At 66.5% G+C, this 42,583-nt stretch carries 37 protein-coding genes, 3 tRNA genes and 2 pseudogenes; 18 read left to right on the top strand and 24 right to left on the bottom strand.

Translation table 11 applies throughout. The features are described from left to right. Positions 1-115: 115 nt before the first annotated feature. From LQ144_RS17435 to LQ144_RS17425, 3 genes are read left to right on the top strand one after another with little or no spacing between them, the layout of a single operon-like run. Entirely contained in the window at positions 116-1,750 is a 1,635-nt protein-coding gene (locus LQ144_RS17435; protein WP_230119962.1) for an MDR family MFS transporter, read from the top strand. Continuing rightward, positions 1,743-4,283 carry a PEP/pyruvate-binding domain-containing protein gene (locus tag LQ144_RS17430; RefSeq protein WP_230119961.1) on the top strand — a complete coding sequence of 847 codons (2,541 nt, stop codon included), beginning with the start codon at positions 1,743-1,745 and terminating at the stop codon, positions 4,281-4,283. The genes LQ144_RS17435 and LQ144_RS17430 overlap by 8 nt, the downstream gene beginning before the upstream one ends. 1 nt (position 4,284) lies before the next feature. Further along, complete coding sequence (locus tag LQ144_RS17425; RefSeq protein ID WP_230119960.1) at positions 4,285-4,905, top strand: TetR/AcrR family transcriptional regulator; 621 nt, start codon at positions 4,285-4,287, stop codon at positions 4,903-4,905. A gap of 9 nt (positions 4,906-4,914) precedes the next feature. Here the strand turns inward: LQ144_RS17425 and LQ144_RS17420 are convergent, their stop codons facing one another. The 4 genes from LQ144_RS17420 to LQ144_RS17405 form a co-directional block, all read right to left on the bottom strand. After that, on the bottom strand, positions 4,915-6,075 hold the full coding sequence (locus tag LQ144_RS17420; RefSeq protein ID WP_230119959.1) for a globin domain-containing protein: 1,161 nt from the start codon (positions 6,073-6,075) through the stop codon (positions 4,915-4,917). A 118-nt stretch (positions 6,076-6,193) separates the two neighbouring features. Next, the gene (locus tag LQ144_RS17415) at positions 6,194-6,643 is read right to left on the bottom strand and encodes an Rrf2 family transcriptional regulator (RefSeq protein WP_230119958.1); all 450 of its coding nucleotides are present in this window, start codon (positions 6,641-6,643) and stop codon (positions 6,194-6,196) included. A gap of 48 nt (positions 6,644-6,691) precedes the next feature. Next, positions 6,692-7,174, bottom strand: coding sequence for a hypothetical protein (locus tag LQ144_RS17410; RefSeq protein ID WP_230119957.1), 483 nt, complete (start codon positions 7,172-7,174; stop codon positions 6,692-6,694). Between the two features lie 10 nt (positions 7,175-7,184). After that, on the bottom strand, positions 7,185-8,603 hold the full coding sequence (locus LQ144_RS17405) for a phosphomannomutase/phosphoglucomutase (protein WP_230119956.1): 1,419 nt from the start codon (positions 8,601-8,603) through the stop codon (positions 7,185-7,187). A gap of 148 nt (positions 8,604-8,751) precedes the next feature. Between LQ144_RS17405 and LQ144_RS17400 the strand changes: the two genes are divergently transcribed. After that, the gene (locus LQ144_RS17400; protein WP_230119955.1) at positions 8,752-10,953 is read left to right on the top strand and encodes a RecQ family ATP-dependent DNA helicase; all 2,202 of its coding nucleotides are present in this window, start codon (positions 8,752-8,754) and stop codon (positions 10,951-10,953) included. Here the strand turns inward: LQ144_RS17400 and LQ144_RS17395 are convergent. From LQ144_RS17395 to LQ144_RS17380, 4 genes are all read right to left on the bottom strand, one after another. Beyond that, a complete protein-coding gene (locus tag LQ144_RS17395) occupies positions 10,898-12,457 on the bottom strand; it encodes an MFS transporter (protein WP_230119954.1) in 1,560 nt (519 codons plus the stop codon). The two genes, LQ144_RS17400 and LQ144_RS17395, sit on opposite strands and share 56 nt — an antisense overlap. Beyond that, positions 12,454-14,082: an NAD(P)/FAD-dependent oxidoreductase gene (locus LQ144_RS17390; RefSeq protein ID WP_230119953.1), complete on the bottom strand. Its 1,629-nt coding sequence runs from the start codon at positions 14,080-14,082 to the stop codon at positions 12,454-12,456. Before LQ144_RS17390 ends, LQ144_RS17395 begins: the two co-directional genes overlap by 4 nt. Positions 14,083-14,219: 137 nt before the next feature. Continuing rightward, positions 14,220-14,307 (bottom strand) — tRNA-Ser (locus tag LQ144_RS17385). A gap of 104 nt (positions 14,308-14,411) precedes the next feature. Continuing rightward, the gene (locus LQ144_RS17380) at positions 14,412-16,694 is read right to left on the bottom strand and encodes a prolyl oligopeptidase family serine peptidase (RefSeq protein WP_230119952.1); all 2,283 of its coding nucleotides are present in this window, start codon (positions 16,692-16,694) and stop codon (positions 14,412-14,414) included. Between the two features lie 61 nt (positions 16,695-16,755). On the opposite strand from LQ144_RS17380, the gene LQ144_RS17375 reads away from it, so the two are divergent. Then, positions 16,756-18,735 (top strand): FAD/NAD(P)-binding protein, encoded by a 1,980-nt coding sequence (locus LQ144_RS17375; RefSeq protein ID WP_230119951.1) that lies wholly within the window; start codon positions 16,756-16,758, stop codon positions 18,733-18,735. A 1-nt stretch (position 18,736) separates the two neighbouring features. Here LQ144_RS17375 and LQ144_RS17370 read toward each other — a convergent pair. The 4 genes and pseudogenes from LQ144_RS17370 to LQ144_RS17355 form a co-directional block, all read right to left on the bottom strand. Continuing rightward, positions 18,737-20,686, bottom strand: a pseudogene (locus tag LQ144_RS17370) (5'-nucleotidase C-terminal domain-containing protein); the annotation flags it as partial. A gap of 83 nt (positions 20,687-20,769) precedes the next feature. Then, entirely contained in the window at positions 20,770-21,591 is an 822-nt protein-coding gene (locus tag LQ144_RS17365) for a VOC family protein (protein WP_230119950.1), read from the bottom strand. Between the two features lie 105 nt (positions 21,592-21,696). Next, positions 21,697-21,897, bottom strand: a complete 201-nt coding sequence (locus tag LQ144_RS17360; protein WP_230119949.1) for a hypothetical protein — start codon at positions 21,895-21,897, stop codon at positions 21,697-21,699. A 197-nt stretch (positions 21,898-22,094) separates the two neighbouring features. Beyond that, positions 22,095-22,182, bottom strand: a tRNA-Ser gene (locus LQ144_RS17355). Between the two features lie 114 nt (positions 22,183-22,296). On the opposite strand from LQ144_RS17355, the gene LQ144_RS17350 reads away from it, so the two are divergent. The 8 genes and pseudogenes from LQ144_RS17350 (at position 22,297) to LQ144_RS17315 (ending at position 29,578) form a co-directional block, all read left to right on the top strand. Beyond that, positions 22,297-23,280: an NAD(P)H-quinone oxidoreductase gene (locus LQ144_RS17350; RefSeq protein WP_230119948.1), complete on the top strand. Its 984-nt coding sequence runs from the start codon at positions 22,297-22,299 to the stop codon at positions 23,278-23,280. 150 nt (positions 23,281-23,430) lie between these two features. Continuing rightward, a complete protein-coding gene (locus LQ144_RS17345; RefSeq protein WP_230119947.1) occupies positions 23,431-24,045 on the top strand; it encodes a PadR family transcriptional regulator in 615 nt (204 codons plus the stop codon). Next, a pseudogene (locus LQ144_RS17340) lies at positions 24,042-24,467 on the top strand (ATP-binding cassette domain-containing protein); the annotation flags it as partial. The gene LQ144_RS17345 and the pseudogene LQ144_RS17340, both read left to right, overlap by 4 nt. Positions 24,468-24,766: 299 nt before the next feature. Next, entirely contained in the window at positions 24,767-27,067 is a 2,301-nt protein-coding gene (locus LQ144_RS17335; protein WP_230119946.1) for a carbon starvation CstA family protein, read from the top strand. Beyond that, positions 27,067-27,318, top strand: a complete 252-nt coding sequence (locus tag LQ144_RS17330) for a YbdD/YjiX family protein (RefSeq protein ID WP_230119945.1) — start codon at positions 27,067-27,069, stop codon at positions 27,316-27,318. Before LQ144_RS17335 ends, LQ144_RS17330 begins: the two co-directional genes overlap by 1 nt. A gap of 146 nt (positions 27,319-27,464) precedes the next feature. Further along, positions 27,465-28,142 (top strand): bacterial proteasome activator family protein, encoded by a 678-nt coding sequence (locus tag LQ144_RS17325; protein ID WP_230119944.1) that lies wholly within the window; start codon positions 27,465-27,467, stop codon positions 28,140-28,142. Between the two features lie 7 nt (positions 28,143-28,149). Then, positions 28,150-28,593: a hypothetical protein gene (locus LQ144_RS17320; protein WP_230119943.1), complete on the top strand. Its 444-nt coding sequence runs from the start codon at positions 28,150-28,152 to the stop codon at positions 28,591-28,593. 139 nt (positions 28,594-28,732) lie between these two features. Further along, positions 28,733-29,578, top strand: a complete 846-nt coding sequence (locus tag LQ144_RS17315) for an aldo/keto reductase (protein ID WP_230119942.1) — start codon at positions 28,733-28,735, stop codon at positions 29,576-29,578. A gap of 105 nt (positions 29,579-29,683) precedes the next feature. On the opposite strand, the gene LQ144_RS17310 is transcribed toward LQ144_RS17315, so the two are convergent. The 7 genes from LQ144_RS17310 to LQ144_RS17280 all read right to left on the bottom strand — a co-directional run bounded on the left by LQ144_RS17310 (position 29,684) and on the right by LQ144_RS17280 (position 33,980). Then, complete coding sequence (locus LQ144_RS17310; RefSeq protein WP_230119941.1) at positions 29,684-29,863, bottom strand: hypothetical protein; 180 nt, start codon at positions 29,861-29,863, stop codon at positions 29,684-29,686. Between the two features lie 39 nt (positions 29,864-29,902). Further along, positions 29,903-30,868 (bottom strand): hypothetical protein, encoded by a 966-nt coding sequence (locus LQ144_RS17305; protein WP_230119940.1) that lies wholly within the window; start codon positions 30,866-30,868, stop codon positions 29,903-29,905. A 42-nt stretch (positions 30,869-30,910) separates the two neighbouring features. Next, complete coding sequence (locus tag LQ144_RS17300) at positions 30,911-31,303, bottom strand: Hpt domain-containing protein (RefSeq protein WP_230119939.1); 393 nt, start codon at positions 31,301-31,303, stop codon at positions 30,911-30,913. A 160-nt stretch (positions 31,304-31,463) separates the two neighbouring features. Beyond that, positions 31,464-31,718 (bottom strand): hypothetical protein, encoded by a 255-nt coding sequence (locus LQ144_RS17295; protein WP_230119938.1) that lies wholly within the window; start codon positions 31,716-31,718, stop codon positions 31,464-31,466. Between the two features lie 583 nt (positions 31,719-32,301). Beyond that, on the bottom strand, positions 32,302-32,640 hold the full coding sequence (locus tag LQ144_RS17290; RefSeq protein ID WP_230119937.1) for a hypothetical protein: 339 nt from the start codon (positions 32,638-32,640) through the stop codon (positions 32,302-32,304). Positions 32,641-32,763: 123 nt separating this feature from the next. Then, entirely contained in the window at positions 32,764-32,937 is a 174-nt protein-coding gene (locus LQ144_RS17285) for a CsbD family protein (protein WP_230119936.1), read from the bottom strand. 671 nt (positions 32,938-33,608) lie between these two features. Further along, positions 33,609-33,980: a hypothetical protein gene (locus tag LQ144_RS17280; protein ID WP_230119935.1), complete on the bottom strand. Its 372-nt coding sequence runs from the start codon at positions 33,978-33,980 to the stop codon at positions 33,609-33,611. A 40-nt stretch (positions 33,981-34,020) separates the two neighbouring features. On the opposite strand from LQ144_RS17280, the gene LQ144_RS17275 reads away from it, so the two are divergent. Both LQ144_RS17275 and LQ144_RS17270 read left to right on the top strand, forming a co-directional pair. After that, a complete protein-coding gene (locus LQ144_RS17275; RefSeq protein WP_230119934.1) occupies positions 34,021-34,299 on the top strand; it encodes a hypothetical protein in 279 nt (92 codons plus the stop codon). A 154-nt stretch (positions 34,300-34,453) separates the two neighbouring features. After that, entirely contained in the window at positions 34,454-35,509 is a 1,056-nt protein-coding gene (locus LQ144_RS17270; RefSeq protein WP_230119964.1) for a DNA polymerase IV, read from the top strand. A gap of 96 nt (positions 35,510-35,605) precedes the next feature. Here LQ144_RS17270 and LQ144_RS17265 read toward each other — a convergent pair. The 4 genes from LQ144_RS17265 to tmk all read right to left on the bottom strand — a co-directional run bounded on the left by LQ144_RS17265 (position 35,606) and on the right by tmk (position 39,251). Next, positions 35,606-35,678, bottom strand: a tRNA-Thr gene (locus tag LQ144_RS17265). Between the two features lie 139 nt (positions 35,679-35,817). Continuing rightward, positions 35,818-37,392, bottom strand: a complete 1,575-nt coding sequence (locus LQ144_RS17260; protein WP_230119963.1) for an alpha/beta hydrolase — start codon at positions 37,390-37,392, stop codon at positions 35,818-35,820. Between the two features lie 63 nt (positions 37,393-37,455). Next, positions 37,456-38,598, bottom strand: a complete 1,143-nt coding sequence (locus LQ144_RS17255) for a DNA polymerase III subunit delta' (protein WP_230119933.1) — start codon at positions 38,596-38,598, stop codon at positions 37,456-37,458. Further along, positions 38,595-39,251 (bottom strand): dTMP kinase, encoded by a 657-nt coding sequence (gene tmk, locus LQ144_RS17250; protein ID WP_230119932.1) that lies wholly within the window; start codon positions 39,249-39,251, stop codon positions 38,595-38,597. Before tmk ends, LQ144_RS17255 begins: the two co-directional genes overlap by 4 nt. An 86-nt stretch (positions 39,252-39,337) precedes the next feature. Between tmk and LQ144_RS17245 the strand changes: the two genes are divergently transcribed. Together LQ144_RS17245 and LQ144_RS17240 are read left to right on the top strand one after the other, a co-directional pair. Further along, positions 39,338-40,522: an aminotransferase class I/II-fold pyridoxal phosphate-dependent enzyme gene (locus tag LQ144_RS17245; protein WP_230119931.1), complete on the top strand. Its 1,185-nt coding sequence runs from the start codon at positions 39,338-39,340 to the stop codon at positions 40,520-40,522. A gap of 9 nt (positions 40,523-40,531) precedes the next feature. After that, complete coding sequence (locus LQ144_RS17240; protein WP_230119930.1) at positions 40,532-40,888, top strand: DUF2516 family protein; 357 nt, start codon at positions 40,532-40,534, stop codon at positions 40,886-40,888. Between the two features lie 41 nt (positions 40,889-40,929). Here the strand turns inward: LQ144_RS17240 and LQ144_RS17235 are convergent, their stop codons facing one another. Then, positions 40,930-41,772: a class I SAM-dependent methyltransferase gene (locus LQ144_RS17235; RefSeq protein WP_230119929.1), complete on the bottom strand. Its 843-nt coding sequence runs from the start codon at positions 41,770-41,772 to the stop codon at positions 40,930-40,932. Between the two features lie 78 nt (positions 41,773-41,850). On the opposite strand from LQ144_RS17235, the gene LQ144_RS17230 reads away from it, so the two are divergent. Further along, a partial coding sequence (locus LQ144_RS17230) for a phosphoglyceromutase (protein ID WP_230119928.1) occupies positions 41,851-42,583 on the top strand: 733 nt, incomplete at its 3' end.

The following is a 42,583-nucleotide window of genomic DNA, read 5'->3' as shown; positions in this document are numbered from 1 at the left end:
CCGCCGTCGTACTTTGCGCCGGAAACCCCGGCAGCCGCGCCGGGCCATTGTGCCGCGAATGCGGCGGGAGTAGTTTTTAGAGAACTAGTGGTTCTCTAACTTTAGGGACCGGGCCATGGACGACGCCCAGCACACCAAACGGATCCCGTCTGCCATCAGGGCGGCGCTGCCTGGCATCCTGCTGGTGATGTTCCTCGGAGCCCTGGACCAGACGGTCATGGCCTCGGCACTGCCCACCGTTGCCGGAGACCTGGGTGGTCTGGACCAGATGTCCGCCATCATCACCGGTTACCTTGTCGCCGCCACGGCTGCAATGCCCCTGACCGGCAAACTCGGCGATGCCTTTGGGCGCAAGCGGGTCCTCCAAGGCTCCCTGATCTTCTTCATTGTTGGCGCGGCGTTGTGCTCCTTGGCGCAGACCGTGCCGGAACTCATCGGCTACCGGGCGATTCAAGGCATTGGCGGCGGAGGGCTCATGATCGGGGCGCAGGCGATCATTGGCGAACTTGTCAGTCCGCGCGACCGCGGCAGGTTTCTTGGCATCATCGGCGCCGCCTTCATTGTGGCCGCGGTGGCCGGTCCACTTGCCGGCGGGGCGGTGGTGGACCATTTCTCCTGGCGCTGGATCTTCTATTTCTACGTGCCGCTGGGCCTGGCCGCCCTCGCCGTGGTGACCCTCACGCTCCGGCTGCCGGACACTCCGCGCGGGCGACGCGTGGACTATGGCGGTGCGGCTTTGCTGTGCCTCGCAATCGTCTCGGTGATCTTGCTCTGCAGCGGCGGCAGCTATCCGGGGCCGGGCTGGGTGGCACCTGTCCTGGCGGCGGTGGCTGTTGCGGCCCTGGCCGGTTGGCTGCTCGCCGCGCGCCGCATGGCGGACCCGATCATTCCGTTGTCGCTGTTCCGCGACGCCGCCTTCGCGATCCCCACGGCAGTCAGCTTCCTGATCGGCTTCGCGATGTTCGCCACGCTGAGCTACCTTCCAGCGTTCCTGCAGGTTGGCATGGGCATGTCGGCCACCGCTTCCGGCGGCATGCTGATCGCCCTGATGGCCGGACTTCTGCTCACGACGGCGGCATCCGGCGCTCTGATCACCCGCACCGGACGCTACAAGCTGTACCCGGTGGCCGGGACGCTGCTGGCCGTTCCCGGAACCTGGCTGTTCAGCACCTTGGATTCGGGCAGCAGCCCCTGGCTGGTGATGGCCTCAATGGTTTTGCTCGGGCTGGGCATCGGGCTGGTCATGCAAGTCATGGTGCTGGTGGTGCAGAACTCCGTGGAGCGGCGTGACCTGGGCGCAGCCACGTCCACCGTGACCTTTCTTCGCCAGGTGGGAGCCTCCGTTGGCGTGGCAGTATTGGGTTCCCTGATCACTGTGCGCTTCTCCGCCGCCGTCCCCGCGCCGCTGGCAGCAGCACTGGGGGACAGCATCAAATCGTTGACGCCCAAGGCCCTTGAGCGTCTGCCTGCTGCGGATCGCAGTGCAGCGGGCGAGGCGTTCGGCCACGCACTTCCGCCGGTTTTCGGCTATGCCACCATCGTGCTGGCCGCGGCATTCGTCCTGACGCTCTTCCTGCCCGAGCGGGAGCTGCGGACCACGGCACATGCCGACGCCGTGCCCACCGACGCCGCGCTCTCGGACCCCGCCAACCTGGACCCCGCCAACTCAGATACTGCCGACCCGGACCCCGCCCTGTCCGAAGCTGCAAACCCTGCCGACCGCAAACCACGAGGAGCCCCGGATGACTGAGAAGACCACCGCCCCGCTGGCCGATTTCAGCGCCGGGGACATGGCCGCCGCCGGGGGAAAGGGTGCTGCCCTGGGCGAGCTGGTGCGCCAGGGATTTCCGGTGCCGCCGGGCTTCATCGTCACCACCGGTGCGTACCTGTCCTTCCTGGCGGAGACAAGGGCGGGGGCCGCGCTGGAGGGCATCCTGAGCGTTGACCCCGGCGAGGGCCCGGACGTTGGCACGACTGAGGGTGAAAGCCGCGGCGCAGCCATTCGTGCCCTGTTCGCCGGAACTGAATTGCCCCGGCACCTGAGGCAGGAAATCGGCGCCGCCTATGCGGAGCTGGGTGGCGGAGCCGTGGCAGTTCGTTCCAGTGCCACGGCGGAGGACTTGCCGGGAGCCGCGTTCGCCGGCCAGCAGGACACGTACTTGAACGTGCTGGGCGAGGACCTCGTGGTCCAGGCGGTCGCCGACTGCTGGGCGTCACTGTGGACGGACCGGGCCGTTGCCTACCGCCAGCGTCAGGGGATCGATCCGCAGGAACTGGCCATCGCCGTCGTCGTGCAGAGAATGGTGCCGGCCGATACGGCTGGTGTCATGTTCACCGCAAACCCCGTCACGGGTGAGCGTGGTGAAATCGTGGTGGACGCGAACCCCGGGCTGGGGGAAGCGGTGGTCACGGGCCGGGTGACGCCGGAACACTATGTCCTGGACCGCACGGGAAAGGCGCTCAGTTTTGCGCCCGGCAGCCGGGAAGTGGTGATCAGCGCGGCCGAGGGCGGCGGCACACAGGAAAACCCCGGTGCGCCGGGCGTGAAGCCGGAGCTGGCCGCGGATCAGCTGACGGAGCTGGCCCGTCTGGGACAGAGGGCACAGCAGCACTTCGGGCGGCCGCAGGACATTGAATGGGCGGTGGCTGGGGGACTCCTGTATGTGCTGCAGTCGCGGCCCATGACGGCGCTGCCGCCCCAGCCGCAGACGCTCAACCCCTTCCAACGCCGGCTGGGGCCGTTTTTCATGGAGATGTTCCAGGAACGGCCCTATCCACTGGATGTGTCCGGCTGGATGAGCCGGGGAATCCTGGCCATGCTGCATCGGATGGCCGGGAGCGTGGGGGTGGTCTTCCCAAACGTTGAACAGCTGCTCCCGGAGGAGGACGGCGTGGTGGTGCGGCTCGTCCCGCCGATTCCGCACCCGACCATCCGCACGCTTGCCGCGCCTGTGTCATTGGTGCGCCGCGCGAGGCAGTTCAATCCGGCCAACTGGACACAGGATCCACGGTTTTCCGCGTTTCTTGAGAACGTGGAGCAGCTGAACGGGAAGGATCCCGGCCTGTTGCGCTGGCGTGCGGTGGTCGCGCTCGTGGAAGAATCCTTCGCAACGATGCGGGGCATCACGGATCTGCGCGTCTCCTACTTGCCCGGAGTATTCGTACCGTTGCTAAAAATGCGCCTAATGCTCCTGCTGCTGGGCAAGGTGAAGCTGGCGGCTGCGCTGATCGCGGGGGCGGAAACCCGGACCAGCCAGGCGAACCGCGCCCTTGAACGGCTGGCTGCGATTGCCGCCGATGATCCCGGGCTGTCGCGCGCCTTTGCCGAATCGGACCCAAGCCGGCTGCTGGAGTTGGTGGAAAAGGAACCCGAACATGCTGCCTTCCGCGAGGCTTTCAAAGCGTTTCTGCTCGAATACGGCCACCGCGAAACCATCAGCGTTGTTCTAAGCAGTGCGCCCACGTGGTCCGATGCGCCGGAAGTGGTGCTGGGGCTGGTGAAAGCCATGTTTGGCGAGCGGCTCCAGACGGCCGACCAGACCGGGATGGCGCTGGACGAGTTGACGAAGCACCCTGCCCTCCGGTTCGAGCCGCTGTGCCGGAGTGTGCTGGCCTCCGTCGAGTCTGCACGGACCGGAATGGCGTTCCGCGAGGATAGCCACTTCTACGCCACAAAGGTCATTCCGCCGATGCGCCGCGCGTACCAGGAGCTCGGCCGCCGCCTGGTGCTTGCCGGCGTGGTCGACGAGGCCCACGACGTCTACCACCTGCGCTTCGAGGAGCTGGCGTCCATCACGGACACGGACGACGGCGGGGCGCTGCCGGCTTCCGTCCGGGAGCGTTTCCGTCCACTGGTGCTGGCGCGGGCGGCGAAGCGGCGCGAGCTGGAGGGGATCCCGTTGCTGGACAAGGCTTTGCTCTTTGGCCGTAATCGCCGCGTGGAAGGGGCCCTTGTCACCGGAACGCCAGCCAGCCGCGGCCAGGCGAGCGGACCCGTGCGGGTGATCCGTGGACCTGCCGGGTTCGGGCAGCTGCGCAGTGGCGAGATCCTGGTCTGCCCATATACAAACCCGTCCTGGACACCCCTGTTCCAGCGGGCCGCCGCGGTCGTGGTGGACACCGGGGGGATCGGCTCGCATGCGGCGATCGTGGCGAGGGAGTACGGGATTCCGGCTGTCATGGGCACTGGTTCAGGTACCAGCACCTTGGCCGACGGGCAGCGCGTACTCGTGGACGGAACCGGCGGAGTGGTCCTGCCGGCACTCTCGGAGGACGGGGCCTGAGATGCCGAAGCTGCAGGACCACCGCAAGCTGCCGCGCCGCCGCGGAGCTGCCCTGAACAGCGCCATCTTCGAAGCGGTTCGGGCAGAGATTGCCGAATCCGGTTATGCCGCGCTGACCATGGACAGCGTTGCCGAGCGCGCCCGGGCCAGTAAGGCCTCGCTCTACAGGCGGTGGCCCGGACGGGCAGCTTTGGTACTAGAGGCAGCCTACGATGCGATGCCCAGCCCCGCGTCCGCCCCCGACACCGGAAGCCTGCGCGGAGATGCCTTGGCAGTCCTGCGGCACGTGGCGCAGCAACTGCAAGGAGTGGTGGGGCAGGCCATGCGCGGGCTGCTGGGCGAGGCGCTTCAGAACCCGGCAGTGGCCGCGGAAATCCACGAGTACGCGCGGGGCAACGTCGTCAAGGTCATTCGCGCCATCATCGAGCAAGCCGTGGCCCGCGGCGAATGCGACCCCGCCCTGGCCACGGCTTGCAAAATCGAGGCGGGCCCCGCCTTGCTGCGGCAGAGATTCATCTTCTCGGCCGCGCCCATCGAGGACGATTACCTGGTGCAGGTGGTGGACGAGGTGATGCTGCCGTTGCTGGGGGTCAGCCCGCCAGGGGCACCGGCAGTCCGCTGAAGTCTGCGGCTAGCTGGCCAGCCAGATGTCCGGGCCGAAGACCTCGTAGTGAATCTTCGTGGCGGGGATGCCGGCGTTGATGGCCTCGTTGCGGATGTGCTTCATGAACGGAAGCGGACCGCAGAGGTACAGCGAGGCGTCGGCCGGGAGATCCACTTCGCGCAGGGACATGAATCCGGCTTTGGCTCCGGCCTCCGGCTGCTCGAGCCAGAGCTGGAGGTTGGCGCCCTCGAGGCGTTTGACGTCATCGGTCATCTGCCCCCGCAGTGCCCAGCTCTCCAGAGTGCTTTCGGCGTGCAGCACCAGCACCTCCCGGTCGGAACCCGACTCTGCCAGGGACCGAAGGATGGACGCCGTGGGCGTGCAGCCGATGCCTGCCGAGGCCAGCACGACCGGTCCGTCGCCGTCCTTGAGCGTGATTTCGCCGTAGGGGTTGGAGATCTCCAGGATGTTGCCTACCTCCACGCTGTTGTGCAGGACGGGGGAGACCTCACCGCCGTCGTCCAGCTTGGTGGTGAAGGAGCGGCTGGTGCCGGCATCGCCGGAGAGCGAGTACTGGCGGACCTGGCGCAGGCCGTCGGGGAGCTCGACCTTCACGCTGACATATTGGCCAGGAAGAGCCGGGGTGACCGGGGTGTCGTCCGCCGGCTCAAGGGTGAAGGTCATGGCGCCGGTTCCCGCAGGGGACTTGGCCGCTACCCGCCACGGGCTCCACATCTTGCCGTTGGCCTGGGCAGCGTAGAGGCCCTTTTCGAGCTTGATGAGAGCGTCCGCCATGAGCCAGTAGACCTCGGTCCAGGCCTCGGCGATCTCGGGGGTGATGACTTCGGCGAGATCTTCGGCTATGGCCGCGAACAGGTGCTCGTAGACCACCTTGTACTGCGGTTCGGTGATGCCCAGCGAGGCGTGGCGGTGGGCGATGCGGGACAGCACGGTCTCCGGCAAGGTTCCGGGGTTGCTTACAAGATGGGTGGCGAAGGCCGCGATGCTTCCGGCCAGGGCCTGCTGCTGGTCGCCGGAGCGCTGGTTGGAACGGCTGAACAGGCCATCAAGGAGTTCGGGGTGTGCCGCAAAAAGCCGCGCGTAGAACTTCGGCGTAATTTCGCCGATCCGGGAGCCGACCAGCGGAAGCGTGGCCTCGATGACAGGGCGGGATTTGTCCGAGAGCATGTGTACTCCTGAGGTAGTGGGCCGGGGTCTTGGTCCGGACCGCGATAAAATATTCGTATTGGAAATACAAGTATTTATACCTAAGTTCTACACCCTGTAGAAATCAATGCCAAATCGGTCAGACGCCGGGGCGCAGGCCTATCATCTGGAACACGGGCGCCATCTGGCGCGTTCCGGGAAGATCGGCCACCACAACGTCGTCGAGCTCCCGGTAAAACGCCTCGCGGGCACGGGCCAAGGCGGCCCGAAGCCGGCACTCGTTGATCAGCGGGCAGTTGCCGCCCGGCCCGATGCAGTCGGCAGGATCTTCGCGGGTATCGAGCTGCCTGAGAACCTGTCCCACGGAGACGCGGCGGCCGGCTGCACTGAGCCTCGACCCGCCGTTGCGGCCGCGTTCAACGTCGATCAGGCCCAGAACCCGCAGCCTGGCCATGGCCTTGCTGACATGGTTGTACGGCGTGCCGACCGCGTCTGCCACGCTCTGGGTCGTGAGAAGGTCGCCGTCCGGCGCAGCCGCGAGCACCATGAGGGCGCGCAGGCTCACATCCGCGAAGGCGTTGATTTTCATGAGTCCAGCCTAGGGACACTGTGCAAATGACAGCTGCTCATACCCGGTCTAGTCCACCCAGATGGCGGGTTCATTCGTGTCCGCCGCGAGTTCGCCAAACTCCCACTCACGCGTGGCCGGGCTTGCCGCATACGGCAGGACGGCCGCAAACACAGCCCCATCACGGTGTTCTGTTGCCACGTGGATGGCGTCAGAGTCTTCCTCGAGCAGAGTGATGTCGCAGACGATAGCGGCAGCCCGGAAGTCGTCGCGGTTCTGGCGCAGCAGCGCAGTGATGTCGCTGATCATCGCGTCGGCATTGAACTCGTCTCCGGAGCCGGATTCGGCATCCGCCGGGGAGACCGCCACGAGGCGGACCTCGCCGTCGTTCTCCACCACGAGCGCGAAGGGCATGAAGCCGCCGTTGCGCTCAAGTTGCTCCTGCGCGGCTCCCATGCCGGTGCCCAGCAGGTTTTCCAGGTCCGTGGCGGTGGCCTCGGGAACGGACGTCCGCCACGACGGTGCCGGCTGAGACGATTCGGGCTCTGCCACTTCCTCCATCCTAGCTCCGGACAAGGGCCAGTACGCGGTCTCGGACGCGCTCCATGGTGGCCTGGTCTGTGGCTTCGGCGTTCAGGCGCAGGTACGGCTCAGTGTTGGAAGGGCGAAGGTTGAACCAGTAGCTGCCGTCAGCGGCCGTGAACGTGCTGCCGTCGAGATTGTCGACGGTGACGTCTTCGCCGGAGAAATCAACGCGGACGCGCTCCACCGCGCCGGCCTTGTCCTCGATCTCCGAGTTGATCTCGCCAGAGGAAACGTAAGGCTCGTATTCGCGGCCGAGCTCGGAAAGCGGGCCGTTCTGCTCACCCAGGGCAGCCAGGACGTGCATGGCCGCAAGCATCCCCGTATCTGCATTCCAGAAGTCGCGGAAGTAGAAGTGTGCGGAGTGCTCGCCGCCGAAGACTGCGCCTTCCTTCGCCATGACGGCCTTGATGAAGGAGTGGCCTACGCGGGTGCGGACCGCGCGTCCGCCGTCCTGGGACACGAGCTCGGGCACTGCCCGGGACGTCAGCAGGTTGTGGATGATGGCGGGCGTTTCCTCACCCTGCGCTCTGGCGCGCGCGATCTCGCGGCGGGCCACCATGCCGGTGATGGCCGACGGCGACACGGCGTCGCCGTTTTCGTCGATGACGAAGCAGCGGTCGGCGTCGCCGTCGAAAGCCAGTCCGATGTCTGCCCCGTGCTCGACGACGGCGGCCTGAAGATCGCGCAGGTTTTCCGGCTCCAGCGGGTTGGCCGGGTGGTTCGGGAAGGAACCGTCCAGCTCGAAGTACAGCGGAATGATGTCAAAGGGCAGTTTCGGCAGCAGGGCGTCGCCGAGGACGGCGGGAGTGGTGAGCCCGGCCATGCCGTTGCCCGCATCGACCACTACCTTCAGCGGGCGGGAGCCGGAGAGGTCCACGAGTTTGCGCAGGTATTCGGAATAGCCCTTGAGGACATCCTGGACGCCGATCTGACCGCGGGTTCCGGCTGCGGGGACGGAGCCTTCGTTGAGGTACTGCTCCGCGAGGCCCTGGATCTCTTTGAGACCTGTTTCGGAGGAGATGGGCACGGCGCCGGCCTTGGCCATCTTGATGCCGTTGTATGCGGCGGGGTTGTGGCTGGCGGTGAATGTGGCGCCGGCGGCGTTGAGGGCACCGCACGCGTAGTAGAGCTCGTCCGTGGAGATCAGGTCCAGCAGCTGGACGTTGGCTCCGCGGGTGGCGGCGCCGTTGGCGAAAGCCTTGCTGAATTCGGGGGAGGAGGGGCGCATGTCACCTCCGACCAGGACCGTCTGGCCTTCGAGTTCCAGCACGTCGACGAAGGCTGCGCCCACGGCTTCGACGATTTCGGCGGTGATGGATTCGCCCACGATGCCGCGGACGTCATACGCCTTGAACGAGGCTGAAAGATCAAAAGTATTGGTCTGGTTGCTAGTCACGGGATTTATCTTACTTTGAAGCGCGCAGCGGCCAGTGGAGGGGAAGTCACGGAGGTGGCGGCGGGTTGCCGCCCGCATGAGTGCGTGCCGTTGTCCACATGGCAGGGCCGGGCTTTGGAGTGTCAGAGGCGGCTGGGATACTGAATCAATGGCCAATAACCAGCACGCTGCAGTTCTACCGTCCGCCTCAAGCACTCCTTCCGGCACTACCACGGAAGTTTCCGGAACCCGCGGCCAGGCCTTGGAGGTCCTGCGGGAGCTGGTCGGCCACCCCGGCGCCGACTTTCACGACGGCCAGTTTGAGGCGATCGAAGCCCTGGTCGACGGCGGCCGGCGGGCGCTGGTGGTGCAGAGGACGGGCTGGGGAAAATCGGCGGTTTACTTCGTGGCCTCATTGCTGCTCAGGCGGCGCGGGGCAGGGCCCACTCTCATCGTTTCGCCACTTCTGGCGCTGATGAGGGACCAGGTGGCTGCCGCCGCCCGTGCCGGTGTCCGTGCCGTGGCCATCAATTCCGCCAACCAGCTGGAGTGGGACACTGTGCGCGAGCAGCTCGCGGCGGACCAGGTGGACGTCCTGCTGGTTTCGCCTGAGCGGCTCACCAATCCCTCGTTCCGTGAAAACCAGCTGCCCGAGCTGATCCGCCGCACCGGACTCCTGGTCATCGACGAAGCCCACTGCATTTCCGACTGGGGACACGATTTCCGCCCGGACTACCGGCGGATCGCTGACCTCATCACGCAACTGCCGGACACGGTTCCGGTCCTGGCCACGACCGCCACGGCCAACTCCCGCGTGGTCCACGACATCGAAGAGCAGCTGGGCGACGCAGTGCTCACCATCCGCGGCGCCCTGGGAAGGGAATCGCTGCGGCTCGGCGTGCTCACGCTGCCCGACTCCCGTGAACGGCTCGGCTGGCTGCTGACGCACCTGGCGGATCTGCCGGGCAGCGGAATCATCTACACCCTGACGGTGTCGGCGGCGGAGGACACGGCCCGTCTTCTGGCTGAGGCGGGCCACGAGGTGCTGGCATACACGGGCCGCACCGACCCCGCGGACCGCGAACGGGCTGAGCAGCTGCTCAAGGACAATGAAGTCAAGGCGCTCGTGGCCACCTCCGCGCTGGGCATGGGCTTCGACAAGCCGGACCTCGGCTTTGTGGTGCACCTCGGTGCGCCGTCCTCACCGGTGGCGTACTACCAGCAGGTGGGCCGTGCCGGCCGCGGGGCCGCCAACGCCGACGTCCTGCTGCTCCCCGGGGCGGAGGACCGGGACATCTGGCAGTACTTTGCCACGGCCTCCATGCCGTCGGAGGAGAAGGCCGCCGCCGTGCTCACAGCCCTTGCCGAGGCAGGGACGGCGGTGTCCACGGTGGCATTGGAGGCGCGCGTGGACCTGCGGCGGACCCCCTTGGAACTGTTGCTCAAGGTCCTGGCCGTCGACGGCGCAGTGGAGCGTGTGGGTGGCGGCTGGCGGTCAACCGGACTGACCTGGACCTATGACGCCGAACGCTACCGCCGCATCGCGGAAGCCCGGGTGGACGAGCAGGATTCCATGGTCATATACCAGGATACGGCCGGGTGCCGGATGGAATACATCACTTCGGTGCTGGATGATGAGACCGCCCACGCCTGCGGCCGGTGCGACAATTGCGCCGGCCAGTGGTTCCGGGCAGACATCGCAGCCTCGGCCACGGCGGCGGCCGGGCAGACGCTGAGCCGTGCAGGCATGGTGCTGGAGCCGCGGCTGCAATGGCCCAGCGGAATGGACCGGCTGGGCGTGCCGGTCAAAGGAAAGATCAAGCCGGACGAAAGTCTGGCCAACGGCCGCGTGCTTGCCCGTCTGACGGACCTGGGCTGGGGCGGGGCGCTGCGGGAACTCTTCGCCGCCGGTGCCCCGGACCGCGCCGTGGATCCCGGCATGCTGCAGGCCTGCGTCCAGGTGCTGCGCGAATGGGGCGCCGGCGACTCCCGCGTTCCGGGCTGGAGTGGCGCGGGGCGGCCGGCGGCCATCGTCAGCATGCCGTCGCGCGGCAAGCCGGCCCTCGTGGAATCCCTGGCCCGGGGCATCTCCGACATCGGCCGCATCCCGTATCTGGGCCAGCTGGAGATGGAACACGGCGGGCCCACGGGCGGCCGCGGCGGCAACAGCGCCTACCGTCTCGCCGGAGTGTGGGACCGGCTGGTGGTAGGGCCAGAACTGGGAACTGCCGTGGCCGGTCTTGGCGGCCAAAGCGTGATGCTCATTGATGACCTTGTTGACAGCCGCTGGACCGTTACCGTTGCCGGCCGTGCCCTCAGGCGGGCCGGCGCCGGGGCGGTTCTGCCGCTGGCGCTGGCCCAGGCCGGCTGACCTCGGCCCCGGCATGCCGGTGCAGCATCAGGCTGTCGGCCGTGCTGAGGAGCATCAGCAGGGCAATGGACAGGAAGGCCCCGCGGTAGGCGGCCAGGCCGCCGTCGCCCTGCCCCGCACCAAGCACGTCGCCTAATCCGGAGGCCAAAACCGGAGCGGCGTCGAAGACGCGGAGGAGGAGTGCGCCCACGGCGATGCCCGCTCCGGTGGCGAGCTGGACCAGCGTGGCAGATAAGGCGTTGGCCGAGGTCAGCTGGCCCGGCACGATGTCTGCGTACTGGACGGAGGCGTAGGCCGAGAACCCGATCGACCGGAACGCCCCGCTGCAAACGAGGAGCACAAATATCAGGGGCTCCGGCGTTCCCGGATTGAGCAGGGTGCAGAGGGCGAAGGTCGACGCCGACGCGAGGGAGGCAAAGACGAGGACGGACTTGAACCCGAAGCGTCTGATCAGCGGTGTGGTGGCGGGTTTGATGCCGATGTTCCCGATGAACACCGCCGCCACCATGATGCCCGCGTGCAGGGGGCTCCAACCGAATCCTTCCTGGAACATCAGCGGAAGGAGGAAGGGCACGGCGCTGATGGTCAGCCGGTAGATGAAGCCGCCGGTGTTAGTTGCCCGGAACGTCCGCGTCGAAAATACGGTCAGGTCGAACAGCGGATTGGCAGCCCGGCGCATCCACAGCGCCGCCGCTGCCAGGGCAACAGCTCCGGCTCCTACACTCAGCAGCGTCCATGGCCCCTCTGGATGGGCGCTGGCGAGCTCCAGGCCAACCACCAGCGCCCCCACTCCGGCTGTGGTGAGGACCAGTCCCAGCCAGTCGAGCCTCCGTGTCCGGTCGCCGGTCACGGGTGGCACGAGGCGGAGGGCGGCCAGGAAAGCCGCGGCGCCCAGGGGGAGGTTGACCAGGAAAATCCAGTGCCAGGACAGGTAAGTCGTCAGCGCGCCGCCCACCAGCGGCGCCAGCACCGGGGCCAGAAGCCCGGGCCACACGAGGTAGGCCGTGGCACGCAGCAGCTCGGCCTTGGGCGTGCCGCGGAGCACCACGAGAGTGCCTACCGGAACCATCATGGCCCCGCCGGCCCCTTGCAGAATGCGGCTGAGGGTCAGCATGGTCAGGTCCTGGCTCGCGGCACAGAGCAGGGAAGCCACGGTGAAGAGAGCAATGGCCAGGCAGAAGATGCGGCGTGCTCCGAGCCGTTCCGCGAGCCAGCCGCTGAGCGGTATCCCCATGGCCACCGTCATCAGGTAGGCGGTCATGGTGATGTTCACGCCCGCGGCCGCCACATTGAAGTCGTCGGCGATGCTGGGAATTGCTGTGGTCAGCACCGTCCCGTCCAGGAACTCCATGAAGAAGGTGGCCGCCACGAGCAGCGCCAGCCGCGGGTTCCACGGATGGGCCGCCGTTGCCTGACCGCCGGCCGGGGCGCCGCCCAGGGCATTCTCTTTCGGCGCCCCGCCTTCCGGCATATCGCGTCCCGGGCCGTTGACCTCGCCGCTCATGAGTCCCGGGCCAGTGCTGAGTTTCGGGCCAGTTCCAGGACAGCCATGGCGGCGTTGTGCCCGCCGATGGCGCTCACGGCCCCGCCGCGGCGCGCACCGGAGCCGCACAGGAGTATGCGTTCGTCGCTGGTGGCCACGCCCCAGCGGCGGGCCGGACTGTCCAGCGGCGTACCGTCCTCGACGAACGGCCAGTCGAGGCCGCCGTGGAAGATGTTGCCGCGCGGCATGCCCACGGCCCGCTGGATGTCCAGAGTGGTCTTGGTTTCGATGCAGCCAGTGCCGTCCGGTGCGTGCATGATGAGGGGTTCAATGGGTTCGCCGAGCACCGAGTTCAGGGACCTGAGTACGGCCGCCTGCAGTTGCGCGCGCCGGGCCCCGTTGTTCTCCCGGGTGATGAGGCGGTCAGGGACGTGGAGGCCGAAAACCGTGAGGGTCTGCGCCCCGGCGGCCTGCAGCTCCGGTGACAGGATGCTGGGGTCCGTCAGCGTGTGGCAGTAGATCTCGCAGGGCAGCGGTTCGGGGATGGCGCCGGACTCCGCTGTCCGGTACGCCTGGTCCAGCTGGTCCCACGTCTCGTTGATGTGGAAGGTTCCGCCGAAGGCGGCCTCCGGGGTGACCCCTTCGTCCAGGAGGCGGGGCAGCCTCCTCAGCAGCAGGTTCACTTTGACCTGGGAGCCTTCGCGGGCGTGGTTCGGGTTCGAAACTCCGGTGCCGGAACCCGCGGGTGGTGTCCGCAGCCGGTCCAGCACGGCCGGGGCAACATTGGCCAGCACCCAGCGGGCCGTCGCCGCACGGTCTTCGGCGGCGCGGCGGTAGCTCACGCATCCGCCGGGGTCGATCGCCGTCACTTCCGCGCCGGTGAGCACGGTGGCCCCTGCCTCGCGGGCGGCACGTTCCAGCTCCGAGGACACCGAGCCCATGCCCCCGATCGGAACATCCCAATCGCCAGTGCCCCCGCCGATCAAGTGGTAGAGGAAGCAAATGTTCTGCTGCAGGTCTTTCCCGCCGGCCTCCGCGAACGTGCCGATCAGGGCATCGGTCAACACGACGCCGCGCACCAGGCCGTGCTGGAGCTGGCCGGCGATGGCCTCGCCGATGGGCCGCTCCATCACGGCATCCCAGGCCTCCGAGGCCCCGGCAGCCGTCGCGACCCGGCGTGCCTCGGACCTCGTCCGCAGCGGGGACATCAGGGTGGGCCACAGCGCTTCGGTGAGCTTGCGGCAGCTGGCGTAGAACCTGGTGAAGGCTTCGGCTTCACCGTCGGGGGCGCCGATGGCTGCGAACGACGCTGCAGTGCACGCGGCGTCGCCGCTGTCGATCAGGAGGCCCCGGCCCGGGTGCGACGGGTCCGGCGTGTAGGACGAATAACGACGGCGGGCCAGCCGGACCCGAAGTCCAAGGTCGTCGATGATCCGCTGCGGCAGGAGGCTGACCAGGTATGAGTAGCGCGAGAGGCGCGCGTCGACGCCGTCGAAGGCTTGGGCCGAGACGGCGGCGCCGCCAGCGTGGTCGAGTTTTTCCAGCACGAGCACGCGGAGCCCGGCCTTGGCCAGGTAGGCGGCCGCCGCCAGTCCGTTGTGTCCGCCGCCCACGACGATGGAGTCATATGCCTCGTTGCCAGTCATGCGATTATCCTGCCACCGGAGCGAGGAGCACCGCGCCACGCGTCCGCGACCCGGACGAAACAACGGCCATGCAAAACCCCGGCCATGCAAAACCCCGGGAACGCAAAAGACCCCGGTCCAGGGACCGGGGCCAAACGCGGAGACGGGGGGATTTGAACCCCCGGTGGAGTTGTGCCCCACACTTCATTAGCAGTGAAGCCCATTCGGCCGCTCTGGCACGTCTCCAATTGCTATTCCTAGCCCACCAAGGATACGCAGAACGGGCCACCCAGTGCAAAACGGCGTCAGAACGCGGCCTAGGAGAGCCGGCGGCGACGTTCCGCCCCGTGTCAGGCGGTCCCGCCCGCGAGGGACCTCCAGAGAAAATGCTGGCTGCGGCTCTGGAGCGCGGCGGCCTGCCTGTTGTCCGAGGCTCCGGCATGCCCGCCTTCAAGCGCCTCGTGGAACCAGACGTTGGGAATGCCCATGGCCTCCATGCGGGCGGCCATCTTGCGGGCCTGCACCGGGCCCACCCGGTCGTCCGATGTCGCGGTCCAGATGAAGGTCTCCGGGTAGTCCACCCCGTCCCTGAGCAGGTGGTACGGCGAGAACGTCCTGATGAATTCCCACTGTTCCGGGACGTCCGGATCACCGTACTCGGCAATCCACGAGTGACCCGCGGAGAGCCTGGTGTACCGGCGCATATCCAGTAGGGGCACGCCGCAGGACACGGCGCCGAACAGTTCCGGGTAGCGCGTCAGCATGTTGCCCACGAGGAGCCCGCCGTTGGAGCCGCCCACACAGCCAAGGCGCTCCCGGCTCGTGACACCCCGCGAGATAAGGTCCTTTGCGACGGCGGCGAAGTCCTCGAACGCGCGGTGCCGGTTCTCCTGCAGCGCAGCCCGGTGCCAGGAAGGACCGTATTCTCCGCCGCCGCGGATGTTGGCCACCACATAGACGCCGCCGCGGCTGTGGGGCGCTGCACCGTCGGCGCCGGCCGATTCCGCGGTCCGCCGCTCCAGCCAGGCCCGGCCCACCGCGCCGCTGTAGGCGGGCGTGCGCGAGACCTCGAAGCCGCCGTACCCGGAGAGCTGGGTGGGGTTCTGCCCGTCGAGCACCAGGTTGCGCGCCGCAATCTGGAAGTACGGCACCCGGGTGCCGTCCTCGGACACGGCAAAGTGCTGCTGCACTTCGTAGCCGGCATCGTTGAAGAACGACGGCGATGCCTTGACCACTGCATGGCTGCTCACCACGCCTGCGTCCTGGGCGTGGTTTTCCCTTGACAGGGTTCCGCGGGTCAGCGTGGTGGGGGTGGTGAAGCCGGTGGCGACGAGCCAGAAATCGTCGCCTGCCCCTCGCGGTCCGCCGGGGGAGCGGTGCCCGCCGTCGGAGCCGCCTTCTGCGTCGTCCTCGTCGTCCACGGCGAAGGCGTTGACGTCGTGCAGGGGAGGGCACGCATCCAGCAGGGAGGAGGCCCAGGCGCCGGCCCGATGGTCAGCATCAGATTCAGCCACTGCCCCCGAAGCAGGCTGCGACGGGTCCAGCACCCGGATTTCCGAGGAGACGTCACGCAGGAGGTTCAGCAGCAGGAAGTTCCGCGTCCAGCTCCAGGACTGCAGCGACGTGCGGGCATCCGGGGTGAAGAGGACCGTCAGCCTGCGCTCGCCGGCAACGTAGCGGTCAAAATCCGCCGCGAGCAGCGAACCCGCCGGATAGCTCGTTCCGTCCACTGTCCACTCGCGCTGCGGCCGGAAGAGCAGCCATTCCCGGTGCGCGCTGAGGTTCACGTCCGTGGGCGCATCGACTGCCGTCCAGGACCCGTCCCGCAGCACAGAGGTTGTCCGGTTGAAGAAGTCGATCCAGTCAACGGCGAAGGTCCGTTCAAACCCCGGCGTGGAGTCGTGGGCCACGATCGCCATCATATGGTCCTCGGGGATCTCGAAGATCCTGGCCGCATCGGCCAGGGACTGGCCGCGGTGCAGTTTCACGCCGGTGCGTGCGTAGGATGAGGCGGTCCGCGGCAGGGCGTCCGCCGTGCTGGCTACCAGCAGCGTATCCGCGTCAAGCCACGAAACGTTGCCCTTCGCCGTCGGAAGGTCAAAGCCGCCGGCGACGGGGTCAACGAAACTGCGGGTCTCGACGTCGAACTCGCGGTAGCGGTTGGCGTCGCCTCCGTCAGGGGAGAGGGCCAGCAGCGCCAGCCGGTAGGGCAGGCCGGGTTCCGGCCGGAGGAAGTTTGCCCCGTGGAAGACCCATTCCTCACCTTCGGCGGCGGCGAGCGCATCCACATCGAGCAGCACGTCCCATTCGGGGGCGTCGGTGCAGTAGCTCTCCCAGGTGGTCCGGCGCCACAGGCCCTTCGAGTTCTGCCGGTCCTTCCAGAAGTTGTAGTACCAGTCGCCACGCTTGCTCACCATGGCGATCTTGTCCGTGGAGTCCAGCACTTCGAGGATCTCGCCCTCGAGGCGGGCATAGTCCGCGTCCTCCAGAAGGTCCTCCGTCCTGGCATTCTGCTCCCGGACCCAGGCCAGCTGTTCCTCGCCGTAGATGTCCTCGAGCCAGATGTTTTCATCGGTGGGCTCGGGCGCGGTTTCGGGGGGAACGGCGGCGGAATCAGCTGCAGTGGTGGTCATGGCCCCAACCAAACAACATCCCGGCTCAGCTAGCAAGTCACATGCCGATACTCTGGATGCCGTGGTCACATCGCAAAGCATCCGGACGGTACTGATAGGCGCCGGGCCGAGGGGTACCAGCGTGCTGGAGCGGCTGCTCGCTAACTGGGCCCCGGCGGCCCCGTCCGGATCTGTTTCATCCGGTTCGTCGTCCGAATCGGCGCCGGTACAGGCGAAAGCCGGCCTGCACATCGACGTGGTCGATCCCTACCCGGCCGGCGCGGGGCATGTGTGGCAGCCCGGACAGTCGCGGCTTTACCTGATGAACACGCAGTCGTTCTACCCCACGCTCATCCCGGAGGACCCGCAGCTTGCCGCCCCGGTTGCCGGCACAACGTTTGACCGCTGGCGGGTCCGGCAGCAGCAGGATCCCCTTCCCGGGCTGACCGAAGAGGAACTCGCGGAACTGGCCGTGCTCGGCTCCGATGACTTCCCCAGCCGTGCCCTGTACGGCCGCTACCTCCGCTCCACGCTTGAGGAACTCCTCGCGCTGGTGCCCGACGGCGTCACGGTGGACTTCCACGAAACGTCGGCCACCGCCGTGCGCCCCTCGCCGGACGGAACGTTCGACGTCGAACTGGCCGGCGGCGGGACGCTTGCCGCCGATTCCGTGGTGTTGGCACTGGGCCACCTGGACTCCAGGCTTAGCCCAGAGCAGCGCCAACTGCAGGCAGCTGCCGCCCAATTCGGACTGCGCTACTTTCCGCCCGCTGTTCCTGCCGACGTCGACTGGTCGACTATTCCAGCCCGCGAACCGGTGCTGGTCCGCGGGATGGGGCTGAACTTCTTTGACGTCATGGGCCAGCTCACCGAGGGCCGGGGCGGGAAGTTCGTGGACGCCGGAGACGCCCTTGAGTACCTGCCCTCAGGCCAGGAACCGCTGATCATCGCCGCGTCCCGGCGCGGCACGCCGTACCGTTCCAAGGCCACCCTTGAGAGCTACTACCCGGCGTCGGTGACCCTGCGGTACTGCACCGGGGCCGCCTTGCGGAGGTTCGCCGCAGCCGGCATCGTTCCGGCCTTCGACCACGACCTCTGGCCGCTCCTGCACCGCGATGCCCTGTGGGCGTACTACTCCACGCTGGTGCGTTCCGAGCCTGCAGCCGTGCAGGATCCGGCCAGGTTCCTGAAGGAACTGGACGAGGCGCTGCACCCACATGCCCACACGACGGCAAAATGGGAAGAGATTGTCAGGGCGGTCATCGAAGGACATGTCCGCCCCGACAGCAGGCTGGATCTGCTGAGCCTCGCGGCGCCGCTGGCGGGACAGCCGTTCGGTTCCCGCGCGGAGCTGGACGCCGCCGTCGTCGACTATCTGCTCGACGACGCCCGCCGCTCTGCCCTCGGCGAGGACGACCCCCTGAAGATGACCATCGGTGCGCTGCACCACGGCCGTGCCGTGCTGAAGTCAGTGGTGGCCGACGGCGGCATCACCGACGAGTCGTGGGTCGCCGGGCTGCGGGGCTGGTTTGAGTCGTTTGTGGAAGGCCTCGCCAGCGGGCCCCCGGCGCTCCGTGCCGAGCAGCTCGCCGCATTGGCCCGCGCAGGCGTGGTCAGTTTCGTGGGACCCGACCCCAAATTCGGGCTGGACCGGAAGGCGGGGTTCTTTACCGCCGCGTCACCGTGGGTGAAGGACGCCGCCGCGAAGGCCCGCACCATGGTTGAGGCCCTGGCACCGGCCAACCGGGTGTCCGTCAACGAGTCTCCGCTGCTGGAACAGCTCCTCGCCGACGGGCTGGTGCGGCCGCGGACGATGATGACGGTTGAAGGAACACCGGTGCAGGCCTCGGGACTGGATGTCAGCCCGCATCCTTACCGGCCGGTGGCAGCCAACGGAGAAGTTGCCAAGCGGGTCTTCGTGCTGGGCCTCCAGCTCTCGGCAACCCAGTGGGGAACGGCGATCGCCGCCGAAGCCGTGCAGCAGGCCGGCCCGGTCTACGCCAGCGGCCAGCGCACCCTGCGCGACGCCGACGAAATCGCCCGCGCCATCCTCAAGCCCTGACGGGGCCGACGGCAGAGACCACGACGGTGACCTTCACCACGGTTCCCGACTCAATGGCGGTGAGGGTCAGCGTTCCGACGCCGGCTGCAGCCTTTGCTGGCACCGCGAGGTTCACTGTGGCTGCCCCGGAGGCCGCGGGAACCGTGCCCAGCGGGGTGGACGTGCCGGCCGCGTCCGTGAAAACCGCAGTCAATGACTTGTTGGCCGGGCTGCCCAGCGAGGCCAGGTCCAGCTTGGAGACTTCGAGCGTCATGGCGTCGCCGCCCTTGACCGCCGCCGCCGTCGTGTTGACGACGGACACGGTGCGCCGGGCAAAGTCAGGGGACGCGGGGTTGTGCTCCTGCAGGTACCTGATCCATGCGTCGCGGTCCACGAGGCCGGAGTCTTTGGTGCCCGTGCCTTCCTTGAAGACCCGGAAGTTGTCGCCGCCCGTTGCCAGGAAGCTGAACATCCCGATCCGGCAGGGCTTGGCCGGATCAAGCGGTTTCCCGTTCACCCGGATCGCGGTAATGTGGTCTCCCGCTGCGCGGGCGGCATCGTAGGTGTAGTTGACGTTCTCGGACAGGCCCAGCTGCTGGTAGGCGCGGCTCGGGACGCTGCCGTCGGGGTTGGTCTGCCACTGCTGTTCCAGGAGCGTCTTGAACTGTGCCCCGCTGAGGGACGTGGTCCACAGGTTGTTCACGAATGGCAGGACGGAATTGGCCTCGGCGTACGTGATAGTTCCGTCGGGTGCGAAGTACAGCTCGTTGCGCAGCCCGCCGGGATTCACGACGCCGATTTCGGCTCCGCCCAGTTCCGGCGCCTTGAGCGCATCCACGAGAGAGTCGGCCACGAGGTTGCCCAGGGTGGACTCGCCCGCGCGGTCGTCCCGCTTCGCCGGAGTGGTGTCCGTGACGGGAGTGAACGCCGTGGTGATATCAGCGGTCACCCTGCCCACCGGCTGGTTTCCGATTTCCGCAGCCTCGGCGATGGCCTTCCTGACGATCACGCCGACGGCGGCGACCCTCGGGTAGACGGCCACAAGGTCCGCGGCGGCATCAGTGGTGCGCTTGACGTTTCCTGCCTTGTAGCCGGTGACAGCCTTCGTCCTGGTGTCCACGGTCAGCTGGATCTGTCCAATGTTCTCGCCGTAGTTGCCGGTCTGCACAATGGGCCGGGTCTTGCCCTCCACCCCGGGAACGGGAGCATCCCACGCGTACTCCTTGTGGGTGTGGCCGTTGAAGATCGCATCCACGTCGGCGGATGTTTCGGAGACCAGCTTGGCGAAGGGGCCGCCGGCGGCCACCTCCTGCTCCAAAGTGGCGCCTTCCGGTGTTCCGGACCCTGCGCCGTCGTGGTTTTCCACGACGATCACGTCTGCCAGGTCCTCCGCCTTGATCCTGGCCGCAACGCGGTTGATGGCGTCGACGGGATCGCCGAACTCAAGCCCAGTGATCCCGGCAGGAGTGACGAGGGAGGGCACTTCCTGGGTCACGGTGCCGATGACGGCCACCTTGATGCCGCTCATCTCGAGGACCGTGAACTCCGGCAGCACGGGCTCCGAGGTGCCCTTCCTGTAGACGTTGGCGCCGAGGTAGGGAAACTTGGCGTTGCTGCCGCCGGCGACGCGGTCGCGCAAATCCGCCCAGCCGCCGTCGAACTCGTGGTTGCCCACCGCGGAGGCCCTCAGCTCCAGTGTGTTGAGGACATCGAGGGTGGGCTGGTCCCTTGCAGCAGAGGACGCGAACAGCGATGCCCCGATGTTGTCCCCCGCGGAGAGGAAAGCACTGGGGCCCGGTGCAGCGGCGCGCAACATCTCCACGGTGCCGGCGAACAGCACCGTGTTGGTGTCGATGCGGCCGTGGAAATCGTTGATGCCCAGGAAGTTCAGGTCAACGGTGGCCGGAGTGGCAGGGCCGGCCGGCAGGTCAAGGCCAGCGAGCACGGGGTCGTGGTCGCTGGCCCTGTACTGGCCGATACCGGCCAGTCGCTTCGCTGGAAGGTCCTGGCCGGTATTTTTCACAGGAATTTACTTGCGGTGGACGGTTTTAGCGATCAGGCCTCCACAGCCTCCGCCTCCGCGGTCTGGGTCTGGGCGCCCTGCCCAGTGTCCTGCACGATCCTGAACCTGGCGCCGGTGGGATCCGCCAAGGTGGCCAGCCGCCCGAAGGGTGTGTCGTCGGGTCCGTCGACGACGGTGGCGCCCAGGCTGACGGCCTTCTCGATGGATGTATCGGCGTCCCCCACGGCGAAATAGACGACCCAGTTCGACGGGACCTCGGCTGGCAGGTCCGCCGCTGCATCGTAGATCCCGGCCTTCGCGTCTCTGCCCGCGCCCAGAGTTGTGTAGCGGAACTCCGGGGTATCGCTCATGACGTCCGTGTTCCAGCCAAAGACGTCCTGGTAGAACTTCACAGCGGTGGCGTAATCCTTGGTGTGAAGCTCGTGCCACGCAGGGGTGCCGGGTTCGGCAACCACTTCATACCCGCGCATTTCGCGGGGCTGCCATACGCCGATGGCAGCGCCGGACGGATCGCCGAAGAACGCCATGTGGCCCTGTTCCGGGACGTCCATGGGCTCCATGTACACCTGGCCGCCGTTGGCCGTGACTGCGGTGGCCGTGGCGGCGGCGTCGTCAGTGCGCAGGTACGTGGACCACATGTCCGGCATGGCCGCCTGGTCCTCCTGCTTCTGCATGATTCCCGCGACCAGTTTGCCGTTCTTGTTGGCGGTGATGTAGCCGCCGTATTTTTCCTGGTCCCCGGTCTGGAAGTCCCAGCCGAACAGTTCGCCATAGAACTGTCGGGAAGTGTCGGTGTTGGAGGTCATCAGGTCAATCCAGCAGGGTGCTCCGGGCGTGATGTCTGGGGTGGGCATTGTCAGCTCCTGTAGTGGGCCGCGAAACAAGTCCGCAGGTCAAAGGGATATGGAGACAGGATCGACACTATGCCCGCGGTATGACAGTTTCAATGGCTCCGGCAGTCAGAGCCGGTCGGAATACGAGGTGGCGGGTTCGTTGTCGTCGTCGGCTTCGACCCACTCGATGAAGTCCTTGAGCGACATGCACCAGTAGTAGTCCGAGTACCTCAGTCTCTGCTTTTCGGCCTTGCTCACGACGGCTACATCTCCCCAATAGCAGCAGGTGCGGAACGGTGCCCTTTCGCGGAATCTGAAGTTGAGCACCGCTGATTCCTTCCAGTGAACGCCAACAGGGCTGTCTTCGCATGAGTGGTGCGTACTCGATTTTTCGGCGGGCAGGTACTCGCCGGTACTTGGTTTAGGGCGCCGAATGCGGGGTCTACCTGCCCATGAAAAAGGCCGGCCGAACCAACCTTGCGATTGGCTCAACCGGCCCCTGACTGTGCGCAGATTGCGCTACGCGGAAGGTAAGAGATTCGAACTCTTGGTACGGGGTTACCGCACACTGGTTTTCAAGACCAGCTCCTTCGGCCGCTCGGACAACCTTCCGTGACTAGTAGTGTTTCATAGGCAGTTGGCTGCAACAAAAACCGAAAGGTGGCCGTTGCTGTCAGTGCACACTATTTTTGGGGCAGGAATGAGCAAGAAAATCGGGAGTTCTCCATGAAAGCCGTCTACATCTCGGAGCCGGGCGGGCCGGAAATGCTGGAAATCCGCGACGTTCCGCCTCCCGTTCCGGGCCAGGGCGAGGTCCTGATCGACGTCGTGGCCGCGGGCCTGAACCGTGCAGACGTGCAGCAGCGGAGGGGCTTCTACCCGCCGCCTCCGGGTGCATCGGAAATTCCGGGGCTCGAGGTTTCCGGCCGCATCGCCGGATTCGGGCCGGGGGTCACCAAGGCGTTTTCCATCGGGGACAAGGTGGTGGCCTTGCTGGCCGGCGGCGGCTACGCCCAGCAGGTCGCGGTCCGCTCGGAGCAGGTTCTGAGGATTCCCGACGGCGTTGACCTGGTCACCGCTGCCGCCCTCCCGGAGGTTGCGGCCACCGTGTACTCGAACCTCATCATGACTGCGCAGCTCCAGCCGGGAGAGACGGTCCTGATCCACGGCGCCACCGGCGGCATCGGCACCATGGCCATTCAGTTCGCCAAGGCATTCGGTGCGACTGTTGCCACCACGGCCGGCACTGACGAGAAAGTCAGCACGGCCAAAGCCTTCCTCGGTGCCGATATTGCGATCAACTATGCCGAGGAGAACTTCCCGGAGAGCCTCCGGGCCCAGAACGGCGGCAAGGGCGCGGACGTGATCCTCGACGTCGTGGGCGCCAAGTACCTGCAGCAGAACATTGACGCCCTGGCCGACTACGGCCGGCTCATCGTCATCGGACTGCAGGGCGGTGCCAAGGGCGAACTGGATCTCGGGCAGCTGCTGCGGAAACGCGCGGCGGTCGTCGCCACGGCGCTCCGGCCCCGTCCGGTCGAAGAGAAGGGCGTGATCATGACCTCCGTCAGGGATGCCGTCTGGCCACTTATCGCCGACGGCCGGATCCACCCCCTCGTGGCCAAGACCTTTCCGCTGGACCAGGTCAGGGCGGCCCATAAATACTTCGACTCGGGCGAGCACGTGGGCAAGATCCTCCTGGTCATGTAGGCCCGCGCAGGCCGCCGGTGCCAGCGGTAGGGACTCCATGCATACCCGGTATTGCCATGTCCGGGCAATGCCGCTAGGCTCGCCATATACGCGGTATGCACTGGTCTTGGGGGCCGGTGCATGCCGCGGCCTTCCCAGCCAAGGAGCACCATGTCCATCCGCCACAGCCTCCTCGCCCTGCTACAGGACCAGCCGCGCTACGGCTACCAGCTCAGGGTCGAATTCGAAGACCGCACCGGGTCCACCTGGCCCCTGAATATCGGGCAGGTCTACACCACACTGGACCGCCTCGAACGCGACGGCCTGGTCAGGAACGATGGCGGCGACGGCGAAGGCCACGTGGTCTACAGCATCACCGCTGCCGGCACTGCCGAGGTCCAGGGCTGGTTCGCCACCCCGGTGGAGCGCAGCAATCCGCCGCGGAATGAGCTCGCCATCAAACTGGCCCTCGCCGTCACGCTACCCGGCGTGGACGTGGCCTCCATCATTCAGGCCCAACGCGTGGCGTCCATGCGGGCACTTCAGGACTACACGAAGTCCCGGCGGGACACGGCCGCCAGCCAGCGCCCGGGTGACACTGCCTGGCTGCTGGTGATCGACTCGCTGATTTTCCAGACCGAAGCGGAGGTCCGCTGGCTGGATCTCTGCGAAGCCCGCATGGTCCAGCTCTCACAGACGGCCGGCACTCACAGCGCAGCACGCAAAACATCCAACGGGGTCACTGTGGAAGAGGCCGCCCCGCTCAACGCGGAGACGCGCCGGTGAGCGTCCTGGGGCCGCGGCAGGTCCTGGAGCTCGCCAAGGTCAGCAGGACTTTCGGCCGGGGCGCGACGGCGGTTGCCGCCCTGCGCGACGTCGACCTCACCGTCAGCGCGGGCGAGTTCGTTGCGGTGATGGGGCCGTCGGGATCCGGCAAATCATCGCTGCTGGCGCTGGCCGGCGGACTGGACCGGCCGACGTCGGGCGGTGTCCTTGTGGAGTCCACACCCTTGGCAGGGCTGGGACTCAACGAACTCGCGCGGCTGTGCCGCCGGGCCGTGGGCTACGTCTTCCAGGACTTCAACCTGATCCCCACCCTCACGGCGGCGGAAAACGTCGCCCTGCCGCTGGAACTGGACGGTGTGCCGGCCAGGAAAGCCCGCCGTCAGGCAATCGATGCCCTGCGGCAGGTCGGCATCCCCGAACTCACCGACCCGTACCAGTTGCTCGCCCTGCTGGTGGCCGTGCCGCTGACCGGAGGGGTCCTGGCGTGGCTGTTTACGCGGGCCCGTCTGCCGATGTCCCGGCGCGGCGTGGGTACCTAGCCCCGCCGGATTCCCGGCCTGCCGCAGTGACCGAACGGCCGGAGAAACCCGTTCACCGCCTCTGCTGCACCGCTCGGCGCTTCGCCGGGCGGCACCTGGCCGTTGTCGGCTCGATTCTTGGCGCCCGTTGGTAGGGTGCGCCGGAGAGGATTGTCACATTATTTAGATCTCAAGGAGGAGACATGGGCACTATGCCTCATGGCAGCGGCCGGACAGCGGACGGGAATCTGGACTTTGTTCCGGACCCGTCGCTTCCGGCCACGTCCCTGGATGATTCCGTCCGGGAAGCGGAAGACCGCAAATGGACTCCGGCCAAGATTGCCGTCTGGGTTGCCATCGCGCTCCTGGGTGGAGTGGCCTGGTTCATGTTGGCCGTTGTCCGCGGCGAAACGGTCAACGCCATCTGGTTCGTCTTTGCCTCGGTGTGTACGTACCTGATCGGCTACCGCTTCTACTCCAAGTTCATCGAGAAGCATCTGCTCAGGCCCAACGACCGCAGGGCCACGCCGGCCGAGTACAAGGCCGACGGCAAGGATTACGTGCGCACGGACCGGAACGTCCTGTTCGGCCACCACTTCGCCGCCATCGCCGGTGCCGGCCCGCTGGTCGGACCGGTCATTGCGGCCCAGATGGGGTATCTGCCCGGCACCATCTGGATCATCATCGGCGTCGTCCTCGCAGGAGCCGTCCAGGACTATCTGGTCATGTTCTTCTCCATGCGTCGCGGCGGCCGGTCGCTGGGCCAAATGGCCCGCGAGGAACTAGGCGTCATCGGCGGCACCGCCGCCCTCGTGGCCACCCTCCTGATTATGGTGATCATCGTCGCCATCCTGGCGCTCGTCGTCGTGAATGCCCTCGGCGAAAGCCCCTGGGGCGTCTTCTCGGTGGCCATGACCATCCCCATTGCACTGTTCATGGGCGTGTACCTGCGGTTCATCCGGCCCGGCAAGGTCATGGAAGTCTCGATCATCGGCTTCGTGCTGCTCATGGGCGCCATCATTGGGGGCGGGGCAGTTGCCGGCACCGAATGGGGTGCCGCCGTCTTCCACCTGGACAAGGTGACCATCGCATGGGGCCTTATCGTGTACGGCTTCATCGCCGCGATCCTGCCCGTGTGGCTGCTGCTGGCTCCGCGCGACTACCTTTCCACCTTCATGAAGATCGGCGTGATCGTGATGCTGGCCCTGGCCATCATCGTGGTGCGCCCGGAAATCACTGTCCCGGCCTTCAGCGAGTTCGCCGGCCGGGACAACGGACCGGTGTTCCCTGGCGCGCTGTTCCCGTTCCTGTTTGTGACCATTGCCTGTGGAGCCCTGTCCGGCTTCCATGCGCTGATCTCGTCCGGCACCACGCCCAAGCTCATTGAGAAGGAGCGGCAGACGCGCTTCATCGGCTACGGCGGCATGCTCATGGAATCCTTCGTCGCCATCATGGCGCTGGTGGCCGCAATCTCGATCGACCGCGGCATTTACTTCGCCATGAACGCGCCTGCGGCGCTGACCGGCGGCACCGTGGAAACTGCGGCGCAGTGGGTCAACGGCCTCGGCCTGGCCGGCGTCAACATCACTCCCGATCTCCTGGCGCAGACCGCTTCCAATGTGGGGGAGGAGAGCATCATCTCGCGTTCGGGCGGCGCGCCCACCCTGGCAGTAGGCCTCGCCCACATCATGCAGCAGTTCATCGGCGGCACAGCCATGATGGCTTTCTGGTACCACTTCGCCATCATGTTTGAAGCGCTCTTCATCCTGACCGCCGTTGACGCCGGAACCCGCGTTGCGCGGTTCATGCTGCAGGATTCCATCGGCAACTTCGTGCCGAAGTTCAAAGAAGCCTCCTGGCGGCCAGGAGCATGGCTCTGCACGGCGGTCATGGTCGGCGCGTGGGGTGCTGTGCTCCTGATGGGCGTCACGGATCCGCTGGGCGGCATCAACACGCTGTTCCCGCTGTTCGGCATCGCCAACCAGCTGCTGGCGGCCATCGCGCTCGCGGTCTGCATGGCCATCGCGGCCAAACGCGGTGCGTTCAAGTACCTGTGGATCGTCGCGTTGCCGCTGGCGTTTACTGCCGTCGTCACCATCACGGCGAGTTTCCAGAAGATCTTCTCTGACGTGCCGGCCGTGGGTTACTTCGCCAACAACGCCGCCTTCTCGAAGGCCCTCGCTGACGGCAAGACGTCCTTCGGCACGGCGAAGACCGTGACGGCCATGGAAGCCGTGGTCCGCAACACCATGATCCAGGGCTGGCTATCGGTGATTTTCGTGGTGCTGAGCATCGTCGTCATCGTTACCGCGCTGGTGGCCACGGTGAAGGCGTTCCGCAACAGCGCCGCCGGCGTTCCGAATGCCGACCACGAGGACACGCCGCAGCCGTCCCGCGTCTACGCTCCGGCCGGATTGATCCCCACTCCCGCCGAGCGCGAGCTTATGGCCGAGTGGACCAGGCTTCCGGCGGACCAGCGCTTCGAGAGGGCGGGCCATCACTGATGGGCACCGGGCAGGGAACTGCGGCGCCGGGGTCCGCAGGGCACGGCTCCGCCGGACCGCAGAACGCCGTTGCCGCGGGCTTACGCGGCTTCGCCCGGTACTTTCAGGGCGTCATGGGCGCGGACGCGTATGCGAAGTACCTGGAGCATCACTCGGCCGCCGGCCAAGGCACTCCGCCCATGGGCGAGCGGGAATTCTGGCGCGACCGGACCGACCGCCAGGACAGCAACCCGCAGGGGCGGTGCTGTTGAGCAGGCGGGGGCGACCCCGTGGCTGGCCGGCACCCGCCAGGCGTACTGGCGCCGAAAACGGGGTTTCGCTACGGACGAAACGAAATCCAGGTCAAGGAGCTTCATTGACTGGACTCGGCGTTCCGGGCTCGTGAGAGTATGAACGCATGAGCGATCCGAACGACACTCAAACCGCCCGGGCGGCCGCCACCGATGCCGGTTCACAGGCCGGGTCCCGTCCCGGTGAGGACGTCCCCGTGGAGGGCACCACACTTGACCCTGACGCGGTCCCGGCAGGTGGCAACTACGCTTCGGAGCCGTCGAAGCCCAAGGGCAGCAGCCTTCAGGACCTGGTGGATGAGCCCGCCAAGGTGATGCGGATCGGCACGATGATCCGGCAGTTGCTGGACGAGGTGAAGTCGGCGCCCTTGGACGACGCCGCCCGCGGCAGGCTGGCGGAGATTCATGAGCGCTCCATCAAGGAACTCGAGGACGGGCTGGCCCCGGAACTCGTTGCCGAGCTGGAACGCATCAGCCTTCCGTTCCCGGACAATGCCACGCCGTCCGACGCTGAGCTGCGGATTGCCCAGGCCCAGCTGGTCGGCTGGCTGGAAGGCCTGTTCCACGGCATCCAAACCGCCGTTGCTGCCCAGCACGCGGCCCGGGATCATGCCATGGCCCAAGTGCAGCTGCGCCAGCTTCCGCCGGGCACTGTCATCGCTCCCGGCGTGGTTATGGGAGAGAACGGGGAGCCCCAGCGGGCCAAGGCTCCGCAGCCGGGATCCGATCCGCTCAAGCCTGGGCGGCAGGAAGACCCTGACCACGGTCCGGGTCAGTACCTGTAGGTTCGGCTTGGGGTTTTTTACCGCTGCCCGGCAAGGGCGGAAAGACGACGCCGAACTCGGTAAAGGGCTGTGGCGGCGAGCCCACGACCGCTTCCACCGGGGTCTGGACCGCTACCACCAGGTTCTTGAAGGCGTGGAGGACGAGCAGCTCTATGGCGAACTCGTCGAGATCGCGAACCAGCTGGCGGAGCTGTCCGGCCGCGTCCGGCAGGTCTGCGTTGAGGCGCAGCGGCGCTCTCCCAGCGACGGGCTGGACATCCCGCACGCGCTGTCCGGCGTCCACCGCGCGCTGTCGAAGGCGGGAAACTCGCTGGCGGCCACGGCCGAAGCCGCGGCAATGCTCCGCCTCGCCGTTGGTCCCGTTCCCGTGGGCGCGGCATCGGTGTGGCGGCGGGCCGAGACGGTCTTCGAGCAGGTGGCCGACGCGGAGCGGCAGCTCGCCGAAGCCTGACCTGGCCCAAGACTGGGACAGCTGTCGCCCGGTCGCCCGGCGGGCATGCAAAAAATTCCCGGATTCCGGGTGTTAAGCGCCTAGCTTAGCTTCCGGCCATTGCGTGCACCGAAGCGGGAATTGTTGGCAGGATGGACAGATGACTTCTTCACCGACACTGACATTCAATGACGGCAATACCATTCCCCAGCTCGGCTACGGCGTGTGGCAGGTCGAGGACGATGTAGCTGAAAAGGTCGTCTTCCAGGCGTTCCAGGCGGGGTTCCGCCACATCGACACGGCCAAGATCTACGGCAACGAGTCCGGCGTGGGCCGCGCCATCGCCAGCTCCGGGCTGTCGCCCGAGGAAATCTTCATCACCACCAAGCTGTGGAACGCGGACCAGGGCTACGAGTCCACGCTGGCGGCGTTCGAGGAATCCCTGGAGCGCCTGGGCCTCGAATCCCTTGACCTGTACCTGATCCACTGGCTCCAGCCGAAGCAGGACAAGTACGTGGACACCTGGAAGGCGCTGATCGAGCTGCAGAAACGCGGCCGGGTCAAGTCCATCGGCGTTTCCAACTTCACCGTTGAGGGCGTGCAGCGCGTCATCGATGAGACCGGAGTGGTGCCGGCCATCAACCAGGTGGAACTGCATCCCTTCTTTAATCAGGCCGAGCTCCGGGAATTCAATGCCTCCAAGGGCATTCTGACCCAGGCGTGGTCCCCGCTGGGCCAAGGCGGTGAGCTCCTTGAGGACGCTACCATCACGGCAATCGCGGACAAGCACGGCGCCACTCCCGCGCAGGTTGTCATCGCTTGGCACCTGGCCATCGGCAACGTGGTCATCCCCAAGTCGGTGACCGAGTCCCGCATACGCGAGAACTACGATGCGCTGAACGTGGCGCTTGACGCGTCCGACGTCGAAGCCATCAACGGCCTGGACCGCACGGCGGCGGGAACGGGACGCATCGGGCCGGACCCGGCCGTGTCCGACTTCGCCTGACCTTTAGCCGCGCAGGCCCCGCCCGCTGAGCTGATCCACCGGATCTGCTGCAGTACAGCTGACCTCAGCCGTGCGGGGCCTTTGCTGTCCAGATGGCAGCGGCGGTTAAGCCGCTGCTTGGGCCTGCTGGGCAGCCACGGCATCAACGACAGCCCAGTCGTGCTCGCCGGAGAGGCAGCGGCTGGCGAACCGTTCGGCGTCGGCGGCGGTATCGAAGACCTCGGTCCGGACCCGCCCGCAGTCGGCTTCAAAGTACGTTACGTGGAATTCCTGGTTCATTTCCATGACTCAATGGTGCAGCCGGGGTCTGACATTATTTGTCCTTCAGTCCGGTGTGTTGCGCAACCGGAGCACCCGTTCCTTCGCCAGCATGGCCGTTCGCTGGCTCTTCTCGGCGGCCCTGGCTGACTGCTTCGCCTCGGCAGCTGCCGTTTCAAGGTCCTTCCGGACGGCTTCCAGGGAGTCCTCCGCCTTCCTGAGCCGCTGTCTTGTCTCGCGCACCTCGGCCGTGAGGCGGGTGAACTCCGCTGCCGCGTCCTGCAGGGTTTCGTCACGGGACTCGGCCTCCGTGGCGGCTGCCTGCGCCGCGGCTTCAGCCTCGGCGAGTGCCGCCAAGGCTTTGTCCAGGACCGACGGCGATGAGGGGCGGGGCGTCCGGCGCACCACCTGCATCCGCGGTTTCTCAGGCCCTTCCGGCGGCTGCCGGCGGCTGACCTTTGGAGGCTGCCCCGCATGCCCGCCGGTGGCCCGCGGGGGCTGCTGCAGCGGCCCCAGGGCGGCAGGAACCGCAACTGCGCCGCTGAGATCAACCTGGTCTACGCCGTCGGCCGTGAGAACCCGCAGCAGCAGCCCGCTCTGTACGGCAGCCGCGGCAGCCGTGTCGGCCGTCGCGGCCCGCAGGGTCTCTTCCACCTCCGAGGCCACCGCCCCGCTAATGGAACGGCCCTGCTCCTCTGCTGCGCGCCGGGCGGTATTCACGGCCGCTGCAAGAAGCTTGCGCCGCTCCCGGGACAGCTCCCGCAGGGCGGCGGCGTCGAGCGCGGCCTGGGCCCCCTGCATCGTCTGCCCGAGGTCGCGGAGCTCCCGCACCGCGTCTGGCCGGTGATGCGCCAGCATATTGACAGTCCAGGCTGCGATGGAGGGCTTGGGGAGTGCCTTGATGGCCTGGGCCAGCGGTCCGTTGGACTCTGCTGCCGCAGCCTTCCCGGCAGCAGTGCGGGCAGCCACGAATTCGTCGAAGGGCAGCGCATACAGGCGTCCCGCAACGTCCGCCAGTTCCTGCTCCTCCATGCCAGCCATCTTAGGACGGCATGACAGGAAAAGCCGGGCACCCTAGCCGGCTTCCGGACCTTTAGGCCGCGGTCCGGGGAGGTGGCCTTGGCGGTTAGCTTCGCGGACGAGCAGCCGGATGTTCGCGAACAGCACCGCCTTAGCAGCTTTCGGATCGGGCCAGTGTCCACGGTTCAGTGCGCGTTCAAGGTCCCGACAGTATGCTTCGAGACGAAGTGCTCCTGCCATGGCGGATGTTGCTCTCAGGCTCACCAGTGCCTCGGCGGCTGAGTCCGCGTCGTGGCCCGCTAGACCGCGAAGGATTTTTGCGGCGCGGACGGGCAGCATCTGCAGGTACTCGTCCATGAACGTATGCGCTGCGGCGGGGCCGGCTTCGTCCGCAAGAGACTGCAGGGCGCCGCTGTCCAGCACTGGCACGTCGTTCTCGTCTGTCACAGCAGCCCCCTAAATCCCGAGAAGAGCCGCGACGCTGCTGCACGGCTCTTTGAATAGTCCAGGGAGGACCTCAAGACCGTGGAAGAGTTCCCACAGGATCCGATCAAGAGTGGAAATATCGGCGGCCAGAAGAACTAAGCGCGGATGGGTACGGCAACCGTCAGTGCGGGACAGGCGTTCCGCCCCGGCGCCTGCGGGGTCTGCGGAGCCGGTCGGTCAGTGTCGCTAACGGCCGGATGAGGGTCCTGTGCAGGCCGGAGGCCACGGCATTCAGGAGAAGGAGCGCCAACTGTACAGCCCCGGCCAGAAGCAGGAGGAGGGACAGAATGATGAAGGCGGGCAGAAACATGATGAAGACGGCGATCATGGTCGCGAAGTAGCCAAGACCGTAGCCGACGAGCGTCGCCTGGTCCACCGGGATTCCATTCCAGCTGAGGGAGTTTCCGTGCTGCCGATTCCATCTTGCAGCGTTGGTGATGTGGCCCCCGGCCGCTTCCGCAACCGGGGACCACGTTGCGGGAGGGACAATCCGTGCGCTGTCTGCTGCAGGTGCGCGACAATGCGCCTTGGCGTACTTTAGAAGCCCACCGCCCAAAAAACAGCCTTAGCGTGTTCCGGCATCCCATCCCGGTCCATGAGGCGATCTGATGTAGCTGACCTTCGCATAATCTCCTTTGAAACCTCCCGATAAGGCTGTTCTAGCACCGCTGGGACGGCCTGACAATAAGATTTTTTGGGCTACGGAACCGCCCGCTGGCGGGTCACCCTGCGAAGCCCAGCGTGCAGAACTACGGGAGGCACCTGTGCGTTTCCGGTGCGTGCGCCACAGTTCCGGACCAGGCCGGCCCGCGCGCTCGGGCGCATTAAAAGGGCCGACGGCGGCTGGGGGGACCGCCCTGGTCTCAGACAGGCGGCTCCGCCGCCGGCCCAGCCCCGGTGATCCACTTCTTATTATCGTCCCTGCCTGCAATTCCGGCGAGGGGCACTTCCAAACGTGGCTACGATCGGGTGGTTCGCACGGCTCCTCGAAGCGCGATCCCTGACGCGGCCACCACCGGGACCAGGCTCAGCAGAACAGCGATGGTGTTGGGCCGGAACACGAGGTGGCCGCCGCTGGCGCGGCTGTAAGCTCCAAGCGGGAAGACGAAGCCGCCTCCGCCGCCACCGGATGCACCGCCACGGCCGCCGCCTTCTGCGTTGGTGCCGCCGCCGAACCCGAAGGACACCAGGGCAACGGGGAGCAGCTCTGCGCCGCCGACCTGGACCGGAGGGCCGTACGCCCGGGACACGCCCACGTTCTTGAACGCTTCCAGCAGAGAAGAAAAAGTATCAGCCATGTCATCACTCTAGGCACCGGCGCCGGCCAACTCCATGGTGGCAATCCGAGGCTGATGACCTCTTGATGCACCAGAAGGGTGCAGCCCGCGCTCGAGCTGCACCCTTCTGAATTCTGCAGAGGACTATTCCTTGAAGGCGTCCTTGACCTTTTCGCCGGCCTGCTTCACGTCCGACTTTGCCTGGTCGCCCTGGCCTTCGGCTTTGAGGCTGTCATCGCCCGTGGCCTCGCCGGCAGCTTCCTTGCCCTTGCCGCCAAGCTTTTCGGCAGCGTTTCCGATCTTGTCATCCAAACCCATGGTGTTTCTCCCTACGGTTGGCTCCGCGGCGGGTCCGCCGGCGGCTTACCTTTTTACCCTAGCCCAGATCCTCGTCTAATACTAAGCATGCTGACTGCTCCGGCCGCCACCGGCCCATCCTGCGGCGGCCGCTGCACCTCTGGACTCGGGTGATAAGTAGGCTTACGATTAAATCGCGTAACGGAGCCTTTGGGCTCCGGGGGGCAGCCCAATTTGGGGGAGGCCTCGAACGCCGTCGGCGGCGTGTCTCACCGGCTAGCCCCAGTGCGAACCGCCGCCGACACCACAGCTGCTAGGCCGACTCTCAGTCCTTGCGTCGGGGGAGCACCAAGAGGGCATCCCCGACGGCGCGCTGTCCGGCTGCGCCGGAGGGGGTTGACGACCTTCCCGTCCACGACCATGGTGGTGGGGGAAGTTGCCTACGTAAACCTTGGAGCCGCCCCCTCAATTCTGGGCGGCACTGATGCAACCCTCGGTGCCAGATCCCGCGGTTATCCCATGATGTGCAGGCAAGACTGGTCCTGTCCTGGAATTGAGGGTGCCGCGACCTGACAACCAGAACGGCCGGGTCCGGACGCGCTCCCCCAGCAGCACCGGACCCGGCAACTCCAAGCCAGGCGTGCCAAAGCGACTCCTCTCGTAGGAGGATTCAGGCATGGCAGCTGAGACGCTCAAGCCGGCGCGACGGCAAAGATGACCCAGAGCAAAGCTGCGACGACGGCCGAGGAGATCATCGACCTCCGCGTGACGGGATGGGACGGCAGCTCGATGCCCTCGTCCCGCAGCTGGCGTGTCTCCAGGACGGCGGCCCGCATCAGTGGAACGAAGACGGCAGCCAACACGGCCACCACGAGCAGCTCGCGCCAGGGCTGCACGATGCCCGTTGCCTCCAAGGCGGATCCCAGCAGCGAGCCGAGCAGTAAGAACCAGAAGATCGCCCAACCTGCCAGTCGCCTCCGTTTCGGCGGCATGCCCTCGAGCGAATCCGGCGGCCAGTCCTGCCACTCGTACTTGTTGTCGTCCCTGCCTGTTCCCGCGGCCATGGCCATAGAGTAGCGGTGTTCCGACTGCTACAGTCTGGCCATGGTCAGCTGGTTCAGAAGCAAGGCCCTCAGCCAGGGGGAGCTCAGCTACGCCAGGGCCTCGATGATCGTCCTTGCCATCCTCAACCTCCTCAACGCGGCCCTGACCATCTCGGAGCATGAGGCCGAGAGCCGCGTTCCGCTTAGCGCCTGGGGATCCATCGGGATTTCGGTCTTCTGTGTCATGGCCGCGACCTACTACCAGAAGCGCCTGGATCAGGCACGAGCTATGGCCGGGATCATGCGCGACCCGGATCGGGCTAAGGGACAACTGGGCTGACCTCGGGAAAGCGTCAAACGCCCGGCCTGCGCAGTCGGGTGGCGGCCAGTGGCCGAAGGTCGAGACCCGTCTGCATTCCTCGGCCGCATCATCGAGAGCCGATGCTTGCCAGGGATGTTTAGGGCAGACTGGTGGCGTGAGCGGAATCCGGTGGGTGTTACACGTCGATCTTGACCAGTTCATCGCGGCGGTCGAAGTGCTCCGGCGGCCGGAGCTTGCGGGCAAGCCGATCATTGTCGGCGGTCGGGGCGACCCCACGGAACGAGCCGTGGTGTCGACCGCATCCTACGAAGCCAGGGCGTTCGGCGTGGGTTCCGGAATGCCCTTACGCATTGCGGCCCGGAAAGTGCCCGACGCTGTGATCCTGCCCGTCGATCAGGAGGCTTACCTCGCGGCGTCTGAAACGGTGATGGCCACCCTGCGCGCGCAGCCCGGGGCCACCGTGCAGGTGCTTGGTTGGGATGAAGCCTTTATAGGCACTGAGACAGAGAATCCAGAATCCTACGCCCGGCAGGTGCAGGCCGCCGTCCTGGAGCGAACACAGCTGCATTGCAGCGTTGGCATCGGCGACACCCTGGTCCGAGCCAAAGTCGCCACCGGTTTCGGCAAACCGGCTGGCGTCTTCCGTCTCACTTCCGGGAACTGGCTCGACGTCATGGGCAGTCGGCCCACCAAGGACCTGTGGGGCGTCGGAACCAAGGTGTCGGGCCGGCTGGCCAAACTCGGCATCAACACAGTCGCGGAGCTCGCCGCGTCCGACCCCCAAGACCTGGTTCCGGAGTTTGGCCCCAGGATGGGTCCTTGGTACGCGGAGCTCGGACGCGGGGACGGATCCAGCGTTGTGGACGACACCCCGTGGGTTGCCCGCGGGCATAGCCGGGAGACCACCTTCCAGCGGGACCTGACCGAGCCCGCCCAGGTGGACGACGCCGTGAGGGAGCTGACAGCGCATGTCCTTGAGGATGTTGTGGCGGAAGGACGGCCCGTGGTTGGGCTGACCCTCAAGGTTCGGTACGCGCCGTTCTTCACCAAAACCCACGCAAGAAAGATTCCCGAGACATTCGACCGGAACGAAATCCTCGCGCGAGCCTTGGACCTCGCAGCCGGAATCGAAGCGGGCCGTCCGATCCGACTCCTGGGCCTGCGGGCCGAAATGGCAATGCCCGACGATGCCCGAAAGGGACATACGCCCACGCGCGGCGGTTGGTGAAGGTCGGTATGCCCTGTGCCTGCCCAGGCAATTCCCCACAATCAGCAGAAAACCCCGAATCCCCGCTGTATCAGCGGAAATACGGGGTTCTTCTCGAGCTTCCTATCAGAATCGAACTGATGACCTTTTCATTACGAGTGAAACGCTCTACCGACTGAGCTAAGGAAGCACCGCACTAAACAACCAGGAAAACCCGGCCGGTTCATGCAAGAGTCAACTGTAATCGAGTCCCCGCGCCCGGGTCAAAATGACGTGCCGCGAAGGCCGAAATCGGACTGCGCACGGGCCTGCCCGGCTGAACGGCCAAGTCAGCAGACGGTGTTGTCCGCCGGCTTCTTGCCGTCAACGAGGTAGTTGTCCACGGCGTTGCTGATGCAGCTGTTAGACCGGCCGTACGCCGTGTGGCCCTCGCCCTTCCAAGTCAGCAGTGAGGCGTTGCCCAGCTGTTTCCGGAGGGCGCTGGCCCACTCCACGGGCGTGGCGGGGTCACCCGTGGTGCCGACCACCACGATCGGGGAAGAGCCGCTGTACTCGACCGGTGCCGGCGTCCGCAGGTTCTTGTAGGGCCAGCTGGCACAGTTGGCGCCACCATACGCGAAGAAGTACCCCAGGGTGGGGGACACCTGGCGGAGCTGCTGCTCTTCGGCCCGCATGGCCGCCGGATTGCTGTTCGTCGGGTAATCCAGGCAGTTGATCGCGCCGAAGGCCAAGGCTGTGTTGGACGTGTATTTGCCGTTCGGTGCACGGTCCGCGCCCAGATCCGCCAGGCGCAGCATCAGGCTGACGTCGCCCTTCATGGCCGCGTCCAGGGCCTGGGTCAGGGCAGGCCAGCTTTCATTGCCGTACATCGGCACGATCAGACCGCTGACGAACGTGTTGCCGCCTACGGTACGGCCGTCCTTGGCGGTGCGGGGTGTCGCGATTACGGACCGGATGATGTCGTGGATCTGCCGGATACCGTCGTCCACGGTGCCGCTCAGGGGGCAGCCTTCCTCGTTCAGGCAGTGCGCAACGTAGGCGTGCAGCGCTTTGTCGAAGGCCTTTGCCTGGCCTGCAGTCAGCTCTTCAGCGCTGAGCGACGGGTCGAGGGCGCCATCGAGGACCATCCGGCCCACGTTGTCGGGGAACAGCGAAGCGTAGGTTGAACCGAGGAAAGTTCCGTAGGAGAACCCCATGTAGTGGAGCTTGGAGTCATTGACCACGGCACGGAGGACATCGAGGTCCTTGGCCGCGCTGACGGTGTCGATGTGCCCCAGTACGGGGCCGGTCTGCTGGGCACATTTCGCCGCGATGGCCTTGTTGTCGGCGAGGAGAGCGGCCAGGCCGGCGTCAGTTTCAGGAGAGTAGATCTTGGCCCGGGACTCGTCCCGTTCGTTGTCCGTCAGGCAGCTGACGGGCGCCGAACGCTTGACGCCGCGGGGGTCGAAACCGATGAGGTCGTAGTTGGCCCGCACCTTGTCGGAGAAGTGGCTGTTTCCGGCGTCCCTCACGAAGTCGTAGCCGGAGGCACCGGGCCCGCCCGGGTTGACCAGCAGACTGCCCTGCTTGTTGGCTCCGGTGCTGGCGATCTTTAGGGCCGCGATTTCAATCGTTTCGCCGTCCGGCTTCGCATAATCCAGCGGCACCTTGACCTTGGCGCACTGCATCTTGTCCTCGCACGGCCCCCACACCACCTTTTGGGAGTAAAAAGCCTGCAGCCCTTTCGGAGCTGCCGCCGCAATGGAGGGGTCCGCCTGCCCTGTGGAATTCCCCTGCGAGGCACCGTCCTTGGACAGCCCCAAGAAGCTGCACGACGTCAGGAGCACGACCACCGCCATGGCTCCGGCAGCCCGCAGCGCCGTAGCGAAGGAGCGCGATCGCGCGGTCAGGGGAAGTGTGGACATCATGCGGTACTCCTTGGGCAGAGGCGTTAGGCGTCGTCGGGCAGGTGGTCTGTGGACCGGAACCTAAATCAGGCCCGCGGCCATCGCCTCTATGGTCAAAAGCGGTGCAACGTTCGTGGTGGTGATGCGTTTACGCGCCTTGTTGATGGCATCCATCCTGGCGAGGGTGACCTCCGGGCCCGAGCCGGCTGCGAAATCTTCCAGCTCGCTCCTCAACTCAACGTTGACGAGTTCCACGGAGTTTCCCATCTGGATGATCAGCACATCCCGGTAAAAGGACAGGAGATCGGTCAGCGTCCGGTCCAGGGAATCAGTCACGGAGCGCTTCGCACGACGCTTCTGGTCATCTTCCAGCTGTTTCACCTGGCTGCGCATGGCGGGCGGCAGCGTTCCGGACTCGGGGGCACCCAATGTGGCCAGCAGGGAGGCCTTCTCGGCGGCGTCCCGCTCCTCATTGGAGCTGTTGGCCTCCTCGGTGGCGATCTTGACCAGTTTATCAGCCATCATCACAGCGGCCGTAATGCCCCGGAGGCCCAGCGGGAAGCGGACTGTTTCCAACCGCCGTTCCCTGGCCTCGGCGTCGCGGGCCAGGCGCCGGGCAATTCCCACGTGACTCTGCGCCGCGCGGGCCGCGCGTTCGGCCACCGCCGGATCCACGCCGTCGCGCTTTACCAGCAGCGCCGCGACGTCGGCGGCCGGCGGCAGCCGCAGTGCCACTGCCCGGCACCGGGACCGGATGGTCACCAGGACATCCGCGGGGGAGGGGGCGCAGAGCATCCAGACGGTCCGCGGGGTGGGTTCTTCGATGGCCTTCAGCAGCACGTTCGTGGTGCGTTCGGCCATGCGGTCGGCATCCTCCACCACGATGATCCGCCACCGCCCAGACGAGGGCCTGTTGCCGGCCGTGGAAACGAGGTCCCGGGCCTCCTCGATGGTGATGGTCACCTTTTCGGTGCGGACGAAGGCGACGTCGGCGTGGGTTTCGCCGAGGATGGTCCTGCAGGCGTGGCACTCGCCGCAGCCACGCAGGGAGACGTCGTCCTGGTCACAGTTCAGCGCCGCGGCAAAGGCCTTGGCAGCGTTTGAGCGTCCCGAGCCGGGAGGGCCGGTGAACAGCCACGCGTGCGTCAGTCCTTCGCCCGTGGCTGCCTGCTGCAGCTGGGCGACGACGGCGGACTGGCCCTGAAGGTCATCCCAAACTGTCATCGCGGGGCCCTGCCGGGAGCGGCCAGAAGCCGGTTCACACGGTCAAGGATGGAGGCGGCAAGCTCATCCACGGACAACTGCGCCTCAAGCACCAGGTAACTGTCCGGCCGCGCTGCGGCGAGGTCCAGGAATGCCTGGCGGATCCGGGCGTGGAATTCGTCGGCTTCCGATTCCAGCCGGTCCTCCTGGGCGTCACCGGCCGTGCGGCGGCTCCGGCCGTCGGCCGGATGGACATCCAGCAGGACGGTAAGGTCCGGCTGCAGCCCCGACGTGGCCCACTCGTTGATGCTCCGGACGGCGTCTGTGCCAAGATCACGGCCGGCCCCCTGATAAGCCACGGAGGAATCGATGTAGCGGTCAGTGAGGACCACTTCGCCGCGCTCCAGGGCAGGCCGGATGACCTGGCTGGCGTGCGCGGCACGGGACGCCGCGAAGATCAGCGCCTCCGTAAGCGCGTCGATGTGGCCGTGGCCGTGATCCAGGACCAGAGAGCGCAGTTTTTCGCCAATCGGCGTGCCGCCAGGTTCCCTGGTCCGCAGCACGGTCAGGCCGCGTGATTCAAGCGTCCCGGCCAGCCGGGCGGTCTGCGTGGACTTGCCGGCGCCGTCACCGCCTTCGAAGGCGATGAAAAGTCCGGGATTCTGATTATTCACTGGTCCAGCCTACCGACAATCACTGACAGGAAGCCGCGCCAGTAGCCGCTTTTCCGCCCGGCAGGTGCCCAACGTACGCTTTGTTCATGAGCCTTTCCCAACAGCACGCCGCGTCCCTTTCGGCCGAGACCGTAGTCGTGGCCGCCGGCCGTCCTGCCCGCGAACACGACGAGCCTGTCAACCCGCCCATCGTGCTGTCCTCCACATATTTCGGCACCGGTGCGCTGGATGACGGCGACCGCGGCTACGGCCGCTACGCCAACCCCACCTGGGATCCGTTCGAAGAAGCCCTGGGACAGCTTGAAGGCGCCACGCTGCCGGGCCTCCTCTATGCTTCGGGACTGGCTGCCGTCAGCTCCGCGCTGTCCCTCATTCCCGCGGGCGGTGTGCTGGTCATGCCGTCCCACAGCTATTCGGGCTCACTGCTCATGGCGGCCGAGCTGGCAGAAAAGGGCTTCATCGAGCTCCGCACGGTTGACATCGCGGATACGGATGCTGTCATCGAGCTGCTCGCCCCGGCGGGAGGAAAGCCCGCGGACATGCTCTGGCTCGAGAGCCCGACGAACCCCATGCTCGGCATCGCGGACATCCGGGCACTGACCCAGGCGGCGCACGACGCCGGAGCAATCGTTGTCACGGACAACACCTTCTCCACGCCGCTGGTGCAGCAGCCACTCAGCCTGGGGTCCGACGTCGTCCTTCACTCGGTGACCAAATACCTGGCGGGACATTCCGACGTGGTGCTGGGCGCCCTCGTCACCTCGAACGCGGAACTGCGGGAAACCCTGCTCCATCACCGCATCATCCACGGCGGAATAGCGGGCCCCTTCGAGGCATGGTTGGCGCTGCGCGGGCTGCGGACGCTTGCGTTGCGGATCGAGCGCTCGCAGGCTTCGGCCGCGGTGCTCGCCGAAAGGCTCAGCACCCACCCGCAGATCGAAAGCGTCCGGTACCCCGGCCTGGCGTCGGATCCGGGACATGACCGGGCCAAGTCCCAGATGTCCGGCTTCGGCTCCGTCCTCTGCGTCCAGGTTGCGCCCGCCGGAGACCTCAACGGCGCCGATGCCGCAGACAAGCTGGTCCGCTCGCTCCAGCTCTGGCTGCCGGCCACCTCGCTCGGCGGCGTGGAATCACTGATTGAACGACGACGGCGGCACGCGGCCGAGCCGGTCAGCGTTCCGGAGAATCTGGTCAGGTTGAGCGTCGGCATCGAAAACGTCGAGGACCTTTGGTCCGATTTGCAGCAGGCATTGGACGCTTTGGACAGTTAGGCTGGTCGGGTGGACGGAACAGTACTGATCAATGTCGTTGAGAGCACGGTCTACTACATCCTGGGACTGGTGGCGCTGGTGCTTGAGGTGTGGGCCTTCTTCGACTGTGTCCGCCACAAGGCCAACGCTTTTGAGGCTGTGGGCAAAAGGACCAAGGCCTTCTGGCTGGCATTGACCGGCGGCGGCGTGGCCGTCGGCGCGCTGTCGGTGCTGGCCGGCGGAGGAGGCGGACTCATCGGGCCGCTCGGCCTCTTCGGCCTGGCCGCGGTGGTGGCTGCATCCGTCTACCTGGCGGACGTCCGCCCGGCGGTGAAGGACGCCGGCCGGGGCGGCAGCCGCAACATGGGCCCGTACGGCCCCTGGTAACCGGAGTCCGCTCGCTGGTGGGGCGCCCGTCGAAATCCGGATCAGTCCGCTGATCCCAGCGGCGCCACTACTTCCCAGCTGACGGTAAGTTCCCCCAGCCGCCAGCGTGACGGTCCGTCCTTGACCGACCACCCGCCGTCGAGCAGTGCCTTGCACATGGCCGTCCACCGCTGCCGGTTCCCGAACGACGCAAGGGGCGCCGACTCCAGCCACGCTTTGTCCATGGCCTGCAGCAGCCCGTGGATGCGCTCACCCGGAACGTTCCGGTGGATGAGCGCCTTGGGCAGGCGTTCGGCTACCTCCGAGGGCAGGTCGAAACTGCCGAAGCGCACGGACATGCTCAGCGTAAGCGGGCGTTCGGAATCCAGCGCAACCCAGGTGACGCGGCGGCCGATCTCGTCGCACGTTCCGTCAATGAACAGCCCGTCCGGCGCGAGCCTGTCCTGCACCAGACGCCAGATACCTGGAACGTCGGCCTCCTCGTATTGCCGGAGCACGTTGAACGCCCGCACCAGGACAGGCTTTCCCGGCACCGGGAGTTCGAACCCGCCCACGACGAAGCTGAGGCCGGGACGCTCGAGCGATTTGGCCGCCCGCACCCGCTCAGGCTCGATTTCGATGCCGCAAACCCGTACATCGGGCCGGACGGCGGCGAGCCTTTCGAAAAGCTCGACGGCGGTGGCGGGGGACGCGCCGTACCCCAGGTCGACCACCAGTGGGTCGTCCGCTGACCGGAGCCGCCAGGCCTGCGGCCCGGCCAGCCAGCGGTCCAGCCTGCGCATCCGGTTGGGATTGGTGGTGCCCCGCGTTACGTTGCCCACCGGCCGGCCGCGGTGTCCGCGGTTGCCAGGGTTTGTCGCCACCCGCTCTGCTTTCTGCACCACCGCCCCAGACTATCCAACGGCGCAGCACGGAATGTAACGCTCGGCGTCGGCGGCCTCTGCTCGGCTAGGATGAAAATCATGACTTACAAGCTGATTCTGCTGCGCCACGGCCACAGCGACTGGAACGCCAAGAACCTGTTCACCGGCTGGGTGGATGTTGACCTCAACGACCAGGGACGTCAGGAGGCACTCCGCGGGGGAGAGCTCCTGGTTGAGCACGACGTGCTCCCGGACATCCTGTACACGTCGCTCCTGAAGCGGGCCATCAACACCGCCAACATCGCCCTGGACAAGGCCGACCGCGGCTGGATTCCTGTCAAGCGCGACTGGCGACTCAACGAGCGTCACTACGGTGCCCTGCAGGGCAAGGACAAGGCCCAGACTCTCGCCGAATTCGGCGAAGAGCAGTTCATGCTTTGGCGCCGCTCTTACGACACCCCGCCGCCGGTCCTGGACGATAGCTCTGAATTCTCCCAGGTGGGCGACCCCCGCTACGCCGACCTCGGTGACACCATTCCGCGCACGGAGTGCCTGAAGGACGTTCTGATCCGTCTCATGCCGTACTGGGAATCGGACATCAAGGAAGACCTCAAGACCGGAAAGACCGTCTTGGTCACCGCCCACGGAAACTCCCTGCGTGCGCTGGTCAAGCATCTTGACGGCATCAGCGACGAAGCGATCGCCGGCCTGAACATCCCCACCGGCATCCCCCTCGTCTACGACCTGGACGAGGACTTCCAGCCCATCAAGACGGGCGGAACCTACCTCGACCCCGAGGCTGCCGCCGAAGCCATCCAGGCTGTGGCCAACC

This window comes from Arthrobacter sp. Bi83, from assembly GCF_918698095.1.
Taxonomy (GTDB): domain Bacteria; phylum Actinomycetota; class Actinomycetes; order Actinomycetales; family Micrococcaceae; genus Arthrobacter.
Note: the sequence above shows the minus strand (reverse complement) of the source record. Positions and strands in the feature narration are given on the sequence as shown.

What these genes read in the sequence shown, in the direction of transcription:
- LQ144_RS17275 (WP_230119934.1), top strand. Translation starts at nt 34,021, where the DNA reads ATGGTCAGCTGGTTCAGAAGCAAGGCCCTCAGCCAGGGGGAGCTCAGC.
- LQ144_RS17335 (WP_230119946.1), top strand. Translation starts at nt 24,767, where the DNA reads ATGGGCACTATGCCTCATGGCAGCGGCCGGACAGCGGACGGGAATCTG.
- LQ144_RS17345 (WP_230119947.1), top strand. Translation starts at nt 23,431, where the DNA reads ATGTCCATCCGCCACAGCCTCCTCGCCCTGCTACAGGACCAGCCGCGC.
- LQ144_RS17400 (WP_230119955.1), top strand. Translation starts at nt 8,752, where the DNA reads ATGGCCAATAACCAGCACGCTGCAGTTCTACCGTCCGCCTCAAGCACT.
- LQ144_RS17285 (WP_230119936.1), bottom strand. Translation starts at nt 32,937, where the DNA reads ATGGGTTTGGATGACAAGATCGGAAACGCTGCCGAAAAGCTTGGCGGC.
- LQ144_RS17425 (WP_230119960.1), top strand. Translation starts at nt 4,285, where the DNA reads ATGCCGAAGCTGCAGGACCACCGCAAGCTGCCGCGCCGCCGCGGAGCT.
- LQ144_RS17310 (WP_230119941.1), bottom strand. Translation starts at nt 29,863, where the DNA reads ATGGAAATGAACCAGGAATTCCACGTAACGTACTTTGAAGCCGACTGC.
- LQ144_RS17315 (WP_230119942.1), top strand. Translation starts at nt 28,733, where the DNA reads ATGACTTCTTCACCGACACTGACATTCAATGACGGCAATACCATTCCC.
- LQ144_RS17350 (WP_230119948.1), top strand. Translation starts at nt 22,297, where the DNA reads ATGAAAGCCGTCTACATCTCGGAGCCGGGCGGGCCGGAAATGCTGGAA.
- LQ144_RS17365 (WP_230119950.1), bottom strand. Translation starts at nt 21,591, where the DNA reads ATGCCCACCCCAGACATCACGCCCGGAGCACCCTGCTGGATTGACCTG.
- LQ144_RS17245 (WP_230119931.1), top strand. Translation starts at nt 39,338, where the DNA reads ATGAGCCTTTCCCAACAGCACGCCGCGTCCCTTTCGGCCGAGACCGTA.
- LQ144_RS17390 (WP_230119953.1), bottom strand. Translation starts at nt 14,082, where the DNA reads ATGACTGGCAACGAGGCATATGACTCCATCGTCGTGGGCGGCGGACAC.
- LQ144_RS17380 (WP_230119952.1), bottom strand. Translation starts at nt 16,694, where the DNA reads ATGACCACCACTGCAGCTGATTCCGCCGCCGTTCCCCCCGAAACCGCG.
- LQ144_RS17290 (WP_230119937.1), bottom strand. Translation starts at nt 32,640, where the DNA reads ATGGCTGATACTTTTTCTTCTCTGCTGGAAGCGTTCAAGAACGTGGGC.
- LQ144_RS17255 (WP_230119933.1), bottom strand. Translation starts at nt 38,598, where the DNA reads ATGACAGTTTGGGATGACCTTCAGGGCCAGTCCGCCGTCGTCGCCCAG.
- LQ144_RS17330 (WP_230119945.1), top strand. Translation starts at nt 27,067, where the DNA reads ATGGGCACCGGGCAGGGAACTGCGGCGCCGGGGTCCGCAGGGCACGGC.
- LQ144_RS17260 (WP_230119963.1), bottom strand. Translation starts at nt 37,392, where the DNA reads ATGTCCACACTTCCCCTGACCGCGCGATCGCGCTCCTTCGCTACGGCG.
- LQ144_RS17430 (WP_230119961.1), top strand. Translation starts at nt 1,743, where the DNA reads ATGACTGAGAAGACCACCGCCCCGCTGGCCGATTTCAGCGCCGGGGAC.
- LQ144_RS17435 (WP_230119962.1), top strand. Translation starts at nt 116, where the DNA reads ATGGACGACGCCCAGCACACCAAACGGATCCCGTCTGCCATCAGGGCG.
- LQ144_RS17305 (WP_230119940.1), bottom strand. Translation starts at nt 30,868, where the DNA reads ATGGAGGAGCAGGAACTGGCGGACGTTGCGGGACGCCTGTATGCGCTG.
- LQ144_RS17325 (WP_230119944.1), top strand. Translation starts at nt 27,465, where the DNA reads ATGAGCGATCCGAACGACACTCAAACCGCCCGGGCGGCCGCCACCGAT.
- LQ144_RS17420 (WP_230119959.1), bottom strand. Translation starts at nt 6,075, where the DNA reads ATGCTCTCGGACAAATCCCGCCCTGTCATCGAGGCCACGCTTCCGCTG.
- LQ144_RS17415 (WP_230119958.1), bottom strand. Translation starts at nt 6,643, where the DNA reads ATGAAAATCAACGCCTTCGCGGATGTGAGCCTGCGCGCCCTCATGGTG.
- LQ144_RS17280 (WP_230119935.1), bottom strand. Translation starts at nt 33,980, where the DNA reads ATGGCCGCGGGAACAGGCAGGGACGACAACAAGTACGAGTGGCAGGAC.
- LQ144_RS17395 (WP_230119954.1), bottom strand. Translation starts at nt 12,457, where the DNA reads ATGAGCGGCGAGGTCAACGGCCCGGGACGCGATATGCCGGAAGGCGGG.